Genomic DNA, 57,671 nt, shown 5'->3' on the forward strand with positions numbered 1-57,671 from the left:
TCGTACCAGTGCGATCATACATAGAACACGCTCACCCGTCTCACCGCACTAGGGGTGGGAGCCAGCACCGGGTACCGGGGCGCCCGCAGGGCCAAGCGAATAGCGCGTGGCGGACGGCCCGGCCCCGCAGCTTGCGGAGGGGAAGTGCCCATATACGGAAACAAGTCATTAGAAAGCAGCGTCTAACTACCCTGATGCAGTGAATCATTTTGCAAAACTGCCTCTTTTGCTTTTCTTTACCAATGGGAAGAATCCCTTTTAAAAACCTTTATTGAATAGGCGTTATAGCAACTGAAACGTTGCGGTATAATGTCTTTTACCCACACTAGTATGCGACAATTCACAAACCTTCTACAGACATTGCATCGCAACGTCTTTGCCCTTATCATTTTACAGCTGCTGGCTTTCAGCTTGGTAGCGCAAGAGCTACCTGAACAGAAATACTTTGGCGACTTAGCTCCCCGCAACATTGGCCCCGCTGGCATGAGTGGCCGCGTCACCGCCATTGATGTTGACCTCAGCAACCCTGAAATTATATACGCAGGCAATGCCTCTGGGGGCGTCTGGAAAAGCACCGACGGTGGCATCGCCTGGAAAGCGATCTTTGACAAACAGCCATTACAATCTATTGGTGCTATCAAAATCAACCAACGCAATCCCGACGAAATTTGGGTAGGCACTGGCGAAGGAAACCCAAGAAACAGCCACAATACCGGACAGGGCCTCTACCGCAGCCGCGATGGTGGCGACACTTGGGAGCTCGTAGGGCTGGAGGAAACACAAAACATTCACCGTATCATCGTCCATCGCGACAATCCCGATATCGTATACGTGGGTGCCATGGGCTCTATCTGGGGCCCCAACCCCGAGCGGGGCGTTTTCCGTACCGAAGATGGTGGTAAAACTTGGGAACACGTACTGAAAGTAGCCGACGGTGTAGGTATCGCCGACCTCGTGGTAGACCCCACCAACCCAGACAAACTGCTCGCTGCTATGTGGGAATTTGACCGCGACCCTTGGTACTTCAACTCTGGCGGACCACAATCTGGCCTATACATGACCTACGATGGTGGCGACACCTGGGTGCAACGCACTGCGGAAGATGGCCTTCCTAAAGGCGACCTTGGCCGGATTGGTCTGGCCATTGCGCCTAGCGAACCCAACATCATTTACGCACTGATAGAAGCCAAAGTAAACGGCTTGTACAAAAGTACCGACGGTGGCAAGAAATGGAACCTCGTTAGCGAAAAGAACATCGGTAACCGGCCGTTTTACTACGCTGAACTTTATGTAGACCCCGTCAACGAAAACCGGATTTATAACCTCTACACCTACGTAAGCTTAAGTGAAGATGGAGGCAAGACCTTTAAAGTCATCCTGGATTATGGCACCAATGTTCACCCCGACCACCATGCTTTCTGGGTACACCCCAATGACCCCAACTATCTGATTGAAGGTAACGATGGTGGTCTAAACATAAGCCGCGACCGAGGCAAGACCTGGCGTTTTGTGACCAATATCCCAGCAGCGCAGTTTTACCATATCAACCACGATATGGACATCCCCTACAACGTGGGCGGTGGTATGCAAGACAATGGCTCGTGGGTAGGCCCAAGCCAAGCCTGGAAGAGCGGCGGCATCACCAACCACGATTGGCAAGAAGTGTTCTTTGGCGATGGATTTGACCTCTTCTTCAAGCCAAGCGATAACCGCTACGTGTACGCCATGAGTCAGGGGGGCAACGTAGGCCTGGTAGACCGCAAGACCGGCGCGACGACCTTCATTAAACCCGTTCACCCAGATGGAGAACGTCTGCGCTTCAACTGGAATGCTGCTATGGCGCAAGACCCACACGAAGAAAACACCATCTACTTTGGTAGCCAATACGTGCATAAGAGCACCGACTGCGGCCAAAACTGGACCATCATCAGCCCGGACCTGACGACCGATGACCCCGAGAAGCAAAAGGCCGACATCAGTGGTGGATTGACCTATGATGCTACGCAAGCCGAAAACTACACCACTATTTTGGCTATTGCCCCCGACCCCTTTGACGCGCAAACCCTGTGGGTAGGCACCGACGACGGCAACCTGCAACTGACGCATGACGGTGGTGATTCGTGGACAAACCTTGCGGCCAAACTACCAGGTGCACCAGCCGGCAGCTGGATTCCTTACATTGAGGTATCGCAAAAAAATCAGGGAGAAGCTTTTGTTATTGTGAATGACTATCGCCGCAACAATTTTGAGCCAATGGTGTACCACACCCGCACTTACGGCCAAAACTGGGACAGGATAGCCGACGGCGACGATGTGAGCGGATACACCCTCAGCATAGTGCAAGACCCTAAAGTGCCTGCCCACCTTTGGCTGGGTACCGACCACGGCCTGTACTTCAGTATTGACTACGGCAAAAACTGGACGAAGTGGACCGAAGGATTCCCCGGTGTGCCTGTAGCTGATATGAAAATTCACCCGCGCGAGCAAGACCTGATTATTGGCACCTTTGGCCGCGCCGCCTGGATTTTGGACGACTTGCGCCCAATGCGGGAAGTAGCCCGTACAGAAGGCGCCATCCTGGAGAAGCCATTCGCCACCTTCCCTTCTCCTGATGCTTACCTGGCGGAGACGCGTAGCTACCAAGGGATTCGCTTTATTGCTGATGCCGAATTTGTAGGAGAAGACCGCCCTCGTGGTGCGCTGCTCACGGTATGGGTAAAACCCAAAGACAAGAAAGACGAAGAAGCTCCTAAAGAGGAAATGAAAGATCAGGAAGAAGGGGACGAAGAAGCCGAAGAACAACCTAAGCGCAAGAAAAAAGGCGGCAGCGACAAGGTGAAAATTCAGGTCATCGACAGTGCTGGCGATACCATTCGCACCTTTACGCAGAAAGTAGAGCCAGGATTCAACCGCTTCACCTGGAACCTGCGCGGAGATGGTTTTTCATTCCCGAGTCGCCGCGAACGCAGGCCTGATGCAGACCCTCCGACGGGCGCGAGTGTTGCCCCTGGCACCTACACGCTACTAATGACCTACGGCGAAGAAACCGGTAAAACGACCGTAACGGTACACGCCGACCCACGCATTGAGTACGCTCCCAACACCTGGGCTAACCAAGAGGCTGCTAATGCTGAGTTAGAGAAGATTGTCACTGCCGCTACCGAAGCTTTCAACCACTTGCAGGAAATGCAGAAAGACATGAAACTGGTAGAGCAAGCCCTGGTACACGCACCAGATTCTACGCAGCAGCAAGTCAAAAAATGGAGCAAAGCCCTACGCGACAGCATCGCCCAGGTCGAGGAACTCTTTATGGAGCCTGCTGATGTAAAAGGCATCAAGCGCGACCCCAACACCTTGATGAACAGTCTCCGAAGCGTGCGCCGCTACATCAGCGACATCAATGGTGAGCCTAGCCAGATGGTAGGCTTTACCCTGGAGAAAGCCCGCCAACATACCGCGGAAGTTCTAGAGCGCGTAAACAAACTCGTGACGGAAGATTTTGTAGACTACCGTACCAAAGTACAAGCCATCACCGTGCAACTCTTCAAGGAGATGGAAGCAGTGAAGATGGAGTAAGACTATCATCTGGGAGCGACCCTGCCCCTTCCGCTGGTCGGGGCAGGGTTGCTCCCCCTCATAAAGGAAGTATTTCGGTACACTTTGTTAAATCTTGTATCAGTTACTTTTCAGCATCCTATTTTTCTTGGCATAAAAATTATTAATCTTTTTTAGTTCTCCTGTTACAGAACTAAAAAAACTCCTTATCTTTGTGCTGTCAAACCAAATAACGATGAATACAACTCAAGCAGGCATCAAGCAAAAAGTGGAAAAACTTGGAGTAATATTGGAAAAACTTGATCGCAGACCGATGGAGGCAAGGGTATTTGCACTTTTGCTACTGTCAGAGCCTCCGCACCAGTCTTTTGATCAAATTCGAGAGTTTTTGAGTGCCAGTAAAAGCGCTGTAAGCAACGCACTAAACCGGTTACAACAAGTAGGTGCCGTCCATTATTTGACTTTTAGTGGTGATCGTAAACGGTATTTTAAAATCAACACTAAAACTTGGCACAAACGCTTAGCTGACAGTTTAAAGAACCTAACAGCTCTCAATGTCCTTTTGGAAGATGTATTGGTACAACGAGCAGAAAGCAAACACCAGGACTTCAACAATGACCTTAAGAAACTAGTCGAATTTCAATTATTCCTCCAGGATGAAATTGAAAAAGCGGTTATAAAATGGAATAATAAGTAATTTTTTTTGCCATATTGGTTCTTTTAGTAAAGAACTAACAATCAACAGAAAACTAACAAAACAAAGTGAACTATTTAAAAATCATCAGCTGCGTTTTAGTGATGGTGGTCGCTGCAAGTGGCCCGCTAAAGAGTCAATACAATGCAATACCTCCTACAACTGGCCTGCCCGAAAGCATGAGCTTAAGCCTGGAACAGGCAGTAAAGCTGGCTATTGACAACAATCCTAACCTAAAGCGAGTACAAATGGGTAGCGTTCTCCTCGAAAAGCAGGTGCAACGCGTCAAAGGAACTGGCCTGCCTCAGATAACAGGCACAACAGGCTTTACAGATAACTTTTCTTTGCCTCAACAAATTCTTCCTGGCGAAATATTCGGACAAAGCGGCCAGATAGCGGTCACTTTTGGCAACCGCTATGGCATTAACGCCGGAGTAGAAGTCAACCAATTGATCTACAGTCGTGCATATAGTACCAATCTCAAAAAACTGGATGCTAGTCGCACTACCGTACAATTGCAGTATTTGGCAACTTTAGAGGACTTGGTATACAATGTAGCACAAGTCTACATTCAGTACCAGATCAATGCCGAACAACGCAGCATCCTTGAAGCTAATATCGAACAAGTAAACACGCTGGTTAATGTCGCTCAGGCGCAATTTGAAAACGGCATTGTCAAAAAACTCGACGTAGACCAGATCAAGGTAAATCGTACCAATCTACTTTCTGAATTATCCAACCTGGAGATTGGGCTGGAGCAACAATTGAACGTACTCCGGTTCTATCTGGCCTTGGATATGTCGCAGCCACTAGAGCTTACGGAGAAACTGGACGAAGCCCAGTCTTATCCGCTTTCCGACACCCTACTCATGGCATCGAATATCAACTATCAATTGCTGCAAAACCAAATGGCGCTCAATATTATGGACGATGATGTTATCAATGCAGACAGGTATCCACAAATTTCCGCTTTTGCTCAGTACGGCTATACAGGCCAAGCTAATGAGTTCAACCTCAAAGATGGAAACTACTCAGGATTCAGATCTGGCCTCTGGGGCATCAACATGTCGATTCCTATTTTCAATGGTTTTCAGACCAAACGCCAGTTAGAAGAAAACTATATCAAACGGCAGCAGCTCACACTCGATATCCAACAACTGGAGAATGCAACCAAAATGGAGTTCCGCAACGCTGCTAACAACATCCAGCAAAGTAAAAAATTGGTCAGCACCCAGTCTGCCAATATGGAACTAGCCCAGGAAGTATACGACATAACCAAGCTCTCCTACCAGGAAGGCGTAGCTCCACTTACCGAGCTGCTAAACGCTGAAACTGGCTTGCGGGAATCTCAGACTCACTACCTGACGGCGCTCATCAACCTCAAACTAGCAGAACTCGAATACATCAAATCAAGTGGCCAACTGGCCAAACTGACCAATTCGCTCAGCAACAATCAATAATCACCCCATTAATAAAAAATCAGAATGAAATATATTAAGCCAGCAATCATCACTTTGGCCGTCTTATTTATCGGCTTTTTAGGCTACCAAAAACTAAGCGCCAACAAAGCGATCATCGACGAAAAAGCCCAACAGCAAGAAGTAAAGATTACAGCTATCCCCGTAACTACAACGACGGTAAACAGCCAGAAAGTAAATAACGAATTGGCCATCATTGGTACTTTTGCTGCTCGCAAAGAACTCTCCATTATTGCAGAAGCACAAGGTAGAATCACCAGCCTGAAAGTAACCGAAGGACAAAGCATTGGCCGTGGCCAACTGATCGCCAGCATTGATGATGCTTCCATACGTGCACAACTGACTACCGCTCAGGCTTCGCTCGACAAAGCGAAAAAAGACGTAGAACGCTACAGCAACCTCCTTTCAGTAGGTGCCATCAGCCAAACTCAATTTGAAGAAATTCAACTGGGCATGCAAAACCAGCAATCGAACATTACCGCTATTCAACAGCAGTTGCAGTACACTCGCGTCAAATCACCGATGAACGGTATCGTCAGTGAGATTTTACTCGAAGAAGGCAGTTTCACTAATCCGGGCACAGAGATTGCTACCGTTGTTGACATCAGCCAGCTCAACATGATCGTGATGGTAGATGAGCGTGATGTCGTAAAAATCAAAGTGGGGCAATCCGTAAACATCACCACCGATGTTTATCCTGATGTAATCTTTAAGGGGAAGGTAAATCAAATCGGTGTGCAAGCCGACGCAGCTCGTAAATACGAGATTGCCGTAGAACTCAACAACAATGACCGCCAGCACCCCCTCAAAGCGGGTATGTATGGCACGGCGATTATTCCTACCGGTGATAATACCGAAAAATTTGTCCTGACTGTTCCTCGCAAGAGCGTCGCCGGAAGCCTCAAGCAGCCACAGGTTTACGTACTGAAAGACGGCAATATTGCTTCCCTGAAAAATGTAGAAGTAGGCGAAACCATCGGTGACCAGGTAGTCATTCTATCGGGCCTGCAAGAAGGCGACCAAGTCATCACTACCGGCCAGATCAACCTGGATGACGGCCGCCAGGTGAAAGTAATTAAGTAACTCCCTTCCCCTCTTTAAAATATAATCATGACGATTACCGAATTAGCAGTTAACCGCCCCACCTTGGTGGTGGTACTATTCAGCATACTGGTATTCTTTGGTCTATACGGTTATTCGACCCTGACCTACGAATTATTACCAGACATTTCTTCGCCGGTGATAACCGTTTCAACCATTTATCCCGGCGCTACCCCCTCAGAGGTAGAAACTTCTGTGACAAAGCCCATTGAGAATGCGCTGTCCTCCCTGGAAAACCTCGATGGCACACAAGCCATCTCAATGGAAGGCTTTTCCAATGTGGTGGTAGAGTTGAAGTACGGTTCTGATGTAGATCAAATCATACAAGATGCTCAACGCAAGATCGATGCTATCAATTCCGATTTGCCTGAAGATATTGATGATCCAAGTATTGGCAAGTTCTCTTTAAATGAGCTACCAATTATGCGGTTGGGTGCGACCTCTACGATGGAGGATGTGGCGTTCACCAAGCTATTTGAAGATAAAATCCAGCCCGAACTGGCGCGTATTGAAGGTGTAGCACAAGTAAACATCATTGGTGGTGCCGATCGCGAAATCAATATCAACGTAAATGCCGATAAACTGAAATATTACAGCTTGTCGATTCTTCAGATTTCGCAAGCCATCGCCCAATCGAACCTCAACTTCCCAACAGGTAGTATCAAGGATACGGATCAGAATGTTCTGGTACGCCTATCGGGCAAAATTCAGAGCCTGGAACAATTGCGTAACCTTACACTTACGACCACTTCAACAGGCTCGCAAGTTCGCTTGAAAGATGTGGCCGAAGTATACGACACCAAGCAAGCAACACAAACGATCTCGCGAATCAATGGCAAACCTTCGCTGGGTATTACCATTAGTAAACAAAGCGACGGCAATACCGTGGCAGTAAGTGAAAAGGTGCGCGAACGCCTCACGGTTATAGAAGAGCAATACGCCAGCCAGAACCTGACATTCGAAATCGCCAACGACAGCTCCGTATTTACCCTCGAAGCAGCCAATCACGTCATCGACGACCTTATGTTGGCCGTAGTACTGGTGGCGGTGATCATGCTGTTCTTTTTACACAACTTTCGCAATGCCTTGATTGTAATGGTAGCCATTCCGGTATCCATCATCTCTACCTTCGCGGTCATGAGCTTGGCTGGCTTTACGCTCAACCTGATGACCTTGCTGGCACTGTCACTGGTGATTGGCATTCTGGTGGATGATAGTATCGTGGTGCTGGAAAACATCCATGCCCGAATGGAAAAAGGAGCCTCAGCGCGAGAAGCTGCCGAGGGTACCTGGAAGGAAATCGGCCTATCCGTCTTCTCTATCACCCTGGTGATTGTGGTGGTGTTTTTACCCATCGGTATGGTATCGGGTATTGTGGCCGACCTTTTGCGGCAGTTTTCGCTGGTCGTGGTAGCAGCGACGATTATCAGCTTGGTGGTTTCCTTTACGCTTACCCCTTGGTTGGCTTCACGCTTTACCAAACTGACGCACCTGGATCGTAAAAAGCCGCTACAGTTGCCCTTAATTTGGTTTGAAAGTATGATCAAAAGCATTGAAAACGGTTACCGTTTGCTGCTCAACTTTGCTTTGCGGAATAAGATTGCCACAATGGTCGTCATTTTTGCGATGGTCTTTGCTTCCTTCCGTTTGATGACCGGAGGATACATCGGTTCTGAATTTGCTTCCAATGGCGACAATGGTGAATTTCAGATCAAGATGGAACTTCCCAAAGAGAGCCCCATTGAGCAAAACAATATCCTCTCGCAACAAGTAGAAGATTACCTTCTGAATCAACCGGAAGTAACCAATGTATTTACCACAGTGGGCCAAAGCAGTGGCGCGATGAGTGTGACCTCCACGGCCTACCTCTCGGAAATCAACGTAAAACTGGTAAGTGCAGAGGAACGTGACCTCAACTCCAACGAATATTCTCGTAAGGTAAAACAAGACCTGTCGACCGCCATTCCCGGTGCTAAATTCTCGGCCTCCCCCGTAAGTATGGTGGCTGGAGGAACGACAGCTCCTGTACAACTCACCGTACAAGGCACCAATGTAGAGGAGATGATTGCTTTTGGTGAACAACTGGTAGAGGAAGTCAAAAAAGTACCTGGTACCACTGAAGTAAAATCTACGGTAGAAGGTGGCAACCCTGAAATTGAAGTAGACATCGATCGCGAGAAACTTGCCGATTTGGGCTTGACCCTCGACGTGGTAGGGATCACCATGCAGAATGCCTTCACAGGAAATACGGACACCCGCTTCCAGGATGGTGAATACGAATACGACATTCGTGTACAGCTGGATGCTTTCGACCGCAAGAACAAGGTGGATATCGAAAGCCTGACCTTCCTCAATAATCGCGGAGAGCTGATAAAACTCAATCAATTTGCAACAATTACCGAAGGTAGCGGGCCTTCCCGCCTGGAGCGTAAGGATAAAATCTCCTCCCTCACGGTAGAAAGCCAAATCATGGGTCGTGACCTGGTATCCGTAGGCGACGAGATCCAACAACGCATCGACGCGATGGACATGCCTGAAAGCGTAAGTGTATCGCAAGGCGGTGACCTGGAAAACCAAGCCGACGCCTTCGGTAGCCTGGGCTTTGCACTGATGACCTCCATTCTGCTGGTATACCTCATCATGGTAGCACTTTACGACAGTTATGTGTATCCTTTTGTGGTGATGTTCTCTATTCCGGTAGCCCTGATTGGTGCTTTATTGGCATTGGCTTTAGCCATGAAAAACATGAGCATCTTTGGTATGCTTGGGCTAATCATGTTGGTAGGATTAGTCGTAAAGAACGCCATTTTGATTGTCGACTTTACCAATCAACTCAAAGCAGAGGGGATGCCTTCAAAAGACGCTATCGTTAAAGGAACACTCGAACGTTTCCGCCCGATCCTGATGACAACTATCGCGATGGTCATTGCTATGATTCCTATTGCTGTCGCTACGGGAGCAGGATCGGAATGGAAAAACGGCTTGGCCTGGGTACTCATTGGTGGGCTTACGAGTTCGATGATTCTTACCATGATTATCGTGCCTGTAGCTTATCGTATGGTTGATGGTGCCGCCGAGCGTTGGGCAAGATACCAAGCGAAGAAAAATAAAGCAACCACTGGTACACCAATGGGCATCGCTTCTCAACAAGATTAGCAGTTTGTCCCTTTTGGGGATTGCCTGGAAAGAAGTATTTATTCCTTCTGAACAGGCAATCTCCTTTTTATTTCTCACTGAAACTTAGTAAGTCATGTACTTAGCTCAACTTAATTCCGATTGCCAGAAAGTTATCCATTTTAAAATAAGCAAAGCGCTTGTACACGAAGAAGTAGTAGCACTGATAGATCAGATTGAGGTATTGAGTGAAGACGCCAACTGTTCGATCTATTTACTGGGAGAGTTCTATGATTTTCAAGGTTTTTGCAGCTTTCGCGCACTATGGAAGATGACCAAAACTCACTTCGCGGAGCTGGGCTGCCTGAAAAAATTTGCACTGATAGCCCAAAAAGAGTGGATTGGCAAGACAGGAAGTTTCATTGATTTTTTCACTCCTGGGCTTGACTTACAGCTTTTTGAGCCTCAAGAACATGTATACGCCTTGGAATGGCTCGGCATAAACGAAGCGCAGCACAACACTCTCTAAGAGGTTTTATGAAGGTGTATATACAGCGTGATCCAGTGTCGTTTAACGGCACTGGTGATCGCTTTTTTTAAACCCTTCCGTATCGGCGACGTCATAAAAATCGGGGCCGACATCATGGGCCGAGTAGAGGACGTCAATCTACGGCATACCGTAATCAATAATTTCCAGAACAAGCGTATTGTCATCCCCAATGCTGTCGTCAACAAAGAGAATATTGTCAATTACTATCTTGGAGAGTTCAAAATTTGCGAATGGATTGAAGTAGGTATCAGCTATGATTCCGACATGGATAAGGCGATAAAAATACTGCAAGAAACTTGCGAAACCCACCCCTTGTGTATGGACAACAGAACACCCCAAGCCAAAGCAAAAGGCGACCCCAAGGTAGATGTACAAGTAATAGGCTTGGGCGACAGCTCTGTAAAACTAAAAGCCTGGGTTTGGGCGGCCAGCTACCAGACGGGTTTCAATATGCGCAACCAATTGTACAAAACCATCAAAGAACGCTTTGACCAAGAAGGCATTGAAATTCCGTTTCCACATACGACGGTTGTTTTGAAGGGGAATTAAGATAACCCTGTGGGGAAATTAGTATTATGTGGATGATCTAAACAAAATCATTCCACACGGCAAGTTTTTTTTCAGTCCAATTCCCCAATTTTGTCTAGCTTCCATAAATATTTCTCTATGCACTCTCTTAGCTTAACAAAAACTACACTTTGCGCAAGTATACTTATCCTGTTCAGTATACTGTCCAGCGAGGCTACAGCTCAAAATTCTCACGGCAAGGAATTTCATCGCCTTTTTCACCAAGCCGATAGCTTATTCGACTTGGGGCAATATGCAGCTGCAGGTCAGCTCTGCGATCAAGCACTGAAAATGAAGGGAGGACAGTTTCCCGATAGCGGTTATTATACGGATGGTTTTTTGTATTGGACGGAAGCAGGCAATCAGGAACGCTCTATTTTTTATCTGGAAAAAGCCTTGTTACTGCGCTGGCAACCTCAGGATATTTTAGAAACCTTGGAAACCGCTCCGGAATATGAATTCCTCAGACAGCACGAACGCTTCAGAGAAATAATGGACACCAACTACGCAAAAAGAAAAAAGTACGGTGGCATCGCCAGTACCTTGATTGACATTGGCATAAAAGACCAAACTCTGCGGCAACTTCTCAGCTGCGCCCAGGAAAAATTTGCGGATGACTCCCTCCAACTGAATGCTTACTACGACCTCATGGAAATGCAGGACAGCTTCAACCTCATCTATGTAACATCCGTACTGGATAAACACGGTTGGCTAGCCATCAACAAGATAGGAGAACCGGCGAATCGGGCACTCTGGCAGGTAATCCAGCATTCCCCGCTCGAAGTGCAGGAAAAATACTTGCCGCTCCTGCGGGAGTCTGCCGAAAAAGGGGAAAGCAGAATGTCCAGTTACGCCTTCCTTCAGGACCGCGTGCTGATGAGAAGAGGCCAAAGGCAACGTTACGGCACCCAAATTGCCAAACATCCGGATACTGGTAAATCAGCCGTTTACCCCGTCGAAGACCCCATCCATATCGACAGCATCCGAGCGAGTGTCGGTTTTGAACCCATTAAAGAATACGCTGCCTTTTTTGATATTGAAATCACCTCTCCAGCTGATTTGGATGATCAGCGGGTGTTGGAATATTGGCAGGAGAGGCGTTCCCTTCCACCCCACTAAAAATACTCCAAATACTCCTCCAACGACGCTAGCCCCAAAGAATCGCGACGTTGATCAACCGTCTCTGCATTTTCGATGGGGTACAGCTCTCCATTCAATAATTGTGACCCGTAGACTTGGAGATAATCGTTATTCATCAATAGTCGATCGGTGGTAAGTGCTAAGTCTTCTTCGTGTAAATCACCTTCTTTAACTAACCTTTTTATTTCGAGATAATAATGGGCCATAAGTGGAGCTTCACTGTGTTGGATCATTAGCCAGAATGTACTTAGCCCTTTTTTGCCCAACAATTCCACATTAGGAAAACCACACTGATTGACAATGGACACAATTTTTGCTCGCTCAAAATCAAAAAAACCGAGCGGATTACTTTCCTCATATCCCGACCATTCTTCCTGCTGAAATTTATAAACATCACGCATTTGGTACTTTAAGCTATCGCAATTAAAAGAAAGTACAGGCACGTCTTTTGCAGGATCAAAATCGATATTAGCAATTAAGATGCGCGTAATATAATCTTCAAAGCTCGCCTTTCGAACAATGCCTTCCCGAATTACCCCCAAAGAATCGACGTAGTAATCAATCGCCAAAGTTCCTTCTTTTAAGGCCGCTACCTCTTCTTCAGAGACATTGCGACCATCCTCAGATCGAAAGATGGTCTCGCTGAGTGAAAACACGGAATCTTGATGTTGTTGCACCAATTCCTCCACAGATAGCTTCTGTAACGGGCCAAAATCAGGTTTCTGACAAGAGAAAAACGGGAGTAAGGAAAGTAAAAGAAGAGTGGTCTTTCCGTTGAAAACGGTTAGTTTAATATTCATCGTGATGCGCGTTAGTTAACAAATACCCAAATTAACTTTTCCAGGAATACGGTAATAGTCCCAAACCGTTAAACCCTCGTTAAATCGAAATTTCCGCAGCAACTCTTCCCCCTGCAAGGTGTACTTTTAATAAACAGTTTTGAATTATATAAAACCCCGACGATCATGAAACACCTAGCAATTTTAGTAATCCTGAGTATTATTATTACCACTTTTTCCTGTACGCCTGATGCACGACTCGAACGACGCGAAGATAAACTCGAAGGTGCTTGGGAATTTGACAAAGCTTTCTACCGCAGCGATTGGGATCTCTTTCGAGACAATGTAATTGACGATTTCCGTGGCGATGTGATTGAATTCTACGGCGACTACGCCGCCGTTTACGAAGACGCTTCGGAAAACACCTTCTTTGATGGTGAGTGGGAGATGTTCTACCAATGTGAATGGGATTTTGTAGACGATGACGAAGAGGTAGAATTCTACCTCGATATGTATTTCTACGACGCAGACAATCGCGAGTCTTTTGCTTACTTCACTTCCATCAACCTAATCACCAAAAACAAGTTGAACCTGAAGGCACATACTCGTGACGGCGTGTATACTTTCAGATTGAGAAAGCTGTAACAGCAAGCCACTCCATTTTACTAGCTATGAAGGAACATCTCCTTTAATTGGCACTCTTAACGCAGTTTGGGCCGAAGCTCAAACTGCGTTAAATTTGTTCCTAAGGTGCGTAACGAATAGCGAAGCACGGCGCACAGAGGAGCAGCAGCAGCGATAGCAGCGGTTCCGCACTCCCCGCCGAGGCGGGGTGCGGAAAGAGCGAATAGCGCGGTGGCCAGCCGCCAGGCACAGCCAGCTGCCCAAATATTCGAGTACACTTCTATCGTGCTGAACACAATAGCCTGGGAACTAACTATCTTTACCGGGAAAGCTCCTAAAAAATGGCATCAGACAAACCCCGCCTGACAAGGTTGACCGCAATTATCACCCAACTGCAATCCAAGCGGATTGTGACGGCAAGGGATATTGCCGAAAAACACAAGGTCAGTATCAGGACGGTGTACCGAGATATCAGAACGCTGGAAAGCTCGGGGATTCCTATTCTTACCGAAGAAGGAAAAGGGTACTCCATCATGGAAGGTTACAAGCTTCCACCCGTCATGTTTTCCGAAGAGGAAACCCAAGCGCTGATCACCGCAGAACTCCTCCTCCTCAAAAACAAGGATCAATCACTGGCGAAACATTACCAAAGTGCGCTTACCAAAATCAAGTCTGTCCTAAAGATCAACCACCAGATCAAAACAGAATTTCTAGCTGATCGGATTCAAATTCGTGACAACCCTACCCAGGAAAAAACCAGTGATCATTTAATCCAGCTCCAATCGGCTATCGCTGATTTTAAGACCGTCAAGATCAATTATCTGTCGCTGGATAACTTCCGCAGCGAACGCAAGGTGGAGCCCTTTGCAGTATATACGACCCAAGGCAACTGGATTTTGATCGCTTTCTGTCAGCTAAAGAAAGGTTTCAGGGCTTTCCGGTTAGATCGTATTCAAGGTTTAGCCTTCACTGGCAAAAACTTCGCACCACATTCGCTTACGCTTAACGAATACCTGGAGGAGTGCCGAAAAAAATGGGAACCGACCCCTGACACAAGGCTGTCACCTGATGCCGCTACATTTGCACTACATCAAAAAAACAACGACGTGCAAACAGTCAAAATTGAGCCTTTTAAGGTTATCGGAATCGCTATTAGAACGACCAATGAGCATGGGCAAGCCGCTCAGGATATCGGCGAACTTTGGGGGAAATTTATGGGCGAACAAATCCTTGGCAAAATCCCCAATAAGGTAGACAACACCGTTTATTCGCTTTACACCGATTACGAGGGTGACCACAACAAGCCATACACCGCTATGATTGGCTGTAAGGTGGTAACGTTGGAGGATATTCCAGCAAACATGGTCGGAAAATCTCTTTCTGGAGGTAACTATATAAAAACGACTACGAAGGGAAACCTGAATGATGGCATCATCGTGAAGCATTGGAACAAAATATGGGAGATGGATCTCGATCGCACCTATGATGCCGACTTTGAAGTTTTTGGCGAGAAGGCCCAAAACCCCTTAGATGCAGAAATTGAATTCCTGGTTGGGGTCAAATAATACAGCTGATGAACTTAGATATAGAACATTTCTATTCCAACCAGACAGAACCCAATCAGAGCTGTCTCTTGGCCTTGCGCAGTATCATTCTTGAGCAAGATGAAAATATTTCGGAAACGCAGAAGTGGGGTATGCCCTGCTTCTGCTACCGCAAAAAGATGTTTTGTTTTCTGTCGACCGATAAGAAAACGGGCCAACCTTATCTACTTATGGTCGAAGGTAAACACCTTGATCATCCCGAATTGGATCAAGGAACGCGCACCCGGATGAAAGTTTTCAACATTGACCCTACCAAAGATTTACCCATTACAACCATCAAACTCATCATAAACGATGCGCTTGATCTATATAAAAATGGCATCATAAAAATAAAATGAAGCGACCGCTAACGGACAAACACGCTCAATGTATCAAAGTCCTGTGCAACCAAAAAATTTGTGCTTACGTTTCTATATCAGACTAACCTCGTATCATGAAACAGGAATTTACGGATCGTAAGCTCGGCGCTATTTTTGGTTATACTGATCATTTACAAAAAGATACCAACAGCTTTTCCATCCAGGAAGGAGTCATTCAATTTCTGTGGAACCGCAACGATGAGCCTGTCTCCCTTCATCTTGATGACTTAGACATCCAGCTAGAACCCGGACAGCTCCTCACGACTACCTATTTCCAACACCTTCGTTTCCCAACCACTGAGCCACCATTAACGGCCTTGCTTTTTAATCGGGAATTCTATTGTATTGCAGACCACGACGAGGAGGTTTCCTGTAATGGCATCCTCTTTTTCGGCACCCAGGATTTACCCATCATCACCATTCCCGCTGAACAGAAACGCAAATTCGAGCTCTTGCTAGAAGTAATTCTGGAAGAATTCCGTACCGTCGATAATATTCAAGGAGATATGTTGCAAATGCTCCTAAAAAGACTCATCATTATTTGTACCCGGTTGGCCAAAGAGCAACTCATCGTCCAGGAATTAAATGATGGACAAATTGATACCATTCGCCAGTTCAATGTTTTGGTAGACAAACACTTTCGTACGCTACGCAAAGTAAAAGACTATGCCGACCTCTTGCACAAGTCGCCCAAGACTTTATCCAATCTATTCTCGACCTACAACCAACAGTCTCCCCAGCAAATCATCCAGGAAAGGGTCGTCTTGGAAGCCAAACGCCTTATCCTTTTCACGGATAAACAAACCCAAGAAATTGCTTACGACTTGGGCTTTGATGACCCTGCCTATTTCAGTCGCTTTTTCAAAAAGCAGGCGGGGCTCACACCTTCGGCTTTTCGGGAGCAGCATGTTTTGGGATGATTTTTATTGCAGCTATCTAAAGATTTTGTGCCTCCGCCACTAAAAAACCATCAAAAGGAAAATTGTACCAGCTGCCGGGAAATACATCCTAACCTTTCCCCCACGCTTACCCCCATCTTTGTACTGTTCAACGAAACAAGAACATTAATAATTCAAAACAGTATATCATGAGTGTATTACAAGTTCCAACCCGCAATCAAGTTTCTACTGGCAACCAAGCCATTTTTGACAACCTGGAAAAAGGCCTGGGTTTTGTTCCTAACCTCTATGCAACCTTTGCTTACAGTGATACAGCACTAGCAGATTACCTGGCTTTGCAAAACAGAAAGAGCAGCCTCAAAGCCAAAGAACGTGAGGTGATCAACCTGGTGGTCAGTCAAGTCAACGACTGTGCCTATTGCCTGGCAGCTCACACTGCACTAGGGAAAATGAACGGCTTCAACGATGATCAAATCCTGGAGCTACGAGGTGGCTCAGCTTCTTTTGACACCAAGTTGGATGCACTGGCTAAGTTCGTAAAAGATACCACCATTCAGCGTGGCAAACCAGCCCAAGCCAATGTTGATGCATTTCTCAACGCCGGCTACACCAAAGCTAACCTGGTAGATACTCTCATCGTGATCGGTGACAAAATCATTAGCAACTTTCTACACGGCATCGGCCAATTCCCCGTGGATTTCCCCGCAGCTGTAGCGTTAGAAACTGCTAATGCTTAAATATAAAGTGTGATTGAGATAGTCGATGGTTCTTCCTCAACATTGAGTGGGGAAGAACCTCTTTTTTTATTAAAAACCACTCAAAACACCCTAACATTATGAAACTCACCTTCCTTTTCTTAGCTTCTTTCATCTTATTTACTTCTTGTATCAAAGATGATTTTGTTGCGGATACCGTTGATCCCATCCTCCGCATAGATCAAGCTGTAGATACCCTCGCCGTCAATAGCGAATTTCGCTTCACAGCCCTATACCTCAATAATATTGGCACCTCAGAAGAGGTGAGTATTTTATGGCAAAGCTCAGCGCCAGAGATCATTAGCATCGACCCTAATGGGTTGGCTCTAGGCCTACAGGTGGGTGGTGCCACTATTACAGCTACTTTTAACGATGATGGTCAACTGGTACAAGATAGCATCCAAGTTCACGTAGGTGAACAAACCGTTATTGTCAATACTGCCCGAAGTGGTACGATTGCTACAACCAGTTCTTATCTACTAGAAGGAGATTTCACCTTATCTGCCCTTGGTAATGATATTGAGCTATCCATTGCCGATAACTATCGTGCGTCTACAGCGCTACCGGGACTATATGTTTACCTGACCAATAATCCTAACACGATCGCCAGTGCCTACGAAATTGGGCCGGTCACGACTTTTTCGGGTGCCCATAGCTACACGATTCCTGCTGCTGGCCTCAACGATTACAATTACGTCCTCTACTTCTGCAAGCCCTTCAACGTAAAAGTCGGAGATGGTGAAATTCAATAAACTCCTTCATCCTTTAATTCAAACAACATCACCATGAGGTATTCCTTGCTGCTTTTCACACTACTTACCTTATCCACAACGATGCTCCATGCAGGTGGTCCGTGGCCACAAGCCCCTGGGAAAGCCTACCTAAAACTATCAGAATGGTGGACCGTTTTTGACCAACACTATACCGATGCTGGCCTACTGGACCCCAATGTTACAACCGGTATTTTTAATACGACCTTCTACGCCGAATATGGGATAACGGATCGTTTCACAACCATCATTAACGCCCCTTTATTTAGCCGCAACTACGTCAACAACCTGCGCTCAACCACTACGGGTGAGCTTATTCAAAGTGGTGATGCCGTTAATAGTCTCGGAGATATTGATCTTGGTATAAAATACGGTCTTACCAAACCCGGAAGCAAATTCCCCGTGGCAGCTACCTTGATTCTTGGTTTGCCAACTGGCCGATCAGTTGCAGGTATTCAAAACAACCTACAAACGGGGGATGGAGAATTCAACCAGATTCTGCAAATCGAAACAGGTACCAGTTTCCAATTAGGTAAAAAAGTGAATAGCTACGCCAGCGTTTATCTGGGAGTCAACAATCGTTCTAATGGTTTTTCTGAAGAATTGCGCTACGGTGTAGAATGGGGCTTGGGACTCATGGATCAACGACTCTGGTTTATTGGTCGCCTCAACAGTGTGGAGTCCTTCAAAAATGGAGAAACTGCTGCTACCGTAACCAGTACCAGTATTTTTGCCAACAATACCGAGTTCAGTGGTGTTGCGCTAGAGGTAGCTTACTACCTCAAAGGCCGTTGGGGAATATCAGCTTCCGTTGCCGGTGCCTTTCGCGGAGAAATTATCGCAGCAGCACCCGCTTATTCTGTAGGTATCTTTTATGATCTAAACAAAATCAACTAATCTTTCTCAAAGCCGGAAATGGGAAGTTCGCTCCCCAAACTAACTAACAATCTAACTAACCATGATCTTACGTATTCTTATTTTTTCAACATTCATCTTCTCTCTTGCGTCCTGTGGCCCAACAGCAACTGCCCCACCGGAAACAACACCGGAGGTCGAAGCAGCTATTCCACTGACTTTCTCCCAGAAAATAGAAGCCGCACACCATAAGGAAAGCTTCCAGTCGCATGAAGCTATTCAGTTCGACCTCCAGCTTTTCTTTGGAGGCACCGAACGCTTGAATGGCACCCTGACATTGAGTACAGATTCGCGCCAAGCGATGATCGCCTACAAGGACGGGAAGAAAATCTATGTTCAGGATGACAAAATGTTTGTTGCTCCGACTACCGAAAGCCTCAAAAGCACCCGCTTTGCAGCCTACACCTGGTCGTACTTCTTTATGCTACCCTACAAGCTTAATGATGGAGGTACCGTATGGAGTGATTATCCAGATACAAATCTGAACGGAGACACTTACGCCACTGGCAAACTCAGCTTTACCCCCGGCACCGGCGATGCACCCGATGATTGGTATGTCGTTTACGCCGATACAGAAACACTACTCACACAGGTTGCTGCCTACATTGTTACCGCAGGAAAATCCCAAGCCGAAGCCGAGGAAGACCCACACGCTATCCAGTACCTTAATTATCAAAAGGTCGATGGAATTCCCATTGCTACCGAATGGAAATTCTGGGGCTGGCAACCCGATCAGGGATTGACAGAGCAATTGGGCGAAGCAACGCTAAGTAATATTTCCTTTATGACTCCTGCGGAAGGCTTCTTTACGCCGCCAGCGGATTTTATTGAAGGGTAAAGCGTCAGCTTATTTTATAAAGTATTCCGTAAAACAAAAATTCCGAACGATCACAAGTATCGTTCGGAATTTTTATTAGTAGTACTAAGCTTAATCTACGCCTCCACCGACTCGCCCGCAAAAAGCGGAAACGGAGCCATGTGAGCGTTAATTGCTTGACGAACTTTTGCAATTTGCTGCTCATCTTCCGGTGCGCTGAGCACGGTATCAATCCATGCTACCGTTTGCAGACAATCTTCTTCGGTAAACCCGCGTGTAGTCACTGCTGCTGTACCTATCCGAATGCCACTGGTCACCATCGGAGATTCTGTATCGAAAGGCACCATGTTTTTATTTACGGTGATATCAGCCATCCCTAAAGCTGCTTCAGCTACTTTCCCGGTTACGCCTTTCGAGCGTAGATCGATCAACATAAGGTGGTTGCTGGTACCGTCACTGATTATTTTGTAACCTCTTTCTACAAAAGCCTGGGCCATTACCTGGGCATTCTTGATGACCTGCTCGCCATAAGCTTTATAACTAGGTTGCAGACATTCGCCAAAAGCCACTGCTTTGGCTGCAATGACGTGCTCCAGCGGGCCACCTTGCATACCGGGAAAAACACCACTATTCAATACTGCCGACATTTTCAGTGGCGTGCCTTTGCGAGTTGTACGTCCCCAAGGATTATCAAAATTCTTACCCATCATAATGATACCACCACGTGGGCCACGTAGCGTCTTATGCGTCGTAGAAGTTACGATATGGCAATGCTGCATCGGGTCATTCAACAATCCGGAGGCAATCAATCCAGCCGGATGAGCAATGTCTGCAAGCAACAAAGCACCTACTTCATCAGCAATCGCACGAAAACGAGCATAATCCCAATCACGAGAATAAGCAGAAGCTCCACAGATAATAAGTTTAGGCTTTACCTCTTGGGCTTTAGCTGCCACCTTATCCATATCAATCAGGCCAGAGTCTTGCTCTACACCATAGAAGTGAGGTTTGTAGACCTTTCCGCTAAAATTGACAGGAGAACCGTGTGACAAGTGGCCACCGTGAGCAAGGTCAAAGCCAAGGATATTATCTCCGGGCTGAAGCACTGCCAAGAATACCGCAGCATTGGCCTGAGCTCCCGAGTGTGGCTGCACATTTGCGTATTCCGCACCAAAAAGCTCCTTTAAACGACTGATAGCCAAGCGTTCTACTTCATCGACTACTTCACAGCCACCATAGTATCTGCGACCAGGATACCCCTCGGCATATTTATTTGTCAGTACACTCCCCATCGCCTTCATGGTAGCGGCACTGGTAAAGTTTTCCGAGGCAATCAGTTCGATGCCGTGTAATTGGCGTTCTTTTTCCTTTTGAATAAGGTCGAAAAGTTGGGTATCGGTAGCCATTTTGCTTACGCTGTTAGATTAAATTTAAAAAAGCTGAATTCCGGGCCGAAGGTACAATAATTTACCTTTGGTTTACCTTTATAAGGGTGTCTACCCAAAGCCAGAAGTGCCGTTTTTTACAAATTGCAAACTTAGTTATTAGCTTTGTCTTCTCGTTAACGCCAAAAATCACTGAAGCCTATGCCGCAATCGGCACTCCTACGTTCCTTTTTACACGCTACTGGCCTGTGGCTGGTATTCATTGGTTTGTTATTCCCATTGTGTGCTTTTAGCCGCGTAGAAAGGCTACGAGCAACCTGGCGTAGCAACCCTGCAACCAGCATGGTCATTGGCTGGGACCAAGTATCAGGCGGGCGACCGGTCATTTTTTATGATCAAACCGATCACGGCCAAAATACAGCGGCTTACCGTTTTCAATCTCCTCCTTCCCGGGCGGCACGCGCCAAGGCCATGAACAATGTTTTTGCCCGACTGGAAAACCTCCAACCCAATACGGTTTACTATTTTGTCATTCAGGATACCGAGGGAGTTAGTAAGCGTTATTCTTTTAAAACCGCTCCGGATTCTCCAGGTGAGCGCCTTGCTATTATTGCAGGAAGCGACTCTCGTAATCACCGACTTGCTCGCTGCGATGCCAATCGGCTGGTCAGTAAATTACGGCCCCACTGTGTCGTCTTCGGCGGAGACATGACCGATGATGACTCTGATACCGAATGGCGCGAATGGTTTGATGATTGGCAATTGACTATTGGCAGCGATGGTCGCATCTTCCCAATCATTCCCGCTCGTGGCAATCACGAATCCAGTAACGATCCATTAATTAATTGCTTTGATGTCCCTAGCCCTGATGTGTATTATGCACTTACTCTGGGTGGAAATTTATTCCGGCTATATACCCTCAACACACAAATTCCCGGCGCTGGCGAACAACGCGATTGGTTGGGTCGCGACCTTCAGGCTAGCCAGGGAATCACCTGGCGGATGGTACAATACCACCAGGCTATGCGCCCTCATACGGCTGCAAAGCGCGAGCGAGAAGATTTGATCCCACAGTGGGCCACCCTATTCCACAAATACAAGGTCCAGCTCGTTATGGAGTCGGATGCCCACGTCGTAAAAAGTACTTGGCCCATTCGCCCAAGCAAAGAACCTGGCAGTCATGAAGGTTTCATTAGAGACGATGCCAACGGTACCGTATATACCGGCGAAGGCGGCTGGGGCGCTCCTCTACGGGCAGCCGATGACCCCAAGCCCTGGACACGCAGCTATGGCCGATTCAACCAGTTCAAGTGGATTTTTGTAGACCAGGACAAAATTGAAGTTCGCACCATAAAAACGGAAGGCTCTAACCGGGTAGCAGAAGTAAACCCCGACAACATTTTTGAACCACCCTACGGCCTAGTCATTTGGAGCCCCAAGGAGGGGGATGTTGTCAGAATCATGAATCCCAATTCTCGCCCTCAAGCACCAGCAGGTAACAATATCACCCTCAATAACAATGGTAATGTTGCCAACATCAGTCCTGACATTAATGGCAATGTTCACATTGATTATAGCTTAGGTGAAACCGCACAGGTACAAATCATTTTGATCAATAGCCGAATGCAAGAAATGGCTCGCCTCGAATACCCTAGCCAAATCCCTGGGCCTTACAAGAAATCGCTCGACCTCAGCAACGCTCCTTCCGGAGAATACAGCCTGATTGTAAAAGCGAATAATAAACTCAATCGGCGTTTTGTCATTACGATTCCTTAGTGGAAGTAAAGGTGTAAAAGTGTAAGGGTTGGGTGACCTTTCCTAAAGTGGGAAATCGGAAATATTTGGGGCCATCCTTGTAGATTGAATTCATGAATTCAACAGGGGCAAATATGACCTAAAACAACCTCGCGTATCAAGCCTCCCTGCCCCTGCAATATACAACCCGAAACACAGCACTTTTTGACAATGGGAAGGGCTGGTTTTAGGACTAAACGTGTGAAAGTTGGGAAATCTTCCCACACTCCTCACAAAGCACCTTGCACCTAAATCGGAAGTCGGAAGTCAAATCCGACGGAATCTGCTTATTAGTGTAGCTGCATGAATGTATTTATACGAATGCCCCTGCTGGCCCCACAATCAAACCATTCAACAACCAAACTATCAAACCCGCCCCTACGCCCCCGTACGATAAGCCACATAAAAACCATACCCCAAACCTCGCGAGGCCCCAAAACTCCCCATATTAAACGAGCCCAGCAAGCCTAGGCGAATGGTATCACTATCAGTGAATCTTCCTGGTAATAAGTAACCTACTTGAAGCGCCAACGTCTGATTAAGGCTATAACTCAAGCCGCCCCAAAAAGCTTTGGGGTATTCTATGTTCAAGTTAAACTGGCTATTGCTGATGTTCTTTCCGGCTGTATTCAACCAGAAGGAAGGTTCTATCACGAAATTAGTGCCCGCCGAGCGGTAACCGATGGTGGCATTTGCATGAAAGGCACGTTTCAGGTTACCTGTAGGCAGGGTTTCCCGAAAGGTAATATCCTGGGGCAGTATCTGGTTGGTGCCCGCTCCAGCGTAGAAGAAGCTTTTGTCATTAGGGCCACTGGGCCGGGAAGCGAAAAACACCCCTACCCCAATGTTAGGCACAAATTCATTCAATTCCCCAACCGGCTGCAAGGGGTCACCAGCATCACGGACAATATATTCGCCACCGTCAATGAATATCTGCTGCATGGCCAGCATTAATCCTAGCGACAGTTGAGCCTGCGTTCTTGGGCCTGAACTACGTCGCTTCCTTCCTCCAAATTTCAGCTTATAAGCGTAGGTCAGCGCCAAGGTATTGTTACGGATCGGCTTGATCTCATCCAGTACCAGGAACCCTCCCAAGCTAAAGTTTTCCTTGAGCACCGGGTATTGACCATAAATGGTAGTAGTTTCGGGTGCATCTTCAAAGCCTACCCATTCTTGTTGGTGCGTTACGCCCAGTTCCCAGTAATTTTCGACGGCGGTCATGGCTGGGTTCCATATAAAGTTATTGGAGGCAAAAGGGCTACGCGCGGGTAGCTGTTGTGCATTCATCCTTGTAACCACCAATAGGCTGATGATCGCCAGTAAACTCAAATATTGTTTATGCTTTATCATTCCCATACGATGGTTAAGGTTTGCTTGATTTCGCCTTGGCGGAAAGCCAACACGTAGAAATAATTCCCCGCAGGTAAGCGAGCGTCTTTGTAAAGCCCCACAAAACGATCTTCATCGCTCTGATAGTTGAGCTTTTGATAAACCAAATCGCCCCAACGGTTATACACCTTCAGAGAATTGCTGCCAAATTTCGTAATTAGCCCAAAGTCCAGTTCATCGTTCAGGCCATCACCATTGGGGGTGATCAAGTTGTAAGGAATGATGCTTTCTACGGGGTTATTAGCCACCAGTACCGTCACCTCATCCAGGGTTTCACAGCCATTGATATCGGTGATAGCAACGCGATAAGTCGTGCTATCTTCTGGGCTCACTGTCGGGTTGGGTACTGAGGGGTCACTGACGGGGAAAAGATTGTCTTCCCATGCGTAAAAGATGCCGCCTTGGGCCATCAGTCGTGCTTCATCGCCTGGTGCAATACAGGTATCTGCCCCTGCCGTTGCCAGAACGTCGTACACTAATAGGGAAAAAGCCAAGGTATCCAAACCACAATCATTGCCTATTTCTACTTGATAGTTCGTAGTGGTATCAGGAAAAGCCAGTGGGTTGAAAATATCCATCGCGCTCAGGCTACTGGTGTCTGCTAGCCAGCGATAATTACTTCCTCCGCTTACATTAAGCTGCAAGCTATCGCCGGGGCAAATTTCAGGAAAATCGGTTTCTAAAACACCAACCGGTGTCATTCCCGGCAACACTTCAGTGGTCGCCTCGGCGCTACAGCCAGCGGTATTGGTAACGGTTACCGCGTAACTACCGGTTATTGTTACTATAATACTATCTGTCGTTTCTCCTGTCGACCAATTATAAGCTCCCATCCCTCCGGGCACAAGTACAGTACTCTCTCCGCAAAGCATTACCGATGAAGGCAGACTCAACACCGGTGCTCCTGGTGCTGTAACCATCGTATCCAGGCTGAGGGTACAATCATTGGCATCCTCAATCACCAAACTGTAGTTACCGGCCGCCAAACCCGTAAATGAGCCGGAGGCATTGCTAATTCCATTGAGTTGATAACTAAATGGAGATGTCCCTCCCGTGGCCAACACATTCAGGCTGCCATTGGGCGCATCACAATCAGCTTCTATCACCTCCAGGTTCTCAATGGAAAGTGGAGCCGCCGCTTCTGCAATAATTAATTCATAAGAAAAAACGTCCGTACCATCCTGATCTGTAATCGTCAGCGAGTAGATTCCTCCACTAAGATTGGTGAGATTTAAGCTCGTTGCCGAAAAATTGTCTGGTCCTGTCCAGAGAAAGGAATAATCAGCTGGGTCCACCTCTAAGTTTACAGTAGCATTTCCATCTGCCAATCCAAAACAAGAGACGTCACTACTATTTATACTGAATCCCAAAGGGGAAGCAATCGCAATTCTCCCTGGGGCCTGTTCCAACACCACCGGCTCAAATATCCCCGGACTCATGGTGGATTTAAAAATTTGGATCGCCAAAGGGTTCCCCGTAAAGGGTAAAATGGTAAAATCACCGGGTTCGCCCATTGCTGTAAAAGTTAGGCGAGCAATGACCGTCCCGTCTGGCAGTGATTCTCCATCGCCTCCGTTATCAAACCAGCTGAGGCGAAGTTCGCCCTGGTCTGCCTGAAAATCGCCGATCGCCAGTAAAGGCAGGGCATCCAATTCAAAGTCGACATAAGTAGCGACATCCGTATCCCAGTTGATAGATAACTGTAAACTTGCAATACTATCAAAATCTGTAACGGTGAGCGGCAAGGTGACGGTTTCGCCATCTGCTACTGTTACCTCCGGTAAGCTTAGGCGCACACTCTGCCCAACGAGGGTGAAGGAACAGAGTAAAGCCAGCACCAACACTACAAAGGTACCGCGTAGAATGTTGAGTAATCGACCAATAGTAGTAAAGAGATACGCAGCGATTTCATCGCTACCTGAGGTAAAGGATAGAGGGACTTTAATCCGTCTTAACCATAAGTGTAGTTTCATAGTTTTGGGATGTTACTAATCCTCCCCAAAGATAGGGGTCAAAAAGTAAAAATCCCCCAGCAAGGCAAACGAGTACCTAACTGAGGGATCACTTTTATATAACAAACAAATCTTATTTCACAACTACCATCGTACGGGTAGCCATGTCTGCACCTGCCCTCAGTGTATAATAATACACACCAGCTGGTAGGTTCAATTGATTCAATAGTAAACGGTTTTCACCTGCGCCGTAGTTGTTTAGTTCACGGTAAACCTCTTGACCAAAGGCATCGTGAATCACAAAGGCAATATCAGAAGCTACTGGCAAACGGAAGCTGATCACCGTAGCGCCATTGAATGGGTTCGGTGTATTCTGATCCAGGCGGAATTTGCTTTCCGTCGGTGTATCAGTGCTTGTTACAACTTCTCCGAAGTTGACCTCTGGATCCAGTGCTTCGTCATTGTTATTGTAAGCTTCAGGTAGCATTGATCCGGGATCAAGGCGTAGAACGGTATTCCAATCGTCGATGTCCGTCAAGGCGCGAAACTTGATTGCAAACAGGGCTTGATCAGCGCTGGAACTATGGCCTTGCCCATCAAGACTGAACCAGCTAAGGCGCAATTTCCCTTCATCGGCACCATCATCACCAATCACCACTGTCTGGAATGGCTGCTCTTCGGCAGGGAAGAACTCGAGGTACTCGACCTCACCAACCGGGAACTGCAAGCCAAATTGATAACTTACGATATCCGCAAATTCAGCACTACGGAAGTAAAGCGTTACTTCTTCACCAGCAGCTACCGAAAGGTTTTCTGCCGTAAACGGCAACTGTCCTGTGGTACGATCATCATCAAGTCCTCCGAAATTATCCGGATTGGCCTGACCAAGGATATCCCCTACTTTCACCCCTACAAAGTTGGCCGTTTCCGGCTCCATAAGCATCATCGTACTGGTAGAAGCGTATGGGAATACATTGTAAGCATCAAAGTCGGTAGGCATCTGCTGCCCTTCTGTGACAAACACCCATGATGGGCAGTTATCAAACTCCTCCTGCGCACCGATAATCAGACGCTGGATAAGGAAGAGATCAAGTGTAGTGAAAGCATCACTACAGTTGGCATCACCGGCAATTACCTGGTAAGGAGACGTGATCTGTGGCGGGTTCATCCCCAAGAGGAAACGCTGGCCTATGAACAGTGCATAAGTTGAAAGCCCATTGCTATGCTCCAGGTCTTTCTGTGCACTTACGGTGTATTCCATTCCTGGATTCAGGTTTGGCAGATTGTAGCTACCACTTTCCCCTGTAGTCATGGTTTCTTCCATACCTGGGCCCGTAATGGTAACATCGGTATTTATAATACCATCGCCCCAATAAGTCGAGATATGACCATTTAATGCAGCCATCGCTGTGATCGTTGCCGACCCCATTGACAAGGTATAAGGAACGACCATCGGTGCGCCATCAGTCACCACTCCTACTTCAATCGGTAGCGGTGTTTGCACAAACTTGATAATGGTTGATTCTCCTATATCACCGACAAGCAATACATTGAGATAAAACAATACATCTCCGCTATTTACATCAAGGCCATCGCCAGTATTATTGAAATAGCTGAAAGTATTATTAGACACATTGTATTGAGGAGCAATAATGCTATTGGTCACGCCAGTAATGACAGCAACTGATTCGTTCATCACTTCGATGCTACCTGCAAGGGAGATGATATTTTGAACGTTTTCAATCGTCACTGGTACCTGTATCGTTGCATTAGGGCCGCCTTCTGATTCGCCGATATCCAAAATTGCCAGATTGCTCTGAGCGGTTATCGTAATCGTTTCACAGTGCGTAGCTGAACCACAATTACCGCTCACCGTCAGGCATACTTCATACGTACCAGAGTTGGTATAAGAATGATCGGGATGACGAACACCGTCGATATTTCCATCACCAAACGTCCAGCTATAAAATCCATTGCTGGACATATTGGTAAAGCTGACATTCAAACCATCAATTTCGTAATCAAACCCGGCTACCAAGCTGCCTGTTGTTGTTCCAGGTACTATAATATCCAGGGTATTCGTACATCCATTGGCATCCGTTACCGTCACCTCATAATCACCGCCATTGAGGGCGCTCAGTAGATAACTATTGGTATTAGAAATAGCTGTGCCATTTTGCTGGCCGCTCCAATCTATCGTATAAGGAGCATTTCCTCCTCCCATGATCAAACCAATAGAACCTAAGCTGGTACAACCCGGCCCTACGACTGCTGTTTCCAACTGCAGGAGATTCGCCGGTGTTTCTACAGAAACAGTAGCAGTGCGTTCACAACCATTGTCATCCGTTACTCGTACGTAGTAAGTACCTGCTTCCAAGTCATCAATCGTATAGTGATTGGAGTTGATGTCTATCTCTCCTTCTGGAGATTGGTCAAGGTACCAAGCGATGGTGTACCAAGGTTCTCCGCCTTCAATATAAACATCAATGGTTGCCAATTCTCCACAAGAACCATCATGTGGAACGACTGACACATCAAGTGTGTTCAAAATATTATAAACCTCTACCTGCTGCACATCCACACAACCATTAGCATCTGTGATGATAATGATGTAGATCCCCGTAGGCGCGTTTTGAATATCGTAGTAATCGTGCGGTGTTGTATCTGTACCGCTGCTTGGGCCTATCCACTCAATGGTATAAGGTCCTTCTCCGTTGAAGAAGTCCATCCAGATGTTGTTCAGAGCACCACAGCCATTATTGCTGACAGTGTGAACAACTTCAAAATCCGTCGGACCACTTACAACAGTGATATTACCAGAAGTAATACAGCCATTGGCATCCTGCACCGTAACGATATAAGGGCTACCTGGCAAGTTGGAGATGGTATAGTTAGGACTGTTAGACGTAGCAAAACCTTCCACTTCACCTACCCAACTAATTTGGTAAGGGCCAGTGCCGTTTGATATGTTAACAAAAATGGCGGTATTATCACCACAGGTGCCGTTTTGAGCCGTAAGGCTAAGGTCAATGTTATTACTCCCTACCGTTGCAATTGTAGAAATTGTACAGCCGTTGGCATCCGTCAGCATGAAGCTGTACAAGCCAGTCGGCACATCGCTCAAGGTGTAGGTCGTAGCATCTACATTGGCAAAACCATTTTCAGGCCCTTGCCAAGTAAGTATATATGGCGCTGTACCACCACTAAAGGTCAGTACAAAACCAGGCTCAGACAGACAGGTACCATTTTGAGGAGCCGCTGTAATACTGATGTTATTGCTTGTATTATTAATGGTCGTTGTAGCACTACCATTACAGTTACCGCTGCTCACCGTGACGGTGTAAGTACCAGGGGTGAGGTTTGGAATCTGGAAACTGGTGCCGCTTGTGGTCGTACTACCGCTGCTTGGACCTGTCCAACTAACGGTATAAGGTGCTTGCCCTCCGGAAAATCCGACGTTAATACTACCGTTTTGGTTACAGATCGCGTGTACAGGTGTGGCGTAAACTACAATATTGCTATTGCTGTTATTGACCGTCACCTGGGTGATATCTGAACAACTGCCGTTATTAGCGGTGATGGTGTAACTACCGTTGGGCAAGTTAGGAATCACCAAAGAGCCTCCGTTGATCACCTGGCTACCGCTCTGTGGGCCTGACCAGTTGATCGTCGTACTTCCCACATAGTTGGCAAGGCTTACATTGATACTACCACCAGCTCCACAAATTGCAGCCGTAGAGGTAGCCGTCACTTCCAGGTCAGGTGCAGAAGCAGGCAAGATGCTACTGACTGCACCATTACAGTTACCGCTGACAACCGTGATGGTATACCCCCCTGGCAGCAACCCTGGTATTTGTACGTTCGCGCTATTGGCCGTCAATGTGCCAGAGGTAGGCCCTGCCCAGGAAACCTGATAAGGAGCGTTACCGCCAAAGATATTCAAGAAGATATAACCCGTTTGTCCACAAACACCAGCTATTGGGCTTGCTGCTATAGTTAGCGCTCCTCCTGGGTTCATGAGTACAGTGCCTGTCGTTTCCGAACAACCGTCATTGCTCACTACCGTCACATTGTAAGCACCCGCTGGAAGGTTCGGAATCACTAAAAACTGTCCGGCAATATTTGCACTTCCACTACTTGGGCCAGACCAGCTAACGGTGTAGCCAGGTGTGCCGCCCACAATGGTTACAGCAATCTGTCCATCGCTATCACAATCACCAGGGGTGGGGGTTAGACTTACTTGCAGGTCATCTTCTGGTGTAGACAGTGTTACGCTTTCTACATCATCACAACCATTGCCATCGTTTACCGATAAGGTATACGTACCAGCAGGTAGGTCGGGAATTTGGAAAGGAGTGTTGCCTATATTGGCGCTTCCACTTTCTGGCCCCGTCCAGGTTAGCAGGTAAGTTCCGTCTCCACCAGCTGCTTGCGCAGTGATTGATCCATTGGTTATACAGTTACCGTTGTTACCGCTCGCTGTGAGGTTTACATCATCTTCCCCCGTACTGACTATAACGACTTCCGTTTCCGTACAGCCATTCATGTCTGTAAGCGTAAGCGTGTAGGTGCCAGCAGGAAGGTTTTCGATCGTGAAGGTATTTCCCGAGAAAGTAGTCGAGCCATTTTCAGGGCCTGTCCAACTGAGGTTAAATACCGGTGTACCTTCTAATATATCAACAATAATACTGCCCGGACCGCTACATATTCCACTGATAGAGGTTGCAGAGAAGAGATTTATAGGAGCAGGATAAACAATGATATCCTGTTCCATATCCATACAGCCGTTGGCATCTACAACAATCACCTTGTAAGATCCCGGAGGTAAGTCTTCGATCTCAAAACCTTGGGTAGTCGTTGTACCTGAGCCATTTTCAGGGCCTATCCAAGTGACTGTATAAGGAGGAGTACCTCCTATGATATCTACCCAGATGGTATTGTATTGGCCACATTCATTGTAGATCAAAGCTGTAACAATCTCTACCGGAGTACCCGTGCTAATTACGGTAACGGTCTCTGTTTCGGTACAGCCGTTGACATCCGTCAGCGTCAGCGTATAAGTACCATTAGGTACATCCGTGAGAACCTGAAGCCCCATAACTACATTAATCGTCCCAGAAAGCGGGCCGGTGTAGGTTAGGGTATAAGGGCCTGTACCACCTGTAACATTGATATTAATTTTTCCATCGTCTCCACAAACACCAGGATCAGCAGTAACGGTGAATATATCAACCGGGGCAGGATAAACGATGATATCCTGTTCCATATCCATACAGCCGTTGGCATCCACAACAATTACTTTGTAGGTGCCTGGGGGTAAATCTTCGATCTCAAAGCCTTGCGTCGTCGTCGTGCCAGAGCCATTTTGTGTCCCCTGCCAAGTGACCGTATAAGGTGGTGTGCCGCCAATAATGTCTGTCCAGATGGTATTGTACTGACCACACTCATTGTAAATCAGTGCCGTTATTATCTCTACGGGTGTGCCTGTATCCAGCACCACCGTTTGGGTTTGGGTACAGCCATTGTCATCCGTTAGCGTAAAGGTATAAGTACCACCAGGGAGGTTATTCAACACACTGATTCCCGCATTATTGTAGTTTTGGGTACCACTCACAGGGCCATTATAGTTAAGCACATAAGGTGCTGTACCACCATCTATATCGACTTGAATGCTGCCTGTTTCGCCACAAATTCCGTTGTTAGGCGTAACTGTAAAGAGATCCATTGGGGCCGGATAAATGATAATATCCTGCTCCATATCCATACAGCCGTTGACATCTACGACAATCACTTTGTACGTACCTGGAGGTAGATCCATGATTTCGAAGCCTTGGGTATTGGTCATACCAGAACCGTTCTCTGTCCCTTGCCAAGTTACCGTATATGGTGGTGTACCACCGATAATATCGGTCCAGATGGTATTGTACTGACCACAAATATTATAGATCAGTGCAGTATTAACTTCGAGGCCACCATTGGTATTAGTCACGGTTCCTGTCAGGGTGCGCGAACAACCATTACTGTCGGTAATCACCACGGTGTAGGTGCCCGAAGGCAAGCCCGTAATCGCGTATTGGTTACCCGCTACTACAATTGATCCGCTTTGTGGGCCAGACCAAGTGATGGTATAACTCGGGTTACCTTGCGTAACGTTGACCAGAATACTGCCATTGCTCCCACAAATACCATTGTAGATCTGTAAGTTTGCCAATAAAGTATTCTGCACCATCACCTGCACGGTACCAGAAGTAGAACAACCGTTGGCATCCGTAACAACTACATTGTAGGTGCCCGCAGGCGTATTCGGAATTTGATAAACCGTCGTTGGCGAAGTAGCAGAGCCGCTAACCGGCCCGCTCCAACTCACCTGATAAGGTGCAGTACCATTGGCTATGTAAACACCAATATTTCCAAACTGAGAGCAGATACCATCGTTGCCTAAAAGGCTAATATCTAAGTCGCTGCCTACGTTGAGAATTTCTTCTGTGGTCGATGCAGAACAACCATTACCATCTGTTACGTAGAGGGTATAGTTTCCTGCGGTCAAGTCACCGATTGTGGTAAAATTGGTACTAAAAATCTGAGAACCCGTTTCCGGGCCACTCCAACTCAACTGATAAGGAGGAACACCGCCAGCAAGGTTCACAAAAATAGCACCTTCTGTACCACACTGCGCTTCTGTAACACTGGTATTAATTACCAGATTAGACTCTGCCGTACTCACTTGTGCTACTGCGTAATCGGTACAACCATTGGCATCCACTACTTGCACCGTATAGGTGCCCGCTGGTAATCCTGGCAAATTGAGAATATTGGTCGAAGTAGTGGTGGTACCACTTACGGGACCTGTCCAAGTGACCGTATATACCGGAGAACCGCCATTGAGGGTGACCAAAAGAGAGCCCGGTTGCCCGCAAATACCATTCTGCGGCGTCAGGTCAAGGTCAATTTCTTCACAACCACCCAATTCTACGGTTTGTATTCCACTACAACCATTCATATCTGTGATAACGAGGGTGTAGGTGCCACAAGGCAGGTTAGGGATATCAAGGCCATCATTGCTGGTCGTCAGAACGCCATTTTGTGGGCCTGTATAACTGATGGTGTAAGTTGGAGATCCGTTATAAATATCAATCCATAAGGCACCATTTTGGCTACAGCTGCCTGGCAATGGAATAACATTAAAGGTCAGTCCGCCACCTTCACTATTTGAAAGTGTTACTAATTGTGAATCGCTACAACCATTACTATCTACGACATTGATGGTATAAGTACCTGCCGTAAGGTTGGGAATAACGTAAGTAGCACTGTTGGTAATGGTAGAACCATTTTCGGGCCCCGTCCAACTAATTGTATATGCAGGGCTGCCGTTATCTACGTCGACCGTAATGCTTCCTTCCTGCCCACAGACACCGGAATTGGGGTTGGCGTCTACCGTAAGGTTACCATTAGGGATTACGATAGTACGGATGTAAGAACACCAATTATTGTCTTCTACTGTCACCTGATAAGTACCACCAGGTAAATTGATGAGGTTGAAGCTATTGGCGTATACTGTTGCGCTACCGCTAATTGGGCCACTGACAAGGATATTGTAAGGTGCCTCCCCATTGTAAGTATCCACATGAATAGCTCCATAGCCGCCACACGCTGCTGGCGTAACGGTATAGTTCCAAATAAAATTACCGCTGGTATGGTCAATCGTCACCTGCTGAGAAATCGAGCACCCCAGGGCATCCGTGATATGGATCGTATAGGTACCGGCATTCAGGTTATTGATGGTGAAATTATTGCTATTAGAAGTGACATTACCAGAAGTAGGTCCTGTAATGTAAACTTGATAAGGAGCTTGGCCATTACTGACATAAACGCCTATAGAACCTTGGTCCATACAAACCGCATCATTAGGCGTTAGCGTTGCCGATAGGTTGCCGCCGCCTAGAATTGTGACGGTGCCGCTGATGCTACATCCTTGAGCATCTGTTTTCGTAATGGTATAAGTGCCCGGAGGCAGATAGTAGATCGTGCAAGAATTGCTACCCGTAGTAAAGCTGCCGCTGAGGGGGCCGCTGTAAGTCACCAGATAGTTTGGGGTACCTCCACTGGAAGCGATGTGAATAGAGCCACTGTTTTGGCCACAGCCGCTGGAGGTAGCGGAAAGATCTGTAAAGCTAAAATCACAGCTGCTACTACAATCAACGAGCAAGGTATAATCACTGACGGCGCCATTGTAGCCATCTACAACCACATAGTAGGTGCCTGCGGGGAGATATTCGTTGATATACTCACTGTTGGTACCCGAATGCTGACTGTACTCCATACAGTCGCCGCGGTCACAAGAACGCAGCAGGAAGAGTTCCAGGTTGGCAGAAAGCCCCGTAAGGCTAATATTTACCGGACCATCTTCTGTTGTAGTAAAAGTATGAACGATCTCTGGTCCGTTGTTTTCTACATTGAGTACATTGCCACAAGTGTAAAGAGATACGTCATCATGCCCATTAAGGTTGGTCCCCTGGTAGGGCTGGCCACACTGTAGGGGTACCGAATTTCCGCAGAAAAGATAGCCGCAGCTTACCTCCAATCGGAAAGTTCCTTCTGACTGTGCGTACTGGCCATCTACAACGATGTAGTAAGTGCCAATTGGCGCATCTTCAAGGATAATTCCTTCGTTATTGGTGCTGGTATTGCTCGTTGTACTTTTTGCCAAACAGGTTAGTTGGCTACAGTTATCGGCCAATAGGAAAAGATCGAGGTCCATTCCCGGCGTCAGGATTTCCAAACCAATCTGGAGATCACCCGCCGATTGTTTGTTGATCACATAAACGCGATCCGGGCCATAAAAAGAGGTATTGGTACATCCTGGATATTGGAGAATATTGTTACCTGCACCTACGGTCGTTTCATAAGGAAGGAAGTCACCACATTGCACCGGTATAGCCTCACTACACCAGGCTGACCCACCATTACACGGACCATTGGTGTAGCTGGTTACCCCAGCTGCATCCGCAAGACAGGCATTGGAATAAGTAACATCATTACAACCACAAACGGGGTCGTACACCGTTGGACAAACCGCATTCAAATCCATCTGAGAAGGATCTATACAGGCGCTTTCGCAACTTCCCTGCGTGTATACCGTAATCCCTGAAGCTTCCGCTAGGCAGGCATTGGCATAAGTGACACCATTACAACCACACACAGGAATCCCCGCAGTGGGACAGTTGGCCGTAATCACACCGGTTGTGGTGTTCAAGGTTGTCGCCTGACTGGCAACAATATATTGAGGGTCATAACAACTACTCGGTGCACATGGCCCAGGAGTGGTGCTTTGTACGCCAGCTGCATCCGCAGCACATTCGTTGGGATAAGTAATATCATTACAACCACAAACAGGCTCGTATACTGCCGGGCAAACGGCATCTGGGTTAATTTGTGTCGGATCAATACAGCTATCATCAAAGCAAGCACCGGAAGTGTAATCAAAAACACCCGCTGCTTCTGCATAACAAGAGTTCAAATATGTTTGACCATCACTACCACAAACCGGGCTTACGGTATTGGGGCAACCTGCAGTAACTCCCTGAGTAGAAAAGCTAAAGCTTCCCGGCTGCATCATGATCATATTCATATCATGATCAATGGCCAGTACATCACTGATCGTAAAATTTAGCTGATCTGGTGTACCGGGGACAGTAAGGTCTGCAAAATTTAATAGAATCCGAGCGACCTTGCCTCCGCCGTCTACGTTATTTTGGTCGGTACGAACAAGGGTGATGACCGCTTTTCCTGTAGCAGAATTATTATTCACAAACGCAGCTACATCACTATTGTCCGGATTAAAAAAGGTATCGGCAATCAGGCCTATGAGCACACCGTCATCGGTGGCCAAAATACCAGGGTGGTAATTGAGGGTAAAGGTAATCCCATAAAAAGCACTAAAAGGCTGTTCTGAAGCTAGTGCTAAAACCACTCCTCCTGCTTCGCCCGAAGCGACTTCCTCTTCCGAAAGTCGCTCAAAGTAGATGGCAGGCTCTTGGCTGGAAAGTGGCCCTGTTTGGAAAGCATCCGGGATAAGTGTACCGTGATTACGGTTAAAGTTACTACCCAATGCATCTGCATCCGCCGCAGTAATCTGCCCATCGCCATTGGCATCGGCATAAGCATGATTCATCCCTCCTACTGGAAACTGATTGCTCCATGCAGCACCCATGGGTTGTTCTTCCCATTCGGTAGTAGCATCGGGGCGTGCAGGTCCATTATTCTGATTAACTACCCCCCAATAGAGGTAATCCATGCCATTGACAATACCATTATTATTGATATCACCCGGCCAAATCATTTGGGCGGATAGCCAAAGAGGAAACAAAAAAGCTAGTGTAGTAAGACTGAAGACCTGTGTAGTCGTCTTGTTCATAGTGTATAAATTTTACTGGCTTGTAGACGACAGAAAATTCAGGAAGTAACCCTTACTTCTGAGCTTTACCGTCAAAACGAACGCTAGTCACCGATCACTCGGTACAACAAAAAATCAAACAGACCAGTAGATGTTACTAAGGATACACGCATAACGCAGTAAGTAAGTGCGCATGCCACAGGTAGGTAGTTAAGGGATGTAATGTAAAATTAGTAAAATTGCCTTGCAAAATCATCTCTTTGGCCCGTCTTAGCTCATATATTTTTTATCGTAATTGATTGATTACCCCGCAATTAGTATTTTATTATTTCCGGGCAACCAATTGATATACGATAGCGTTCAGATTATTGGATGTTAATTGATGTAAAAATTCACACAATCATTTTTTTACTATGAAGACCGTTCTTTCCCTTTTCACTTCATTGGTTGTTATTTCTCTGCTACTCATTTCTTGCGATTCCCCACCAACACCACCGACAACTCCTGAAGAAAAAGAACCGCTGGCTTTTAGTGCACCTCAGCCAGAGTTTACCGTCACTGTTACAGAAGCTGAATTGGCTAGCCCTCGTAAAGAATTGAAAGGAGAACTCAATGGCGTGGACATCACTATCGATTATGGTAGCCCCTCTACCAAAGGGCGGGCCATCTGGGGTTCACTCGTTCCTTACGGAGAAGTTTGGCGGACAGGAGCCAACGAAGCAACACGTATTACATTTGACGAATCTATTCTAGTAGGAGACGACATCTTGGCCGCTGGCACCTACAGCCTTTTTACAATTCCTGCCGAAAAAGAATGGCAAGTCATTTTCAATAAAGTTGTTGATCAATGGGGGGCTTACGAATATGATGCAGCTCAGGATGCCCTCCGTGTTCCTGTCAAGCCTGTTGGTGTAGATTCCAGCAGTGCTACCCTCGAATTCCGGTTGGCACCAGGGAAAATAGTGATGCAGTGGGATAAATTGGTCCTGCCCATTTTCCTTACGGAGGCGTAAGGAGGGTAGAATGGGCCGTATCTTTACAGCATTTTTCCGAAAGTCCAGATAAGAACGTATTTTCTCCTAGAAGGTGCTATTTTTGCGAGCTCTAATAGCAACCAACAAGCATGAAGAAGTGGTACCTTAAGGCCATTGTCCAAAAAATTATTTCTTTTCTCCCTTTTCGGAACCGGATTAATTTTTTCTTTCAGAAGTACGTCACCAAAGGTGTTGATCTACACGAGGAGCATTTTTTCAATAAGTTCCAGCATTTGCTGGATCACTTGGCGCATTTTTCTGCCACCAATGGGAAAGATCAATTAAAAGGAGTTACCTGCCTGGAATTGGGTACTGGCTGGTATCCTATCATTCCGATTGGTTACTTCCTTAAAGGGGCCGATAAAATTTATAGCGTTGATATTTCCGCTCACCTGACCACTGCTACCCTCTTGCGTTGCCTCGAAGAAATTGATCGCCATCAGGAGCGTTTTCTCGCTGGCTTGGGAGCTATTGATCAGGACCGCTGGCAAATTCTTCAGGACATCCGGAAGCAAGCTACCCCCACCAGTTCGTTAAACAGCCTGTGCGCAAGGTTGAACTTTGTCCCTATTGTAAAAGATATTCGTGCACTTGAGTTACCCGAAGAGAAAATCCTCCTCCTTTCCTCCAACAATACTTACGAGCACATTTATCCGCAAGTACTAGGTGGTATTGTCGAAAAATTGTGGAGCCTAACTGCCCCTGGCGGCGTGATGAGCCATTTCATTGACATGTCAGATCATTTTGCCCACATGGACAAAAGCATTACGATCTACAACTTCCTTCGTTTTTCGGAAACGCAATGGCAGTGGATCGATAACCCCATCCAACCACAAAACAGATGGCGGTTACAAACTTACCGCGAGCTCTATCAGCAATTGGCTATCCCATATTCCGAAGAAAAAAATCGCGCAGGTAACCTCGCCGAGGTCCGGCAGATTCCTCTTGCGGCTCCCTATGCTCAAATGCCCGAAGAAGAAGTGGCTATTAGCCATGCTTATCTTGTGAGTCGAAGGCCAGCTTAGTGGCTATCCAAACACCTTGACTTCATCTCCCTGCCCAACAATAACCTGGGTAGCCAGGCCTAGAAAAAGACCAGTCTCTACAATACCGGGCACCAAGTGCAACTCCAAATCTAGCCGTTCTGGGTCTGTAATTTTTTCTAGCTGGCAATCAAGGATGTAATTTTGATTATCCGTCAGGTAAGGCGTACCATCCTTTTTAGTTCGTAGCGTTGGGCGGCAACCTTTCTCCGTCAGTACACGCTCTACCAAGCGGATTGCTTTTGGTAATACTTCCACCGGTAGCGGAAACGCCCCCAGGTGTTCTACCTTTTTGGAGGCATCCGAAATCACCAGCATAATGTCTGAGGCAAAAGCTACCAGTTTTTCCCGAAAGAGTGCACCACCACCACCTTTGATTAATCGCAGGTGAGGGTCAAACTCATCAGCACCATCAATGGTTAGGTCTATACGATCAACATCAGCCAGCTCTATCAGCGGGACACCATAGCTCCGTGCCTGGGTAGCCGTAGCTTCTGAGGTGGGTATCGCACGGATATTCGTAAGCGTCCCCGCTTGCCATTGCTCACCAATTGCTTCGATAGCAAAATAGGCTGTACTGCCTGTTCCTAGCCCCAGCGTCATACCAGACTGCACCTGTTCAACAGCTTTGAGGGCCGCATTTTTCTTTTCTTGTGTCTTGTTACTCATCGTCCTTTTATTGCGCAAAAAACAATTCCCGTTTTATCCCTTTATCAGCCGAGACCATCCTAAACGGATGACCAGCATTAACCCGGCAAAAATGAGGAGTACCGTCTGAAAAGGCATATAACTGAAGACCACAATCCTGGTACGGTCAATAAACCACATAATGGCCAGTGCAGCGCAGATCATCATCACCAAACCTGATAGCTTATCAAAGCCGGGAATCCGATCCATATTTACATTTTTCCGCACAATAAGTATCGTAGCGATCATACTAATCACTGGCAGTACTTCCAATAGAATATTCATATCAAAAATACTCCGTCGTTCAAAGAGGAAGAGGTAAATCTGAAGGCTTATCGCAAAAATACCGGGCACACACACCAGGTACAACAATGCACTGTAAAGATATTTCCAAGGGCTGTCTTCACCTTCGCCTTTGGCCAACCAGCCGGTAAGAAGTGCTACCAAGACAATCATGGTAAAATAAAACACAATGTAAATGGGTTGAGCCGAAGTGGCATCGAAAAAATCGCGCAGTGTCATCCTGATAGGTTTTGATCAGCGCAAAGATAAAATAGTAAGTTAGACTTTCCGTTAACCTAACTAAGAGCTTGCTGAGAAATTTCATTTGGTGAAAAACGATTACTCCACAAGTACTAAAAACTAATATCAAGAATCCTCAGACGCAAGCGGTGGCCTTCGCCAAAGCGCAACCGCCTGGTTCCAAACAAAACAGGCAACAGTAAGCCCGTCCCGGCAGCCACCCCGGTCACGATGGCATCACTGCTTCTATATCCTGTCTCAGGATCGCCATCGGTAGCTGTTCCCAACAGTGCAAACCCTGACCAAGACACGCCAAAGGTGATCAACATCATACCTATATTACGTGCCCAAGGTTTTCCCTGGCGCAGCATCGCAATATCCTCAATGGCCACATAACGATCAGGAAAAACCAAGGCCTGGGTATCATCACGGAGGTCATAGATACGCTCACCGTACCAATCCTTCTCCCCTACAAGTTGGTATTGGATATAATCACCCACGTATAATTTTGTCGTATGAGCACTGTTGAGTTTCTCAATAAGTAAGACACGCTGAGCAGAGAGAGTACTCACCGTAAGAAAGCAAACAAACAGGTATAGGTAGCGCATACTTTTGGATTTGATATATACACCAAAGACCACTCACCCGCCCTAAGCGTTGGTCTGTGATAACGGATATTGTTTTATAAACTTGGTGATCAACTTGCGCATCGCTTTATCCACTTTGGCGTATTCCGGTAGTTCTTTTCCAATAAAAATAATCATCCAAGCCAGCTGAGGGCTGTCTTCAGGTAAGGCATCGTATAATTCGTTCTTCCGCAAACGGTAAGCTTCCCGCACCAGTCGTTTTACTCGGTTACGATCTACAGCGTGCTTAAAGCGGCGCTTGGAAACGCTTACCGTAAACTGTATCGGAAAATCACTTCGAGCCTCCTCCACAGGGCGCCACACCAAGCGGAAAGGGTACTGCATCAGCGCACTACTTCCTGGCTCAAAAAGCCGTTCCAGCTCCTTTCGACTCTTTAAGCGCTCACCTCGTTGAAAACGAAAATCATTCATAAAAGCGAAGATAGGTAACCTGTTTTTAATTTTATCTTTATCTTTGAGAAACACCGATCCAGGACGGGTCGGATATACGCGTACATCAACGCACGGAAACGGAACACGACTTATGCTCTAGTCTCCTTCCTCCCTCTTAAATTCCGGGTAAGCATTTTCCTTCAACCTCTTTTGTCTGCGACCAGCTAGCGTACAGGCAAATCTAATGCTATACCATGTCCGTTATTCCAACATTCAACAACTACTCCTCCAATTCCTTAGCCATTACTGCCTGGGCAGAAGAAGACCGCCCCCGGGAAAAGCTCCTCCTTAAAGGCCGACAACAACTTAGTGATGCCGAGTTGGTCGCTATCTTGCTAGGCTCTGGTAGCCGTCAGGAAAGTGCACTCGCCCTGGCCCAACGTATCTTAAAAGCTGTAGACAACAACCTCCACACGCTCAGCAAACAAACCTGTGCCGATCTCCTAAAGTTCCGCGGCATCGGAGAAGCCAAAGCCGTGACCATCATCGCTGCCTTAGAGCTAGGTCGCCGCCGTCAACTCACGCCATTGAGTGATCGCCCGCAGGTGCGTAAAAGCGCCGATGCTTACCACTGCCTCGCGCCTTTGATCGCCGACCTCGAACACGAAGAATGCTGGATGCTCTGCCTCAATCGGGCCAATTATATCGTCCACCGTATAAAAATAAGCTCCGGCGGCCGTGCAGGCACTGTCGTCGATGCCAAGCTCGTCTTCGGCCGCGCGCTGGAACTCAAAGCTTCCTCCATCATCTTGGCCCACAACCACCCCAGCACCAACCTCCAACCTAGCCAGGCCGACTGCCAGCTCACTCACAAACTATTCCTGGCCGGCAAGCAGCTCGACCTGCCGCTACTCGATCATCTCATTATCAGTGAAAAGGGCTTCTATAGTTTTGCTGATGAAGGAGAGATGGAAGGGTGAGGCAGGGCGCGAGGCAGGATAGAACACGGATCGGACAGATGAAACAGGATCTACACGGCTTTTCTTTTTAAGAAAACCTGTGCAAATCCGTCTGATCCGTTCGATCTGTGGCCTATCCTATTTGACTTAGTGTTTCACCAACTGCCCACTGGTCACTTGCTCACCATTTACAATACGGTAAGTATACGTTCCCGCTGGCAAGCTAGCCAAACGTAGGTACACACTGCCCTCAAAGCGAGTCGTACGTAGCAGGCGGCCTTCCGCATTGAACAACTGAAATACATTTTGCCCGACCAACTGGCTCTCTATCCGCAGTTGGCTATTCGCGCCAATCGGGTTGGGAAACACACGCGCCCAAGCATCTGCCAACGGTGCTTCTTCCGTATCTACAATGATCAACGCTTCGTCGCCACCCAGCGCAAACTGGCCAAATGCTGTAATCTCGCTATCGGTACTAAACACCAAACCATTGGTCGCTTCATCAGCCATATCAGCCTGGTCTACAAAAGCACCCCATGCTGTAACATCGGCATTGGCCCAGCGCTGGTAGAGAATAAACTGCTCTGGCGCTACCGCCGTGGTCGCATCTACTGCGGGAATGCCCGTAAACGCCAAGCTTTCCAACTCGGTAAATGGGGTTTCACCATAGTTGTTTACAATCCAATACTGCGCCGTTGGCAGGCTATTTTCTGGTAATAAACTCGGGGTGTTTTCCAATCTAGTCACCACCACTTCTTCTACGGGGTAGATGCCTGCCGAAGGAAAACCAAGCATCAATTGCTCTTCCTCAAAAGCGTAACTACCACCAGCATCTACGGCCTGCTTACTGCTGCTACCGTCGCCAATAGGCGCGCCCGAAGGTGTTCTTTCCGCAATACCTGATAAAATTCCGTGGTTATTGTTGGCACGATCATATACCGCTCCGCTAAACTCATTGAATTGGTAATACCCCAGTAATGTTTCATCGTACAGTTCATGGGCGGGGTCCACCTGGCGCTGCTTGGTAAGGTGCCGCCAGGTACGGATCTCGTCCCTATCCAGTGCCCGGTTCCAAATCACTGCTTCGTCAAGCTGGCCACGGAAGTTGCGCGAGCCCCATCCCTGATAGCTTCCTATTCGGAAATTACCCCAAAAAGCAGGTTCTACCGGTTCGTCAAAAACACGCGTCACCTCCTCTTCATTAAGGTAAAAGGTCACCTGCTCAGGCGTGATCACCATCACCACAAACGACCATTCATCTTCCGGCACACGTAGGCCACTGCTCCATGCCCAGTGGGTACTGCCTCCTGGCCAGTGGTAGCCCAGTTCATTGTTTCCTCGCAGGTTCATCCCTGCGCCGGTAGCATCATTAAAAACAAGACCGGTATAATCATCCTGCACGCCTTCGGGCCGAACCCACGCCATCAGCGTCATCGTATTCGTCGTAACATCCAGCGATGTGGAAGAAATAAAATGCCCATTATCGCCAGCGCATACCAGGGCTTGCCCCGCTAGCAACTGTGGGCTACAATCGTCGCCCACTTCAATAAATGCTTCCAGGTTTTGGCTTTCGCCATTTACCGTCAGGCTCACATCGTAAGTACCGGCGGCACTGTAAATCACCATCGGGTTGCGCTCACTGGTACTGCTCACCCAGCTTGCCCCCGGAAATTCCCAGGCAAAGGTTGCATCAAACGGTGCCGTCGAGTGATCTGCAAAACGGAAGGTATCCCGGCTACAGCCCGAAAAGTATTTGTCCACGGCTATCTGTGGCTCCACACTGCTGATTTGTGCCAAATCCGACTTCCACACACTACGGTTTGTGGCATTAAAGATCGTCCCGTTGCGGTAGCTGATCGCTAGCTGGCGCGAACGGGCACTTGCTGGCAAATCATCCGCAAACAGCTCCCAACCGGCGTAGCCTGTAGGGCTCTGGTACACCGAGCGTGTTGTTCCCAAATACAACTGGTTATCCGTACCGCGCTGGGTAATCACATTCGTCAATACCTCACCTGCTAGAGCGGCACTACTGATGTCATACCAGGTTTCGCCGCCATTATCCGAGCGCAGAATCTTGTTGGCATCGTCCGTTGATCGTCCAATTCTCGCCGCCCAGATGATCTGTGCATCGTTGTAGCTCACTTCTATATCGTAGGGTACGCCACTACTAGCGGTGGCTAGTGGTGTTATGTTGGTCCAGTTCAGGCCACCATCCGTCGTACGGTAAATCTTTTTTGCCCCCCAATAATCAGGGAAGGTCGTCACATACATGGTTTGCGGGTCCGTCCAGGCTACTTCCACATCGCCCACTTCTTCTCCAAAATCATAGAGTTGCGATACGCTGCGGTTGTCGTCTTCGGTTTTGTACAGTCCGTTTCCATTACCAAAATAATGAACATTGTAATTATCGCTGGCAAACTCTATTTGACTAAACCGCCCGGTCACATAGGTCCACGATGGCTCCATAGCATACCCTCGGGTTGTAGGTGCTACCGTTCGGTCGGCAGGCATTCGCTTGATGTTGTAGTTGCTGTACACCTGGTCTTCGCGAATGGGGTTCACCGCGCCGCCTACGCCATCACCACCATCAATACAGGCCCAATCGTTGATGTATACGTTGCCGTTTTTCACCAAGGTCCCGTTGTGGTAGGCGCCACCAATCATCAGCTCGTCATTATTGAACCCAAGCCCGAAGCCCCAAAAATCAGACCCCGCGATACCAAACATGCTGCGGTCAAAATTCTCGCCATTGTCTGTCGAGTAAAAGATACCGCCATCATTGGCTACCCACAGGTCGCCGTTGGGGTAAAAGTTAATATCATGAATATCGGCGTGTACGTAGTTGGGCTTATACGAGTGACTCCACTTCGACGGGCAGGTAAACGTATTCCCACCATCATTCGACACCCACATGTTCACACCTCCTACAAATACCTGATCGGCATTCGTGGGTGATACCGCCAACGCCAAATCGTAGTAGTATTGCCCACCGTCATCCGTGCCATCATCAGCCCAGGCCATCATGTTGATATTATCCAATGCTGCTGGCCCTCCTGGTTGATCACCACAGCAACTAAAGGTCCAACTAGTACCTTGGTCTTCACTCACGTAGATGCCGTACAGGCCACTACCGTCATTTACTTGCCCTGTTAGCAAAGCGTATATCTTATTGGGAGCTGCAGGGCTCACCGCTATTTCTGCACGTTTATTTTCAAAGCCTCCACCGGGTATTGGCCAGCCTCCAGACTGAAGCATAAAGTTTTCTCCGCTATCGTTAGAACGATAAAATTCCGTCCGGCTCCCCGTTTGGCGAATCACATACATCACTTCACTGTTCACGGGATGAAACTCTATCTCCTGAAAATCGCCAAAAAGTACCTCCGTCCAGTTGTTACCATTGTCTATAGACCGGTACAGGCCGTCATTGGTAGCAGCCCAAAGCGCACCGCTTCCTGGAGCAATCTTAATATCTTTTGTAGACAGGTCCTGTGCCTGAAAGGCCGCATCTCCGGTCGGTGTCCAGTTGTTGCCACCATCCGTAGTACGGTAAACACTGCCCATCATGGCGGCATATACTCGGCTATTATCTGCGGGGTCTATTTCTACGGCATACACACTATTGGCCACTTGATCCAGGGTCACATTCGTCCAAGAGCTTCCCCGATCGGTACTTTTCCACAGGCCAGCTGTAGCCGTTCCTGCGTACATCAGGTTGGCATCTACAGTACTTTGCTCTATCGTATATACGTGGGCAGCACCGGGGGCATAGCTTCGTCCACCCGCATCATGATCCCAATCATGGGGCCCTATACTCGTCCAGTTGCCCGAGCGGCCTGCTTGCTGCTCCTCATACCGTTCCAAGTAGCGCTCTTCTGCCGTTTTCATGGCTTGCCGCTCGGCAGCTGTCAGCTCCGGATTAGTCATCTGAAAAGCGTAAGTTTCTCGCTCTCGCAGCAGTCGTTTCAGGTATTGTGTATGCCCGTTTTTCACGAAAGTGTTTTCCGCATAGTAGGCCTTAAAAGCTGCCAGTACCGCTCCTACATCAGCGTTATCAGCATAAAGCATTTGTACCCATTGTGGCAGGTCTTCCTGCTCTGGCCCACCGTAGGGAGCTTCAACCTGGCTAATACCAAGGCTTGTAAATGCACTCAAAAAAAAGCATAGTAAAAGCGTTCTCATACCGGATAGTTATGATTCTTGACAATAATTGTAAAAGGATTGGATCTTGTATGGGGCCTTCCCTCGCCCCTGAAGGGCGGGGCCGCTACGTTTCAGGGCTCACTCTTCGTTCGGCCAGCTCTCCCGATTAAATCGGTATCGCTGTCTGCCCCTGCCAAAGCAGGGCCACCCTTGCACATCGCTAGGCCGAAAGTGTCCACAAAATAAGCTTATCTCCGTCAAACTACAGTATGTAGCAAGAGAACTGTCAGCTATACTTCGGAAAAAGAGGGAGGTGGGGGGGGAAATCACCAATGATTTGGCCAATTGAATTTCATAAAATTTGCAATACTCAGGTTCGCCCAATAAGTCTGCGACTTTTGAACAATCTGTTGCTGTGAGATCGTCTAAATTGGGCTTTAGCCAAAAGTACAGCTAAGCGCCTGTTGCTTTTTTATGGTCAGTCTACAGCATTTTTTCTCTAGATTACTATGCAAAAAGAAGGTCAGTGTTTCAATAGTAGCGAACGGTTCGTGCCCCCCGGCGACTAAATAAGGAACATAGACATTATTCGCAGCCTTTTATCTTTTCTATTTACCATCAATGTATAACGACCTGTTTAGTAGTGATTTTTTCCATACGGCCATCGAATATAGATAAATAGTACCCCCCTGCTGGTAAGCTCGATAAATCCAATGAACCTCCAAAGGAAGAGAGTACTATATTCTGGTGCCTTATGAGTTGCCCAAGTTGATTGTGTACTAGGCAGAAATACAGTCCCTCTCTGTCTATATCCAGAACAATATTGATTATTCCACCACTCGGGTTGGGATAAATGTGCGCATCTGAGAGCTGTTCATTATCGCACTCCAAGAAAGGCTCGATACCAAAATAATCAACCATTTGTGCCTCCATTTCACAAGCCCGCAAAAAAACAAATTTAGTAATATCTGTAGAGACATTATTTTGCCAAATCGCTGTTGATTGCCAATTGCGCCATCTTCCGAAATGCTCGTCCATTTCTCCTGCGTATTCGGCGGTCATTTGCTGTACCAAAGGATATAAGCTTTCAGGACTGAATGTTTCCTGCAATAGGTATTTTGCGCGACTGATAAACTGTTCTTTAAAGGTTTCGTTTTTCATCAAGGTGCTGATCAAAGCATTTGTCCAGTTGTCTTCTCCACCAGCGCTTTCACCCCCTAATAACTCGGCCAGCAAAGTGTCATCAATTTGATTTTCCCCCATCCCTCCATCTAGATCATAGAACAACCAACGGAACTTATTATCATAGCTATCTGAACGCCACATTTTTGAATTATTGCCAGGCCAATCAGGGTTGTTGAAAAAAATCTCCGTAAAGAAATAGTCGATAAGATGATCAATATCAAACCGCTCTTTAATATAGTCATACACCTGAGGGTCAGTGATGTCGTTCTGCACGAGGTATTGATCCCTTAAGTATATAAATTCTGTGTCTGCCTCCCCTTCAAGAACTTCACCATAGGAGCTGTATATATTGATAGCATCTTTATCCAATCCATAATCATCAGCAAGTTTATGCTGGTCAAAGTGCTCCCTGAGTTCATGTACCCCCCAGTATTCTCCATTAATAAAAACGATAACGGGTTGATACTCCTGTATATCAAGGTTTAAATCCCGTGCCGCCTGATGAGCAAAGGCATCTGCTAAAATGGTATTGGTCCATGCCCCCATTGTGGTACGAAGTAATAATCGCTTATAACTAGATTGCTCTTTATTGCTAAAAAAGGGGTAATCCAACCTCTTTTCACCATAACTTGAACGGGCGTATAAGCGCATTGTCTTTTGAGCAGCACCTCTGGTTTTACCACCATGAATTCTTAGTCCTATTGTTTGATTAACGACTGCTTCACCATCATCAAAATATTCGAAGTTTGACCTTCTTTCCCAGTCTGACCCCGTATTAAAATAATTGCCTGACCATACAAGGTTATCGGCTTCTAAAGCGGCTCCAGGTACATAAATCCCTCTTTCAAAAGAAAAAAGGCTGTCAACAGGACAAGAGATTGAAACCACTGGAAAATCATACCTTTCCCTGCCTTCAGGAAAAACGAAATAAGTACGGGTAGCTATCCTACTGATCCTTTGCCCTGCCAGGAAGGCTGCTGCTCTGATGACCCTTCCTTTTGCTATCTTTTCCTCTGGCGGAGCCCATGCCGGGTAGTGATTTTCACCATCCCAGTCAGCAAAATCTGGCGTGCAGGGAATATCAGCTAGCAGATTTTCTTCCTGTGATCTATTATCAATTAAAATGCTGTTTGTAAACAAGGCATCCGTGCTGCTAGGTTCATCCCCCATAAGGGTATATCGGATTTCCACGTCCCCTAAAGCGGGCTTGCTAAAATTTAGCGATAGCGCAATCACATTTTCATAAAATCCAGCCTCGTGTGAAAAACCTACTTCCAGGTCTAGTAAATTAGCGCGACCAGGGCTGGCAATCGCTGTACTTAAGAAGGTATGGTTTTCGTCGGGGAAGGCAGCAAAGGCAATATCTTCCTCCAAATCGACGGGGAGAATATGTTGAATAATCTCATCGTCTTTCACCAAAAGAACATCTTCGCCTTCGGCATTGAGGTTGAAATTAGTGTGCAAGGGCATATCAATATCCGATCGATTTTTGCTCGAACAATAGATAATCAAGTAGCTTTCAGGGGATAAAACGAAGGCGGGAAACGGCCATTTATGTAAGTCTTCAATATCGTCACTTAAATAATACCCCGCCAAAGAAACAGACTCGCCACTGGTGTTAAAAATTTCCAACCAATCACTCGAATCTCCATCTTCATCGAAAAGCGTCTCGTTGTTAGAAGACATGAATTCGTTAATGACAATTTGTGCCGTGGCGGAAGAGAAAGGCATTAAATAGACTAATCCAAAAAACAGGAATAATAGTGTAGAATTTTTCATTGGGTTTTAGTTTTTTCATAAATAGCGCGTAACCCTATTTAACAAAAACTATCTCTTGAAAAATCCTATATGAGGTCGTTTACTTTTAACGACCAATTGCAAACTGTATGACTAATTTAAAACAAAGTGCATTTCGTCACCAATTTAATATTTTATGGAAATCGTAAGCAGCAGGTTCATCCAATAAATCTGCCGCTCTTGAATAATCTTTTGCCGTGATATAGTCTAAACTTTTGAAAAACAATCGTGAAATCTCAGATTCCATATTCACCAAACGGGGTTTCACTTTTCCATTTTCATCCTCGTGGTCAGATAGATAAACAGGAGAAATATTGCCCTCTGCATCTGCACTCACAATACAACCGCTAATGCCTGTCTGGTAGAGTTTTTGAACGCCTATACCCAAGAGAGAGCAAAGTGTAAGGTCAAAACCAATCGGGCGACAACACCTCAGTTCGTACCCTACATCATTTGGGCGAGTCTTGATATTGAGATCTAACGCTTTCAATTTTTCTTGTAATAAGACATTGAAAAAACTTGCTTTACTGATATTTCCCAATTCCGGATGGCCATGTGCATCGAAGGTAAATCGGATACCAGCATTCAATATTTCCTCTTCTGTAATTGCATGAAAAACACCTTCGCTGATAATAATTACACCATAATGAATACCTTGAATCCGCCTTTTAACAATGGTTGAAACCATTAAATTAATGATCTTTTCTATTGTTGGCGTTGATTTATCAAACATCTCTGGAATGATAATCATCGGAAAATGGCAGGCTGTACCAATCCCAAACGCCAAATGCCCGGCAGACCTCCCCATGGAAGACATGATGTACCACATCCCAGTAGTTCGCGCGTCTTCATAAAGGGTATTCCCGATCTTTACTCCTTCATCTTTGGCAGAATGGAAGCCGAATGTAGGATTGCGCCCTGGTAGCGGCAAATCGTTGTCTATTGTTTTAGGCACATGAATATTAGCAATATCCAAGCCTTTTTCTTCCAGAAATTTAGTAATTCTATTTGCAGTCGAAGCCGTGTCATCTCCCCCGATAGTGACCAATAGCTTCACATTTTCTTTCTCAAAGAAAGCCGTCCTAAAGTCCGTATCCTTTGGCTTGAAGCGACTCATAATGAGTGTAGAGCCACCACGACTGAAAATTCTATCTGCATGGCTAAAATTAAACTCTTTGACTGGTACTTCATCCGAGAAAAGACCTTTGTAGCCATGATGTACGCCAAGCACCCTGTAACCATCTTTCAAGAAAACCTTGGCTACCGTACTAACGACCGTATTGATACCCGGCGCTGGGCCACCAGCACATATAATAGCAATTGATTTTTTCATTCTTATCAGATTTCGTGGTTTAGTGCTCAACTACATACGCTTTACGACAAACTACATATTGTAGACGCCACCATTGATATCGAGCGTAGCACCGGTAATGAAGCCGTCGTATTCCGACGCAAGGTACAAAACCGCTCGCGCTACGTCATCTGCATTTCCTGCTCGCTGGATTGGAATGCCAGCCGTTGTTGCAGCCGCCGATTCTTTTGTCGTATGCGTATTATGAAAGGAAGTTCCAAGGATAAGCCCCGGAGCCACAGCATTGACCCTTGTGCCTTGAGGCCCAAATTCTGTTGAGAGCGCTCGTGTAAACGTTAGGATAGCGCCTTTACTGGTAGCGTAAGCGAGTGACCCTGGGTGGCCGCCTTTACGCCCGGCAAGTGACGCCAAATTAACAATACTGCTGCTGTCGTTTTTTGCCAAATGAGGAGCTGCTGCTCGCGTCACAAGCATCATGGAGGTGAGATTGATGTCCATTACCTTATGCCAAAACTCCGTCTCCATGTCACTCAGCAGGTTGCGCGCAACAAGCGAACCTGCGTTATTGATCAGTATATCCAAACCGCCAAGCGCTTCTACTGTTTTTTCGACCATTGCATTCGCATCGGCTTCTTTCGTTAAGTCACCACCTATAGCAACCGCTTTTTGCCCTTTACTAGTTGCGTATTCCGTCAATTGGTTCGCCGTATCAGCACTGGAAAAATAATGGATCGCAACATTGGCTCCGCTATCAATAAAATGCCTGGTAATTGCTTCACCTATACCTTGAGCGCCAGCGGTGACGAGGACGTTCTTTCCTGTTAATTTATTATTGTTATCCATGATACTTCTACTATTTTTTCCAATTATTTAATGCAAATATAGAAACCACAGCAATAAAGATTGGCGAAAATCCAAACCGTGTTTTCTTAATCCTCATCCAACAGCAAATAACCATACAACATTTTTGCATTCTCTTTTATCAACTGCTCCTTCTCAAATGTTGCACCTGAATGGTGAATATACAAGACTATGTTTTCAATAGAGCGGTGAATGAGCTTAGCTTTTATTTGAATATTATCAATTGGAGGAAAGGTCAGTTATTCATATTATTGTCATAATAAAAAAATAGCCATGAAAAAGTTTCTAAAAAATACAGGGATCACATTAGCAATATTTTTAGTTGCTGGACTAATTTGGTGGTTTGTCTCCGACTACCAAGTATATGAAAACAGACCACAAAAACCTTTAGATGAATATGTTGACCTGGAAGCTGATTTCCAGAAACTATTTCAATTGGCTCAAGATGGAGAAACAATAGAATTACCTGCCGGGCACTTCAAATTTTCCAAAGCACTTATTCTTGATGGTAAAAACAACATCACCATTAAAGGAGCAGGGATGGATAAAACGGTACTTTCTTTTAGAGGACAGACCGAAGGAGCAGAAGGAATTAGAGTTGCCAATGGGCATAATATCACCTTAGAAGATTTTACTGTTCAAGATGCCATAGGTGATAATATCAAAGCCATCTATATCGATACGATTATATTCCGAAACCTCAAGACAGAGTGGACTGATGTCCCAAATACAACATTGGGTGCTTATGGATTGTACCCTGTAATTTGTAAAAATGTCTTGATTGAAAACTGTGAAGCGTTGAGGGGCTCAGACTCTGGCTTGTATGTGGGGCAATCTCAAGATGTAGTTATCCGAAATAACATTACGACAGAAAATGTCTGTGGTATTAATGTCGAAAATTCTGGCAACGTTGATATTTACAATAACAAATGTTTTAATAACACCTCAGGCATAACCGCACTGGACATTCCAGGATTGACAAGGTACATGGATGATATTCGTATTCATGATAACCAGATTTATGAAAATACGCTTTACAACTTTGCCCCAGCTGGTAATGTAGCGGCTTCTACCGTTGCTGGAACAGGGATAACGCTTTGGGCAGCAAAAAATGTGAGTGTATATGATAATGAGATTGTTGACAATCCATTCCCGATAGTGATGTTTAGCTTTGTAGGGACCAACTACATGGCAAAAGATAAAGAATATGCCCCTGTAGCAGCAAGTGAAAGAGCAAGAAATGAGGTAAGCGCCGAAGAAGAGGCGAGTCTGAGAGAGGATGTCATCAACGCTAAATGGTCTGCTGATGAAAATTACAACCCATACAACGTTGATATTTCTTTTAGAAATAACAAATGGTCATTTGGAAGTTTCAGAAAAAAACTTCAGACCACAGGAGGTGCTTTGTTCACCTTAGCTACATGGGGTAAAAATGCCCATCTGTGGTATGACGGTGTAGATAATCCAGACGGTAGTACCGTATGCATAGATGGCAATAATGATTTTATAGTTGTGAACTTAGATATCATGAACGACTCTAAAAACATCGAATTTAAAGAATTAATGACCAAATGTTCGGCAGATTAAACCCGGCACTAAGTAGTTTAGTTACGCTGCTGCCCTACCAAAACGAAGCATTCAAGATGAATAAATCATCATTCATATATTTTGCATTCATTCTTGCTTTACTGAAGTGCATATTTAGCTGTACGCCAGTAGATCCAAAGACGGAAGGCAGCACAACGGATATAGATGCGGCAAGAAAAATGATGCAGCAGCAGTCTGTAGGTAAAACAGCTGAAATAGGAAAGGAAAAATTATCTGAGTATGGCTTCTTTGTTGGAACGCTTAAGGACTTGGCACCTGCTGAGGGTGTAATTCCTTATGAATTGAATACGCCTTTGTTTACTGATTATGCACAAAAATTGCGATTCTTCAAATTGCCACAAGGAGAGACGATTACTTATCGAGAAAAAGAAGTTTTGGATTTTCCCGTAGGTACCTATATCATCAAAAACTTCTATTATCACAATGATCAAACAAAACTGGAGGCAGGAAGGCGTATTCTAGAAACGCGAATCCTACTCAGAGAAAGTGATGGTTGGAAGACTTTACCCTCTTACGTTTGGAACGATGAGCAAACAGAGGCATACCTCACCATTGAAGGGGCTACTAAAGACATAGTATGGATCAATGAACAAGGCAAAAGAATGGAGGTGGCGTATAGTGTCCCCTCTCAGGTGCTTTGTAAAAGTTGTCATGTAAATGATCATAAGCTTACCCCTATTGGTCCAAAGGCAAGGCAGCTCAATCGAGATTTTGCTTTTACAGTTGGCACCAAAAATCAACTCACTCATTATGCTGATTTGGGCTTGCTAAAAGAATTACCTGATATAGCAACCGTTAGGAAATCACCAGTTTGGGACGAGCCTGCTACAGGCAGTTTACAAGGAAGAGCCTTGGCTTATTTGGACATGAACTGTGCACATTGTCATAGTGAAGGAGGCCCGGGGAACACTTCTGCCCTTCATTTAACTGAATTTGAGACCAATGAATTTCATTTGGGCATCGACAAGCACCCCATTGCCGCAGGTAAAGGTACAGGAGGCAGGCCCTACGACATCGTAAAAGGAGAACCTGAAAATTCGATAATGGTGTATCGAATGGAAAGTGATAACCCAGGTGAAATGATGCCAGAAGTAGGAAGAAAATTAGTACACGAAGAGGGGGTAGCGTTAATCAAAGAATGGATAAGTAAAATGTAATCTATTCTTTCATAATTTTTTTCTTAACCCAATTCGGCTGCTTCCATCGGAATACCAGTTTTCCATTTCCGCAAACGTTTTATAATCGTGCCTTTCATAAAACCGAAGTGCTTTATCACCTGAGGTCCATAGCCAAATATGCTTCACTCCTACTCTTATCGCTTGTTCTTCTATGTTTTGCAATAATTTTCCTCCAAGCCCCTTAGAACGATATTCCTTCTCAACAAACAAATCGGTCAGAAAAAACCAACCTGAATAGTTTCCACCATTTTTATAGGCTAAACCAGATGAACATCCTATAAAAGTGTTTCCCTTTAATGCTACATAGCTGAACCTATCTGAATGCTCTATTTCTACACCTTCCTCAAGTGAAAGTTCTTCAAACCCTGAATCCATTCTCTCAACTTCACCAGCTGTCAATTCACGATTCACTATATTGATCCCATCCATTTCAATATACATTTTTTTTGTTCTAACAAGGCGAGGCCTCAAAGAAGCCGTAAAACGGAATTATTCACAATAAGATTCATACACATCCATATATTCAAAAATGTTATTTACAGCCCCTTCTCTCATATCTTGTTTAAGAGATAAATTATTTCGTACTTGATCAGTCAAATTATATGCTTCACACCAATTATGCATACCACTATGCATAGCTATTTGTGCTTCAATAAGCGCACATATAATACTAACTGTATAGCTATTGCTATTTTTTGACCTAGCCTTTCTTGCCAAAGACATTGCACTCCTAACGTTAAAATAATCGTCTAATGCATCTAAATAAGCCATGCAAATTAATAAGTCCCAGGGAGCGTTACTTGTAAAGTCATCATAATCAGTAAACATTTCAATTCCTTCCAAGTACGCCAGGAAAATTTCTGCATTTTCAATTCCTTCATGGCTCCATGATAATGCATTTATAATGGCAATTCTAATGTCTATAAGATTTTCAGGGTCAACAATATAATCCATTAACTCATCCGTCAATTTGCCCTCAGCTTGGAATGCCAATATGACTATTGGTACATCTTCATAGCTTTCACTCATATAAGTAGAAGTCAGTGGAGAGTCGGCATGTAGATGGTAACAACCGCCGAAAATGATTGCGACAAGTACTACTAATTTAGTTCTCACAGTCTGTATTTTTTTTTGTTTTTAAGATTTGTGAACAAATTATCTTATCAAAAGGATTTCAATTTAATCCTTTGCAAGACAAACGTATCAACTAGAAAAGTACCCAAAAGATAACTATCTATAACTAAACCAAGATCAACCTTAACTTCTCCATTAGCACATCCACCTCCCCCTTTCCAATATTAAGCGGCGGCAACAGCCGGATGGTGTCAGCTTGCGCAGCAGACCCCGTAAACACACCATGCTCAAAGAGTAATTGCTTGCGCAATGGTCCCGCTGGTTCAGCAAGCTGCAAACCTAGCATCAGGCCTTCTCCTCGTACTTCTTTGATGCCAGGTAGTTGTTCCAACTGCGCTTTAAGATAAGCGCCAACTTTCCGCGCGTTCTCCTGTAACCCTTCCTGCTCCATCACTTCCAATACCGCCAAGGTAGCTACACAGGCCAAGTGATTGCCCCCAAAAGTCGTTCCCAACAAGCCATAGCTAGCCTCAAAACGGGGGTGGATTAACACCCCTCCCACCGGAAAGCCATTACCCATTCCTTTAGCGACAGTGATCAGATCCGGTTGGATATTCGCGCGCTGGAAAGCGAAGAAATTGCCGCTCCGACCAAAGCCCGACTGGATTTCGTCCATAATCAAACAGGCACCATGCTTTTTGCATAGCGCTGCTACTCCCTCCAGAAAAGCCGGCGATGGCACATAAATGCCAGCAATGCCCTGGATGCCCTCTACCACTACCGCGGCGACATCCTCTTTCTTCAATTCTCTTTCTACCGCTGCCGTATCATTGAGGGGCAAAAACGTTACCGGAAAAGTCGTATTGATAGGTGCCTTTATTTTGTCATTATCTGTGATATTCACCGCTGCTGATGTACGACCGTGAAATGCCTTTTCAAAGACTACGATACGCTTCCTATCTGTCGCAAAACTTGCTACCTTCAGGGCATTCTCATTGGCTTCAGCACCACTGTTGCACAAAAAAAGCTGGTAATCGTCGCAGCCAGATAGCTCGCCCAGCTTTTGTGACAACGCCACCTGCAAAGGGTTCTGCACCGAATTAGAGTAGAAACCGATTTTCGCCACCTGCTCCTGCAAGCGGCGCACATAATGAGGGTGACTATGCCCTATAGAAATGACAGCATGACCACCATAGAAATCCAGAAACTTACGATCATTTTGATCATAAACATAACAGCCTTCCGCCCTTACGGGCTCTAGGTCAAAAAGGGGATATACATCGAAGAGGTTCATGTCCTATTTATTGCGCACAAAGCAAATTGAGCAAATTTATAATGAATACTAAAAAACCATGGCCTTCAACTGCAACCCCGTAGTTTCCTCTAGCCCAAGGGCCAAATTCATGTTCTGTACGGCCTGCCCGGAAGCGCCTTTCAACAAATTATCAATCACGCTTATGATTAGGGCACGATCACCGTGTTTGGTTACCTGCACCAGGCATTTATTGGTATTTACCACCTGCTTCAGGTGAGGGTTTTCGGCAACTACATGCGTAAAAACGTGTTCGCCATAATAGTCACTAAACAAAGCCTGAAGTTCTTTTTCTGAAAGCTCCGTATCAAGGTACAAAGTGGCAAATATGCCACGAGCGAAATCTCCTCGCAGAGGTAAAAATGCCAAGTCTGACACTACTTCTCCTTGCAATAAACTCAAACTACGGCCAATCTCTGCCAAGTGCTGATGCTGGAAAGGTTTGTATACCGAAAGATTGTTATTGCGCCAGCTAAAATGTGTTGTCTGTTGCGGTTGTTGGCCCGCACCGGTAGATCCTGTAATGGCATGAATATGCACTTCATCTTGCAGTTTTCCTGCCGCCGCCAAAGGCAGTAGGCCCAACTGAATTGCTGTAGCAAAACAGCCCGGGTTAGCAATACGCTTGCTGGCCTTTATAGCGGCTCTGTTCATTTCCGGCAAACCGTAAACGAAATCATCCGTTAACCGAAAATCTGCGCTCAAGTCTACGACCAGCGTTTCTGCTGGCACCTCATTTTCAGCAAGCCAACCGCGAGATTTCCCGTGGCCACTACATAAAAAAACCACATCGACCTTTGGGTCTACCTCAGAGGTAAAGTCCATAAAGAAGTCACCAGCCAAATCCTGATGAATACTACTCACAGGCTTACCTGCCTGGCTATTGCTATGAACAAAACGGAGTTCCACCGCCGGGTGGCAACGTAAAATTCGAATCAATTCTCCGGCGGTGTATCCGGCACCACCGATAATACCTACGGTATGTTTCTTTGTCATGGTTTGCTTTTTCTCTAACGGGTATATGCTATAGATATGGCTTTGCCAAAACCTGTCGTTATGGAGCGTCTATTTCGAGCTTCCTTTGGCTGCTGCCTGCACTTGCCCCGAAAGGGCCAGAATACGGGTAAAGCCTTTCACATCGCTACCACTCCAGCCGGTGTTCATTTCGCCATATTGGCCAAAACCAGCACCTAGCATATCGTACGGAGAATCAACACCATCCAATACAAAGCGATAAGGATGCAATGTTACAAACACATCTCCACTCACCGTCTTCTGGCTGTCCTCCAAGAAAGCTTCCATGTTC

General features: G+C 46.3%; 40 protein-coding genes (1 of these 40 running past the window's edge). 22 read left to right on the top strand and 18 right to left on the bottom strand.

Annotated elements, in window-relative coordinates:
* The first annotated feature begins 330 nt into the window (after positions 1-330).
* The 8 genes from ACRBG0_RS06635 to ACRBG0_RS06670 all read left to right on the top strand — a co-directional run bounded on the left by ACRBG0_RS06635 (position 331) and on the right by ACRBG0_RS06670 (position 12,178).
* Complete coding sequence (locus ACRBG0_RS06635; RefSeq protein WP_431486121.1) at positions 331-3,576, top strand: VPS10 domain-containing protein; 3,246 nt, start codon at positions 331-333, stop codon at positions 3,574-3,576.
* 214 nt (positions 3,577-3,790) lie between these two features.
* Positions 3,791-4,252, top strand: coding sequence for a GbsR/MarR family transcriptional regulator (locus tag ACRBG0_RS06640; protein ID WP_431486122.1), 462 nt, complete (start codon positions 3,791-3,793; stop codon positions 4,250-4,252).
* 65 nt (positions 4,253-4,317) lie between these two features.
* A complete protein-coding gene (locus tag ACRBG0_RS06645) occupies positions 4,318-5,709 on the top strand; it encodes a TolC family protein (RefSeq protein ID WP_431486123.1) in 1,392 nt (463 codons plus the stop codon).
* Positions 5,710-5,733: 24 nt separating this feature from the next.
* Positions 5,734-6,810 carry an efflux RND transporter periplasmic adaptor subunit gene (locus ACRBG0_RS06650; RefSeq protein WP_431486124.1) on the top strand — a complete coding sequence of 359 codons (1,077 nt, stop codon included), beginning with the start codon at positions 5,734-5,736 and terminating at the stop codon, positions 6,808-6,810.
* Between the two features lie 27 nt (positions 6,811-6,837).
* Entirely contained in the window at positions 6,838-9,984 is a 3,147-nt protein-coding gene (locus ACRBG0_RS06655; RefSeq protein WP_431486125.1) for an efflux RND transporter permease subunit, read from the top strand.
* Between the two features lie 94 nt (positions 9,985-10,078).
* Positions 10,079-10,471, top strand: coding sequence for an STAS/SEC14 domain-containing protein (locus ACRBG0_RS06660; protein WP_431486126.1), 393 nt, complete (start codon positions 10,079-10,081; stop codon positions 10,469-10,471).
* 54 nt (positions 10,472-10,525) lie between these two features.
* Positions 10,526-11,041 (top strand): mechanosensitive ion channel family protein, encoded by a 516-nt coding sequence (locus ACRBG0_RS06665; protein WP_431486202.1) that lies wholly within the window; start codon positions 10,526-10,528, stop codon positions 11,039-11,041.
* 117 nt (positions 11,042-11,158) lie between these two features.
* Positions 11,159-12,178, top strand: a complete 1,020-nt coding sequence (locus ACRBG0_RS06670; RefSeq protein ID WP_431486127.1) for a DUF6624 domain-containing protein — start codon at positions 11,159-11,161, stop codon at positions 12,176-12,178.
* On the opposite strand, the gene ACRBG0_RS06675 is transcribed toward ACRBG0_RS06670, so the two are convergent.
* Entirely contained in the window at positions 12,175-12,999 is an 825-nt protein-coding gene (locus ACRBG0_RS06675) for a DUF6624 domain-containing protein (protein WP_431486128.1), read from the bottom strand. The genes ACRBG0_RS06670 and ACRBG0_RS06675 overlap by 4 nt on opposite strands.
* Positions 13,000-13,164: 165 nt before the next feature.
* Here ACRBG0_RS06675 and ACRBG0_RS06680 point away from each other — a divergent pair, with 165 nt between their 5' ends.
* The 8 genes from ACRBG0_RS06680 to ACRBG0_RS06715 all read left to right on the top strand — a co-directional run bounded on the left by ACRBG0_RS06680 (position 13,165) and on the right by ACRBG0_RS06715 (position 19,742).
* On the top strand, positions 13,165-13,623 hold the full coding sequence (locus ACRBG0_RS06680) for a hypothetical protein (RefSeq protein WP_431486129.1): 459 nt from the start codon (positions 13,165-13,167) through the stop codon (positions 13,621-13,623).
* A 320-nt stretch (positions 13,624-13,943) separates the two neighbouring features.
* Positions 13,944-15,167, top strand: a complete 1,224-nt coding sequence (locus tag ACRBG0_RS06685) for a WYL domain-containing protein (protein WP_431486130.1) — start codon at positions 13,944-13,946, stop codon at positions 15,165-15,167.
* A gap of 8 nt (positions 15,168-15,175) precedes the next feature.
* Positions 15,176-15,544, top strand: coding sequence for a DUF1801 domain-containing protein (locus tag ACRBG0_RS06690; protein WP_431486131.1), 369 nt, complete (start codon positions 15,176-15,178; stop codon positions 15,542-15,544).
* 95 nt (positions 15,545-15,639) lie between these two features.
* Positions 15,640-16,485: a helix-turn-helix domain-containing protein gene (locus ACRBG0_RS06695; RefSeq protein ID WP_431486132.1), complete on the top strand. Its 846-nt coding sequence runs from the start codon at positions 15,640-15,642 to the stop codon at positions 16,483-16,485.
* Between the two features lie 167 nt (positions 16,486-16,652).
* Positions 16,653-17,201 carry a carboxymuconolactone decarboxylase family protein gene (locus ACRBG0_RS06700; RefSeq protein ID WP_431486133.1) on the top strand — a complete coding sequence of 183 codons (549 nt, stop codon included), beginning with the start codon at positions 16,653-16,655 and terminating at the stop codon, positions 17,199-17,201.
* A gap of 98 nt (positions 17,202-17,299) precedes the next feature.
* Positions 17,300-17,971, top strand: a complete 672-nt coding sequence (locus ACRBG0_RS06705) for a hypothetical protein (protein WP_431486134.1) — start codon at positions 17,300-17,302, stop codon at positions 17,969-17,971.
* 33 nt (positions 17,972-18,004) lie between these two features.
* Positions 18,005-18,886, top strand: coding sequence for a hypothetical protein (locus ACRBG0_RS06710; protein WP_431486135.1), 882 nt, complete (start codon positions 18,005-18,007; stop codon positions 18,884-18,886).
* Positions 18,887-18,947: 61 nt separating this feature from the next.
* Complete coding sequence (locus tag ACRBG0_RS06715) at positions 18,948-19,742, top strand: hypothetical protein (protein WP_431486136.1); 795 nt, start codon at positions 18,948-18,950, stop codon at positions 19,740-19,742.
* Positions 19,743-19,837: 95 nt separating this feature from the next.
* Here the strand turns inward: ACRBG0_RS06715 and glyA are convergent, their stop codons facing one another.
* On the bottom strand, positions 19,838-21,127 hold the full coding sequence (gene glyA, locus ACRBG0_RS06720) for a serine hydroxymethyltransferase (RefSeq protein ID WP_431486137.1): 1,290 nt from the start codon (positions 21,125-21,127) through the stop codon (positions 19,838-19,840).
* Between the two features lie 180 nt (positions 21,128-21,307).
* Between glyA and ACRBG0_RS06725 the strand changes: the two genes are divergently transcribed.
* Positions 21,308-22,882, top strand: coding sequence for a fibronectin type III domain-containing protein (locus ACRBG0_RS06725; RefSeq protein ID WP_431486138.1), 1,575 nt, complete (start codon positions 21,308-21,310; stop codon positions 22,880-22,882).
* A 396-nt stretch (positions 22,883-23,278) separates the two neighbouring features.
* On the opposite strand, the gene ACRBG0_RS06730 is transcribed toward ACRBG0_RS06725, so the two are convergent.
* The 3 genes from ACRBG0_RS06730 to ACRBG0_RS06740 all read right to left on the bottom strand — a co-directional run bounded on the left by ACRBG0_RS06730 (position 23,279) and on the right by ACRBG0_RS06740 (position 36,655).
* A complete protein-coding gene (locus ACRBG0_RS06730) occupies positions 23,279-24,250 on the bottom strand; it encodes a PorP/SprF family type IX secretion system membrane protein (RefSeq protein WP_431486139.1) in 972 nt (323 codons plus the stop codon).
* Positions 24,247-26,262, bottom strand: coding sequence for a gliding motility-associated C-terminal domain-containing protein (locus tag ACRBG0_RS06735; protein ID WP_431486140.1), 2,016 nt, complete (start codon positions 26,260-26,262; stop codon positions 24,247-24,249). Before ACRBG0_RS06735 ends, ACRBG0_RS06730 begins: the two co-directional genes overlap by 4 nt.
* Positions 26,263-26,374: 112 nt before the next feature.
* Positions 26,375-36,655: a Kazal-type serine protease inhibitor domain-containing protein gene (locus tag ACRBG0_RS06740; protein ID WP_431486141.1), complete on the bottom strand. Its 10,281-nt coding sequence runs from the start codon at positions 36,653-36,655 to the stop codon at positions 26,375-26,377.
* A gap of 392 nt (positions 36,656-37,047) precedes the next feature.
* On the opposite strand from ACRBG0_RS06740, the gene ACRBG0_RS06745 reads away from it, so the two are divergent.
* A complete protein-coding gene (locus tag ACRBG0_RS06745; RefSeq protein WP_431486142.1) occupies positions 37,048-37,647 on the top strand; it encodes a DUF2911 domain-containing protein in 600 nt (199 codons plus the stop codon).
* Positions 37,648-37,757: 110 nt separating this feature from the next.
* A complete protein-coding gene (locus ACRBG0_RS06750) occupies positions 37,758-38,693 on the top strand; it encodes a class I SAM-dependent methyltransferase (RefSeq protein WP_431486143.1) in 936 nt (311 codons plus the stop codon).
* 3 nt (positions 38,694-38,696) lie between these two features.
* Here the strand turns inward: ACRBG0_RS06750 and rpiA are convergent, their stop codons facing one another.
* The 4 genes from rpiA to rnpA form a co-directional block, all read right to left on the bottom strand.
* A complete protein-coding gene (gene rpiA, locus ACRBG0_RS06755) occupies positions 38,697-39,380 on the bottom strand; it encodes a ribose-5-phosphate isomerase RpiA (protein WP_431486144.1) in 684 nt (227 codons plus the stop codon).
* Between the two features lie 33 nt (positions 39,381-39,413).
* Positions 39,414-39,920 carry a hypothetical protein gene (locus ACRBG0_RS06760; RefSeq protein WP_431486145.1) on the bottom strand — a complete coding sequence of 169 codons (507 nt, stop codon included), beginning with the start codon at positions 39,918-39,920 and terminating at the stop codon, positions 39,414-39,416.
* A 113-nt stretch (positions 39,921-40,033) separates the two neighbouring features.
* Positions 40,034-40,528, bottom strand: a complete 495-nt coding sequence (locus tag ACRBG0_RS06765; protein ID WP_020535005.1) for a hypothetical protein — start codon at positions 40,526-40,528, stop codon at positions 40,034-40,036.
* Between the two features lie 42 nt (positions 40,529-40,570).
* The gene (gene rnpA / locus ACRBG0_RS06770; RefSeq protein WP_431486146.1) at positions 40,571-40,978 is read right to left on the bottom strand and encodes a ribonuclease P protein component; all 408 of its coding nucleotides are present in this window, start codon (positions 40,976-40,978) and stop codon (positions 40,571-40,573) included.
* A gap of 215 nt (positions 40,979-41,193) precedes the next feature.
* On the opposite strand from rnpA, the gene radC reads away from it, so the two are divergent.
* Positions 41,194-41,919 carry a RadC family protein gene (gene radC, locus ACRBG0_RS06775; RefSeq protein WP_431486147.1) on the top strand — a complete coding sequence of 242 codons (726 nt, stop codon included), beginning with the start codon at positions 41,194-41,196 and terminating at the stop codon, positions 41,917-41,919.
* Positions 41,920-42,045: 126 nt separating this feature from the next.
* On the opposite strand, the gene ACRBG0_RS06780 is transcribed toward radC, so the two are convergent.
* The 4 genes from ACRBG0_RS06780 to ACRBG0_RS06795 form a co-directional block, all read right to left on the bottom strand.
* A complete protein-coding gene (locus ACRBG0_RS06780) occupies positions 42,046-46,077 on the bottom strand; it encodes a LamG-like jellyroll fold domain-containing protein (protein WP_431486148.1) in 4,032 nt (1,343 codons plus the stop codon).
* A gap of 579 nt (positions 46,078-46,656) precedes the next feature.
* Complete coding sequence (locus ACRBG0_RS06785; RefSeq protein WP_431486149.1) at positions 46,657-49,002, bottom strand: CotH kinase family protein; 2,346 nt, start codon at positions 49,000-49,002, stop codon at positions 46,657-46,659.
* Positions 49,003-49,138: 136 nt separating this feature from the next.
* Complete coding sequence (locus ACRBG0_RS06790; RefSeq protein ID WP_431486150.1) at positions 49,139-50,353, bottom strand: 6-phosphofructokinase; 1,215 nt, start codon at positions 50,351-50,353, stop codon at positions 49,139-49,141.
* A gap of 51 nt (positions 50,354-50,404) precedes the next feature.
* Positions 50,405-51,175, bottom strand: a complete 771-nt coding sequence (locus ACRBG0_RS06795) for an SDR family NAD(P)-dependent oxidoreductase (RefSeq protein ID WP_431486151.1) — start codon at positions 51,173-51,175, stop codon at positions 50,405-50,407.
* A gap of 291 nt (positions 51,176-51,466) precedes the next feature.
* Between ACRBG0_RS06795 and ACRBG0_RS06800 the strand changes: the two genes are divergently transcribed.
* Positions 51,467-52,780 (top strand): parallel beta-helix domain-containing protein, encoded by a 1,314-nt coding sequence (locus ACRBG0_RS06800; RefSeq protein ID WP_431486152.1) that lies wholly within the window; start codon positions 51,467-51,469, stop codon positions 52,778-52,780.
* A 56-nt stretch (positions 52,781-52,836) separates the two neighbouring features.
* Positions 52,837-53,958, top strand: coding sequence for an SO2930 family diheme c-type cytochrome (locus ACRBG0_RS06805; RefSeq protein ID WP_431486153.1), 1,122 nt, complete (start codon positions 52,837-52,839; stop codon positions 53,956-53,958).
* Between the two features lie 9 nt (positions 53,959-53,967).
* On the opposite strand, the gene ACRBG0_RS06810 is transcribed toward ACRBG0_RS06805, so the two are convergent.
* From ACRBG0_RS06810 to ACRBG0_RS06830, 5 genes are all read right to left on the bottom strand, one after another.
* Complete coding sequence (locus tag ACRBG0_RS06810; RefSeq protein WP_431486154.1) at positions 53,968-54,420, bottom strand: GNAT family N-acetyltransferase; 453 nt, start codon at positions 54,418-54,420, stop codon at positions 53,968-53,970.
* Positions 54,421-54,468: 48 nt separating this feature from the next.
* A complete protein-coding gene (locus ACRBG0_RS06815) occupies positions 54,469-55,095 on the bottom strand; it encodes a hypothetical protein (RefSeq protein WP_431486155.1) in 627 nt (208 codons plus the stop codon).
* A gap of 124 nt (positions 55,096-55,219) precedes the next feature.
* Positions 55,220-56,347, bottom strand: a complete 1,128-nt coding sequence (locus tag ACRBG0_RS06820) for an aspartate aminotransferase family protein (protein ID WP_431486156.1) — start codon at positions 56,345-56,347, stop codon at positions 55,220-55,222.
* A 48-nt stretch (positions 56,348-56,395) separates the two neighbouring features.
* Positions 56,396-57,361, bottom strand: a complete 966-nt coding sequence (gene argC, locus ACRBG0_RS06825) for an N-acetyl-gamma-glutamyl-phosphate reductase (protein WP_431486157.1) — start codon at positions 57,359-57,361, stop codon at positions 56,396-56,398.
* A gap of 69 nt (positions 57,362-57,430) precedes the next feature.
* Positions 57,431-57,671 carry the 3' end of an argininosuccinate synthase gene (locus tag ACRBG0_RS06830; protein ID WP_431486158.1) on the bottom strand. The gene runs 962 nt beyond the window's last position, so only the last 241 of its 1,203 coding nucleotides appear in the window; its start codon lies off the right edge, out of view; the stop codon is at positions 57,431-57,433.

It is taken from the genome of Lewinella sp. (genome assembly GCF_050633125.1).
GTDB lineage: Bacteria > Bacteroidota > Bacteroidia > Chitinophagales > Saprospiraceae > Lewinella.

Excerpts from the sequence above, each read along its gene's own strand:
- ACRBG0_RS06730 (WP_431486139.1), bottom strand. The coding sequence starts at position 24,250 with ATGATAAAGCATAAACAATATTTGAGTTTACTGGCGATCATCAGCCTA.
- radC (WP_431486147.1), top strand. The coding sequence starts at position 41,194 with ATGTCCGTTATTCCAACATTCAACAACTACTCCTCCAATTCCTTAGCC.
- rpiA (WP_431486144.1), bottom strand. The coding sequence starts at position 39,380 with ATGAGTAACAAGACACAAGAAAAGAAAAATGCGGCCCTCAAAGCTGTT.
- ACRBG0_RS06640 (WP_431486122.1), top strand. The coding sequence starts at position 3,791 with ATGAATACAACTCAAGCAGGCATCAAGCAAAAAGTGGAAAAACTTGGA.
- ACRBG0_RS06710 (WP_431486135.1), top strand. The coding sequence starts at position 18,005 with ATGAGGTATTCCTTGCTGCTTTTCACACTACTTACCTTATCCACAACG.
- ACRBG0_RS06820 (WP_431486156.1), bottom strand. The coding sequence starts at position 56,347 with ATGAACCTCTTCGATGTATATCCCCTTTTTGACCTAGAGCCCGTAAGG.
- ACRBG0_RS06745 (WP_431486142.1), top strand. The coding sequence starts at position 37,048 with ATGAAGACCGTTCTTTCCCTTTTCACTTCATTGGTTGTTATTTCTCTG.
- ACRBG0_RS06660 (WP_431486126.1), top strand. The coding sequence starts at position 10,079 with ATGTACTTAGCTCAACTTAATTCCGATTGCCAGAAAGTTATCCATTTT.
- ACRBG0_RS06675 (WP_431486128.1), bottom strand. The coding sequence starts at position 12,999 with ATGAATATTAAACTAACCGTTTTCAACGGAAAGACCACTCTTCTTTTA.
- ACRBG0_RS06750 (WP_431486143.1), top strand. The coding sequence starts at position 37,758 with ATGAAGAAGTGGTACCTTAAGGCCATTGTCCAAAAAATTATTTCTTTT.
- ACRBG0_RS06650 (WP_431486124.1), top strand. The coding sequence starts at position 5,734 with ATGAAATATATTAAGCCAGCAATCATCACTTTGGCCGTCTTATTTATC.
- ACRBG0_RS06680 (WP_431486129.1), top strand. The coding sequence starts at position 13,165 with ATGAAACACCTAGCAATTTTAGTAATCCTGAGTATTATTATTACCACT.
- argC (WP_431486157.1), bottom strand. The coding sequence starts at position 57,361 with ATGACAAAGAAACATACCGTAGGTATTATCGGTGGTGCCGGATACACC.
- ACRBG0_RS06715 (WP_431486136.1), top strand. The coding sequence starts at position 18,948 with ATGATCTTACGTATTCTTATTTTTTCAACATTCATCTTCTCTCTTGCG.
- ACRBG0_RS06740 (WP_431486141.1), bottom strand. The coding sequence starts at position 36,655 with ATGAACAAGACGACTACACAGGTCTTCAGTCTTACTACACTAGCTTTT.
- ACRBG0_RS06725 (WP_431486138.1), top strand. The coding sequence starts at position 21,308 with ATGCCGCAATCGGCACTCCTACGTTCCTTTTTACACGCTACTGGCCTG.
- ACRBG0_RS06655 (WP_431486125.1), top strand. The coding sequence starts at position 6,838 with ATGACGATTACCGAATTAGCAGTTAACCGCCCCACCTTGGTGGTGGTA.
- ACRBG0_RS06790 (WP_431486150.1), bottom strand. The coding sequence starts at position 50,353 with ATGAAAAAATCAATTGCTATTATATGTGCTGGTGGCCCAGCGCCGGGT.
- ACRBG0_RS06805 (WP_431486153.1), top strand. The coding sequence starts at position 52,837 with ATGAATAAATCATCATTCATATATTTTGCATTCATTCTTGCTTTACTG.
- ACRBG0_RS06685 (WP_431486130.1), top strand. The coding sequence starts at position 13,944 with ATGGCATCAGACAAACCCCGCCTGACAAGGTTGACCGCAATTATCACC.
- ACRBG0_RS06800 (WP_431486152.1), top strand. The coding sequence starts at position 51,467 with ATGAAAAAGTTTCTAAAAAATACAGGGATCACATTAGCAATATTTTTA.
- ACRBG0_RS06765 (WP_020535005.1), bottom strand. The coding sequence starts at position 40,528 with ATGCGCTACCTATACCTGTTTGTTTGCTTTCTTACGGTGAGTACTCTC.
- ACRBG0_RS06690 (WP_431486131.1), top strand. The coding sequence starts at position 15,176 with ATGAACTTAGATATAGAACATTTCTATTCCAACCAGACAGAACCCAAT.
- ACRBG0_RS06635 (WP_431486121.1), top strand. The coding sequence starts at position 331 with ATGCGACAATTCACAAACCTTCTACAGACATTGCATCGCAACGTCTTT.
- ACRBG0_RS06735 (WP_431486140.1), bottom strand. The coding sequence starts at position 26,262 with ATGAAACTACACTTATGGTTAAGACGGATTAAAGTCCCTCTATCCTTT.
- ACRBG0_RS06760 (WP_431486145.1), bottom strand. The coding sequence starts at position 39,920 with ATGACACTGCGCGATTTTTTCGATGCCACTTCGGCTCAACCCATTTAC.
- ACRBG0_RS06670 (WP_431486127.1), top strand. The coding sequence starts at position 11,159 with ATGCACTCTCTTAGCTTAACAAAAACTACACTTTGCGCAAGTATACTT.
- ACRBG0_RS06795 (WP_431486151.1), bottom strand. The coding sequence starts at position 51,175 with ATGGATAACAATAATAAATTAACAGGAAAGAACGTCCTCGTCACCGCT.
- rnpA (WP_431486146.1), bottom strand. The coding sequence starts at position 40,978 with ATGAATGATTTTCGTTTTCAACGAGGTGAGCGCTTAAAGAGTCGAAAG.
- glyA (WP_431486137.1), bottom strand. The coding sequence starts at position 21,127 with ATGGCTACCGATACCCAACTTTTCGACCTTATTCAAAAGGAAAAAGAA.
- ACRBG0_RS06695 (WP_431486132.1), top strand. The coding sequence starts at position 15,640 with ATGAAACAGGAATTTACGGATCGTAAGCTCGGCGCTATTTTTGGTTAT.
- ACRBG0_RS06780 (WP_431486148.1), bottom strand. The coding sequence starts at position 46,077 with ATGAGAACGCTTTTACTATGCTTTTTTTTGAGTGCATTTACAAGCCTT.
- ACRBG0_RS06810 (WP_431486154.1), bottom strand. The coding sequence starts at position 54,420 with ATGTATATTGAAATGGATGGGATCAATATAGTGAATCGTGAATTGACA.
- ACRBG0_RS06705 (WP_431486134.1), top strand. The coding sequence starts at position 17,300 with ATGAAACTCACCTTCCTTTTCTTAGCTTCTTTCATCTTATTTACTTCT.
- ACRBG0_RS06700 (WP_431486133.1), top strand. The coding sequence starts at position 16,653 with ATGAGTGTATTACAAGTTCCAACCCGCAATCAAGTTTCTACTGGCAAC.
- ACRBG0_RS06785 (WP_431486149.1), bottom strand. The coding sequence starts at position 49,002 with ATGAAAAATTCTACACTATTATTCCTGTTTTTTGGATTAGTCTATTTA.